Annotated in this window: 44 protein-coding genes and 1 pseudogene (1 of these 45 running past the window's edge); 13 read left to right on the top strand and 32 right to left on the bottom strand. The window is 44.9% G+C overall.

Annotation, left to right across the window (positions count from 1 at the left end; genetic code table 11):
• From secY to NH462_RS20870, 12 genes are all read right to left on the bottom strand, one after another.
• A protein-coding gene (gene secY, locus NH462_RS20925; RefSeq protein ID WP_010606805.1) for a preprotein translocase subunit SecY crosses the window boundary here: on the bottom strand, window positions 1-320 show its beginning. The gene continues 1,009 nt to the left of window position 1, outside the view; 320 of the gene's 1,329 nt are visible here — the first part of the coding sequence; the start codon lies at window positions 318-320; its stop codon lies off the left edge, out of view.
• 11 nt (window positions 321-331) lie between these two features.
• Window positions 332-766, bottom strand: coding sequence for a 50S ribosomal protein L15 (gene rplO, locus NH462_RS20920; protein ID WP_010378278.1), 435 nt, complete (start codon window positions 764-766; stop codon window positions 332-334).
• Between the two features lie 4 nt (window positions 767-770).
• A complete protein-coding gene (gene rpmD / locus NH462_RS20915) occupies window positions 771-950 on the bottom strand; it encodes a 50S ribosomal protein L30 (RefSeq protein WP_010378276.1) in 180 nt (59 codons plus the stop codon).
• Between the two features lie 6 nt (window positions 951-956).
• A complete protein-coding gene (rpsE, locus tag NH462_RS20910; RefSeq protein WP_010606806.1) occupies window positions 957-1,463 on the bottom strand; it encodes a 30S ribosomal protein S5 in 507 nt (168 codons plus the stop codon).
• A gap of 9 nt (window positions 1,464-1,472) precedes the next feature.
• Complete coding sequence (gene rplR / locus NH462_RS20905) at window positions 1,473-1,823, bottom strand: 50S ribosomal protein L18 (RefSeq protein WP_010378271.1); 351 nt, start codon at window positions 1,821-1,823, stop codon at window positions 1,473-1,475.
• 9 nt (window positions 1,824-1,832) lie between these two features.
• Window positions 1,833-2,363 carry a 50S ribosomal protein L6 gene (gene rplF, locus NH462_RS20900; RefSeq protein ID WP_010378268.1) on the bottom strand — a complete coding sequence of 177 codons (531 nt, stop codon included), beginning with the start codon at window positions 2,361-2,363 and terminating at the stop codon, window positions 1,833-1,835.
• Window positions 2,364-2,376: 13 nt separating this feature from the next.
• On the bottom strand, window positions 2,377-2,769 hold the full coding sequence (gene rpsH, locus NH462_RS20895; protein ID WP_010378266.1) for a 30S ribosomal protein S8: 393 nt from the start codon (window positions 2,767-2,769) through the stop codon (window positions 2,377-2,379).
• A gap of 20 nt (window positions 2,770-2,789) precedes the next feature.
• Window positions 2,790-3,095 (bottom strand): 30S ribosomal protein S14, encoded by a 306-nt coding sequence (gene rpsN, locus NH462_RS20890; protein ID WP_010378264.1) that lies wholly within the window; start codon window positions 3,093-3,095, stop codon window positions 2,790-2,792.
• A gap of 10 nt (window positions 3,096-3,105) precedes the next feature.
• Window positions 3,106-3,645 (bottom strand): 50S ribosomal protein L5, encoded by a 540-nt coding sequence (gene rplE / locus NH462_RS20885; RefSeq protein ID WP_010378262.1) that lies wholly within the window; start codon window positions 3,643-3,645, stop codon window positions 3,106-3,108.
• A 15-nt stretch (window positions 3,646-3,660) separates the two neighbouring features.
• On the bottom strand, window positions 3,661-3,975 hold the full coding sequence (gene rplX / locus NH462_RS20880) for a 50S ribosomal protein L24 (protein ID WP_010378260.1): 315 nt from the start codon (window positions 3,973-3,975) through the stop codon (window positions 3,661-3,663).
• Window positions 3,976-3,985: 10 nt separating this feature from the next.
• Entirely contained in the window at window positions 3,986-4,354 is a 369-nt protein-coding gene (gene rplN, locus NH462_RS20875; RefSeq protein WP_010378257.1) for a 50S ribosomal protein L14, read from the bottom strand.
• A 413-nt stretch (window positions 4,355-4,767) separates the two neighbouring features.
• Window positions 4,768-5,607, bottom strand: coding sequence for a polysaccharide deacetylase family protein (locus tag NH462_RS20870; RefSeq protein ID WP_010378255.1), 840 nt, complete (start codon window positions 5,605-5,607; stop codon window positions 4,768-4,770).
• 167 nt (window positions 5,608-5,774) lie between these two features.
• On the opposite strand from NH462_RS20870, the gene NH462_RS20865 reads away from it, so the two are divergent.
• Window positions 5,775-8,327 (top strand): serine/threonine-protein kinase, encoded by a 2,553-nt coding sequence (locus tag NH462_RS20865; protein ID WP_253107662.1) that lies wholly within the window; start codon window positions 5,775-5,777, stop codon window positions 8,325-8,327.
• A gap of 4 nt (window positions 8,328-8,331) precedes the next feature.
• Here NH462_RS20865 and NH462_RS20860 read toward each other — a convergent pair whose 3' ends face one another.
• Window positions 8,332-8,853: a hypothetical protein gene (locus NH462_RS20860; protein ID WP_253107661.1), complete on the bottom strand. Its 522-nt coding sequence runs from the start codon at window positions 8,851-8,853 to the stop codon at window positions 8,332-8,334.
• A 235-nt stretch (window positions 8,854-9,088) separates the two neighbouring features.
• Between NH462_RS20860 and NH462_RS20855 the strand changes: the two are divergent.
• Window positions 9,089-9,385: pseudogene (locus NH462_RS20855) on the top strand (tetratricopeptide repeat protein); the annotation flags it as partial.
• A gap of 221 nt (window positions 9,386-9,606) precedes the next feature.
• On the opposite strand, the gene NH462_RS20850 reads toward NH462_RS20855, so the two are convergent.
• A complete protein-coding gene (locus NH462_RS20850; RefSeq protein ID WP_253107659.1) occupies window positions 9,607-10,068 on the bottom strand; it encodes a hypothetical protein in 462 nt (153 codons plus the stop codon).
• Window positions 10,069-10,308: 240 nt separating this feature from the next.
• Window positions 10,309-12,252, bottom strand: a complete 1,944-nt coding sequence (locus NH462_RS20845) for an AsmA family protein (RefSeq protein ID WP_253107658.1) — start codon at window positions 12,250-12,252, stop codon at window positions 10,309-10,311.
• A 199-nt stretch (window positions 12,253-12,451) separates the two neighbouring features.
• Here NH462_RS20845 and NH462_RS20840 point away from each other — a divergent pair, with 199 nt between their 5' ends.
• Window positions 12,452-13,618: a hypothetical protein gene (locus tag NH462_RS20840; RefSeq protein ID WP_253107657.1), complete on the top strand. Its 1,167-nt coding sequence runs from the start codon at window positions 12,452-12,454 to the stop codon at window positions 13,616-13,618.
• A 269-nt stretch (window positions 13,619-13,887) separates the two neighbouring features.
• Complete coding sequence (locus NH462_RS20835; RefSeq protein ID WP_253107656.1) at window positions 13,888-14,559, top strand: TorF family putative porin; 672 nt, start codon at window positions 13,888-13,890, stop codon at window positions 14,557-14,559.
• A gap of 143 nt (window positions 14,560-14,702) precedes the next feature.
• On the opposite strand, the gene NH462_RS20830 is transcribed toward NH462_RS20835, so the two are convergent.
• Both NH462_RS20830 and purT read right to left on the bottom strand, forming a co-directional pair.
• Window positions 14,703-15,596 carry an aldo/keto reductase gene (locus tag NH462_RS20830; RefSeq protein WP_253107655.1) on the bottom strand — a complete coding sequence of 298 codons (894 nt, stop codon included), beginning with the start codon at window positions 15,594-15,596 and terminating at the stop codon, window positions 14,703-14,705.
• Window positions 15,593-16,780: a formate-dependent phosphoribosylglycinamide formyltransferase gene (purT, locus tag NH462_RS20825; protein ID WP_253107654.1), complete on the bottom strand. Its 1,188-nt coding sequence runs from the start codon at window positions 16,778-16,780 to the stop codon at window positions 15,593-15,595. Before purT ends, NH462_RS20830 begins: the two co-directional genes overlap by 4 nt.
• 162 nt (window positions 16,781-16,942) lie before the next feature.
• Here purT and NH462_RS20820 point away from each other — a divergent pair, with 162 nt between their 5' ends.
• The 4 genes from NH462_RS20820 to NH462_RS20805 are packed head-to-tail and all read left to right on the top strand — an operon-like array spanning window position 16,943 to window position 33,605.
• Window positions 16,943-21,925, top strand: a complete 4,983-nt coding sequence (locus tag NH462_RS20820) for a non-ribosomal peptide synthetase (protein ID WP_253107653.1) — start codon at window positions 16,943-16,945, stop codon at window positions 21,923-21,925.
• A gap of 2 nt (window positions 21,926-21,927) precedes the next feature.
• Window positions 21,928-28,239, top strand: coding sequence for a non-ribosomal peptide synthetase (locus NH462_RS20815; protein ID WP_253107652.1), 6,312 nt, complete (start codon window positions 21,928-21,930; stop codon window positions 28,237-28,239).
• 3 nt (window positions 28,240-28,242) lie between these two features.
• Window positions 28,243-32,355, top strand: a complete 4,113-nt coding sequence (locus tag NH462_RS20810) for an amino acid adenylation domain-containing protein (RefSeq protein WP_253107651.1) — start codon at window positions 28,243-28,245, stop codon at window positions 32,353-32,355.
• Window positions 32,352-33,605, top strand: coding sequence for an MFS transporter (locus NH462_RS20805; RefSeq protein ID WP_253107650.1), 1,254 nt, complete (start codon window positions 32,352-32,354; stop codon window positions 33,603-33,605). The genes NH462_RS20810 and NH462_RS20805 overlap by 4 nt, the downstream gene beginning before the upstream one ends.
• A 34-nt stretch (window positions 33,606-33,639) precedes the next feature.
• Here NH462_RS20805 and NH462_RS20800 read toward each other — a convergent pair whose 3' ends face one another.
• From NH462_RS20800 to NH462_RS20780, 5 genes are all read right to left on the bottom strand, one after another.
• Window positions 33,640-34,302 (bottom strand): fumarylacetoacetate hydrolase family protein, encoded by a 663-nt coding sequence (locus NH462_RS20800; protein ID WP_253107649.1) that lies wholly within the window; start codon window positions 34,300-34,302, stop codon window positions 33,640-33,642.
• 87 nt (window positions 34,303-34,389) lie between these two features.
• On the bottom strand, window positions 34,390-35,586 hold the full coding sequence (locus tag NH462_RS20795) for an ABC transporter permease (protein ID WP_253107648.1): 1,197 nt from the start codon (window positions 35,584-35,586) through the stop codon (window positions 34,390-34,392).
• On the bottom strand, window positions 35,576-36,532 hold the full coding sequence (locus NH462_RS20790) for an ATP-binding cassette domain-containing protein (RefSeq protein ID WP_253107647.1): 957 nt from the start codon (window positions 36,530-36,532) through the stop codon (window positions 35,576-35,578). The genes NH462_RS20795 and NH462_RS20790 overlap by 11 nt, the downstream gene beginning before the upstream one ends.
• Window positions 36,533-36,592: 60 nt before the next feature.
• Window positions 36,593-40,162 (bottom strand): M1 family aminopeptidase, encoded by a 3,570-nt coding sequence (locus tag NH462_RS20785; protein WP_253107646.1) that lies wholly within the window; start codon window positions 40,160-40,162, stop codon window positions 36,593-36,595.
• Window positions 40,163-40,173: 11 nt separating this feature from the next.
• Window positions 40,174-41,055 (bottom strand): ABC transporter ATP-binding protein, encoded by an 882-nt coding sequence (locus NH462_RS20780; RefSeq protein WP_010378221.1) that lies wholly within the window; start codon window positions 41,053-41,055, stop codon window positions 40,174-40,176.
• Window positions 41,056-41,206: 151 nt separating this feature from the next.
• On the opposite strand from NH462_RS20780, the gene NH462_RS20775 reads away from it, so the two are divergent.
• Window positions 41,207-41,884, top strand: coding sequence for a nitroreductase family protein (locus NH462_RS20775; protein WP_253107645.1), 678 nt, complete (start codon window positions 41,207-41,209; stop codon window positions 41,882-41,884).
• Window positions 41,885-41,901: 17 nt separating this feature from the next.
• On the opposite strand, the gene NH462_RS20770 is transcribed toward NH462_RS20775, so the two are convergent.
• The 3 genes from NH462_RS20770 to NH462_RS20760 are packed head-to-tail and all read right to left on the bottom strand — an operon-like array spanning window position 41,902 to window position 46,563.
• Window positions 41,902-42,948 carry an efflux RND transporter periplasmic adaptor subunit gene (locus NH462_RS20770; RefSeq protein ID WP_253107644.1) on the bottom strand — a complete coding sequence of 349 codons (1,047 nt, stop codon included), beginning with the start codon at window positions 42,946-42,948 and terminating at the stop codon, window positions 41,902-41,904.
• The gene (locus NH462_RS20765; protein WP_253107643.1) at window positions 42,938-46,243 is read right to left on the bottom strand and encodes an efflux RND transporter permease subunit; all 3,306 of its coding nucleotides are present in this window, start codon (window positions 46,241-46,243) and stop codon (window positions 42,938-42,940) included. Before NH462_RS20765 ends, NH462_RS20770 begins: the two co-directional genes overlap by 11 nt.
• A 14-nt stretch (window positions 46,244-46,257) precedes the next feature.
• Window positions 46,258-46,563: a metalloregulator ArsR/SmtB family transcription factor gene (locus NH462_RS20760; RefSeq protein WP_017218369.1), complete on the bottom strand. Its 306-nt coding sequence runs from the start codon at window positions 46,561-46,563 to the stop codon at window positions 46,258-46,260.
• Between the two features lie 329 nt (window positions 46,564-46,892).
• Here NH462_RS20760 and NH462_RS20755 point away from each other — a divergent pair, with 329 nt between their 5' ends.
• On the top strand, window positions 46,893-47,045 hold the full coding sequence (locus NH462_RS20755) for a DUF2892 domain-containing protein (protein ID WP_010378208.1): 153 nt from the start codon (window positions 46,893-46,895) through the stop codon (window positions 47,043-47,045).
• Window positions 47,046-47,082: 37 nt separating this feature from the next.
• Window positions 47,083-47,427, top strand: coding sequence for a rhodanese-like domain-containing protein (locus tag NH462_RS20750; RefSeq protein WP_010378206.1), 345 nt, complete (start codon window positions 47,083-47,085; stop codon window positions 47,425-47,427).
• A gap of 34 nt (window positions 47,428-47,461) precedes the next feature.
• Here the strand turns inward: NH462_RS20750 and NH462_RS20745 are convergent, their stop codons facing one another.
• Complete coding sequence (locus NH462_RS20745) at window positions 47,462-48,088, bottom strand: OmpA family protein (protein WP_010378204.1); 627 nt, start codon at window positions 48,086-48,088, stop codon at window positions 47,462-47,464.
• Between the two features lie 83 nt (window positions 48,089-48,171).
• Entirely contained in the window at window positions 48,172-48,963 is a 792-nt protein-coding gene (locus tag NH462_RS20740) for a transporter substrate-binding domain-containing protein (RefSeq protein WP_253107642.1), read from the bottom strand.
• Between the two features lie 102 nt (window positions 48,964-49,065).
• Between NH462_RS20740 and chrA the strand changes: the two genes are divergently transcribed.
• On the top strand, window positions 49,066-50,196 hold the full coding sequence (chrA, locus tag NH462_RS20735) for a chromate efflux transporter (protein WP_010378199.1): 1,131 nt from the start codon (window positions 49,066-49,068) through the stop codon (window positions 50,194-50,196).
• 24 nt (window positions 50,197-50,220) lie between these two features.
• On the opposite strand, the gene NH462_RS20730 is transcribed toward chrA, so the two are convergent.
• The 4 genes from NH462_RS20730 to speA all read right to left on the bottom strand — a co-directional run bounded on the left by NH462_RS20730 (window position 50,221) and on the right by speA (window position 55,249).
• Window positions 50,221-51,450, bottom strand: a complete 1,230-nt coding sequence (locus NH462_RS20730) for a mechanosensitive ion channel domain-containing protein (protein ID WP_010378197.1) — start codon at window positions 51,448-51,450, stop codon at window positions 50,221-50,223.
• The gene (locus NH462_RS20725; protein WP_010378195.1) at window positions 51,447-52,367 is read right to left on the bottom strand and encodes an acetyltransferase; all 921 of its coding nucleotides are present in this window, start codon (window positions 52,365-52,367) and stop codon (window positions 51,447-51,449) included. The genes NH462_RS20730 and NH462_RS20725 overlap by 4 nt, the downstream gene beginning before the upstream one ends.
• Before the next feature lie 15 nt (window positions 52,368-52,382).
• Window positions 52,383-53,258, bottom strand: coding sequence for an acyltransferase (locus tag NH462_RS20720; RefSeq protein WP_010378193.1), 876 nt, complete (start codon window positions 53,256-53,258; stop codon window positions 52,383-52,385).
• Window positions 53,259-53,368: 110 nt separating this feature from the next.
• Window positions 53,369-55,249: a biosynthetic arginine decarboxylase gene (gene speA, locus NH462_RS20715; protein ID WP_253107641.1), complete on the bottom strand. Its 1,881-nt coding sequence runs from the start codon at window positions 55,247-55,249 to the stop codon at window positions 53,369-53,371.
• 220 nt (window positions 55,250-55,469) lie between these two features.
• Between speA and speE the strand changes: the two genes are divergently transcribed.
• Window positions 55,470-56,330, top strand: a complete 861-nt coding sequence (gene speE / locus NH462_RS20710) for a polyamine aminopropyltransferase (RefSeq protein ID WP_010378188.1) — start codon at window positions 55,470-55,472, stop codon at window positions 56,328-56,330.
• Window positions 56,331-56,550: 220 nt separating this feature from the next.
• Here the strand turns inward: speE and NH462_RS20705 are convergent, their stop codons facing one another.
• Window positions 56,551-57,507 (bottom strand): glycerophosphodiester phosphodiesterase family protein, encoded by a 957-nt coding sequence (locus tag NH462_RS20705; protein WP_253107640.1) that lies wholly within the window; start codon window positions 57,505-57,507, stop codon window positions 56,551-56,553.
• Window positions 57,508-57,671: the final 164 nt, after the last annotated feature.

Below are 57,671 nucleotides of genomic sequence, written 5' to 3'. Positions count from 1 at the left end.
TCTTTCTTAAGCTCTATCATCGCAGGATGTATGTGCGTTAATAGCTGCATAATAATCGAAGCCGAGATGTACGGCATAATACCTAGCGCCAATACCGATGCACGCTCAAGCGCACCACCGCTGAACATGTTGAACATCTCAACAATGGTGCCCTTTTGTTGCTCGAAGAATTCGGCAAGTACAGCGGCGTCAATCCCAGGGATTGGCACAAAAGAGCCCAGACGGTAAATAATGATAGCACCCAATACAAATAGTAATCGGCGCTTCAGTTCCGCAAGCCCACTTTGTGCACTTTGCATATCTTGACCTGGTTTAGCCATAGCGTACTTCCTTAGTCTTCTACCTTGCCTCCGGCAGCTTCGATAGCTTCGCGTGCACCTTTAGACACTTTCATGCCTTTAACAGTAACAGCGCGTGAAACTTCGCCAGATTTTACAACTTTTACGAACTGGATGTTCTTTTTAACGATACCAGCTGCCTGTAACGCGTTTAGATCTACCACATCGCCTTCAACTTTAGCGATTTCGAATAGATTCACTTCTTTAGACACAAGAGACTTGCGTGAAGTGAAACCAAACTTAGGTAGACGACGTTGCATAGGCATTTGACCGCCTTCGAAACCAACGCGTACTTTACCGCCAGAGCGTGACTTTTGACCTTTGTGACCACGGCCACCAGTCTTACCAAGACCAGAACCGATACCACGGCCAAGACGCTTACCAGCTGTTTTTGAACCTGCAGCAGGTGAAAGTGTATTCAAGTTCATCGAATTACCCCTCAACCTTAACCATGTAAGAAACTTGGTTGATCATACCGCGAACTGCTGGCGTATCTTCTAGCTCAACAGTGTGGTTGATACGACGTAAACCAAGGCCACGTAATGTAGCTTTATGCTTCGGTAAACGACCGATTGAGCTACGTACTTGAGTTACTTTTACTGTGTTTGCCATGGTGTCTTACCCCAAGATTTCGTCAACGCTAAGACCACGCTTCGCAGCAATACCTTCTGGAGAATTCATATTCTCTAGAGCTGCGATAGTTGCGCGAACGATGTTGATCGGGTTAGTTGAACCGTATGCTTTAGATAGTACGTTCTGTACGCCAGTTACTTCTAGTACTGCACGCATCGCACCACCTGCAATGATACCTGTACCTTCAGATGCAGGCTGCATGTAAACTTTAGAACCCGCGTGGCGACCCTTGATTGGGTGCTGTAGCGTGTTACCTTTAAGTTCAACAGTGATCATGTTACGACGTGCTTTTTCCATTGCTTTTTGAATAGCAGCAGGAACTTCACGTGCTTTACCATAACCAAAACCTACTTTACCAGCGCCATCACCAACTACTGTTAGTGCAGTGAAGCTAAAGATACGACCACCTTTAACCACTTTAGACACACGGTTTACCGCGATTAGCTTTTCAGCCAATTCAGGCTGTTGTGCTTTTGCTTCTACGTTAGCCATTGTCTACTCCTAGAATTGCAGACCGGCTTCGCGCGCAGCATCAGCTAGCGCCTTCACACGGCCGTGATATTTAAAGCCACTGCGATCAAAAGCGATTTTTTCAACGCCTTTGTCAGCTACGCGCTCAGCGATTGCTTTACCAACTGCTTGAGCCGCTTCGATGTTGCCTGTGCCTTTAACTGTTTCAACAATTGCTTTTTCAACAGTAGAAGCAGCAGCCAGTACATTACCCTCAGCATTGATTACTTGAGCGTAAATGTGACGTGGCGTGCGGTGGATAACAAGACGTGTTGTGCCTTGTTCGATAATATTTCTACGAGTGCGCTTAGCACGACGTAGACGAGCTGTTTTCTTATCCATCGTCTTACCTTACTTCTTCTTAGCCTCTTTACGACGCACGTGCTCATCAGCGTAACGTACACCTTTACCTTTATAAGGCTCTGGTTCACGGTATGAGCGGATGTTAGCAGCTGTTTGACCAACTAACTGCTTGTCTGCGCCTTTAACAACAATTTCAGTCTGGCTTGGAGCTTCGATAGTGATACCTGTTGGGATCTCGAAGTTCACTGGGTGAGAAAAGCCAAGGGTTAAATCTAATGAATTGCCCTTAACTGCCGCACGGTAACCAACACCTACTAGCTGTAGTTTCTTCTCATAACCATCGTTAACACCAACAATCATGTTGTTGATTAGCGCACGTGCAGTACCAGCTTGAGCCCAAGCATTAGCAACTTCACGAGGAGCTGTAGTGATAACGTTGTCGTTTAGTGAAACTTCAACCGCATCGTTGATTGTGCGAGTTAATTCACCGTTCTTGCCTTTAACTTTGATGTCCTGGCCGTTAATTGTAACTTCAACACCGGCAGGAACATTGATTGGAGCCTTCGCTATACGAGACATAGTTCCCCTCCGATTAAGCTACAAAGCCAATGATTTCACCACCAACGCCAGCGGTACGCGCAGCGCGGTCTGTCATCAGGCCTTTAGAAGTTGATACGATAGCGATACCTAGACCACCCATTACCTTAGGTAATTCGTCACGTCTCTTATAGATACGTAGACCAGGGCGGCTAACACGCTGGATGTTTTCGATTACAGCTTTGCCTTCGAAGTACTTAAGTTCGATAGTCAATTCTGCTTTTACGTCACCAGATACTGCGAAGTCAGTGATATAACCTTCGTCTTTAAGTACCTTAGCTACAGCTACTTTCAGCTTTGAAGTTGGCATTGAAACAGATACCTTCTTCGCAGACTGACCGTTACGGATACGTGTGAACAAATCCGCAATTGGATCTTGCAAGCTCATGTCTTACTCCCGTGATTCTATTACCAGCTAGCCTTTTTAAGGCCAGGAATTTCACCGCGCATCGCTGCTTCGCGAACTTTAATACGGCTTAAGCCGAACTTGCGAAGGTAACCATGAGGGCGGCCCGTGATGTTACAACGATTACGTTGACGTGAAGGGCTAGAATCGCGTGGTAAAGACTGTAGCTTTAACACTGCATCCCAACGCTCATCATCAGATGCATTAACATCGCTGATGATAGCTTTTAACGCAGCACGCTTTTCAGCATACTGAGTAACTAATTTAGCACGTTTTACGTCACGTGCTTTCATTGAATTCTTTGCCATAACCCTACCCTTACTTTTTGAATGGGAAGTTGAACGCTTCTAACAACGCACGGCCTTCGTCATCTGTTTTCGCAGAAGTAGTGATTGTGATATCCATACCGCGAACGCGGTCTACTTTATCATAATCGATTTCTGGGAAGATGATTTGTTCACGTACGCCCATAGAGTAGTTACCGCGACCGTCAAAAGACTTTGCGCTAACACCGCGGAAGTCACGAATACGTGGCATCGCGATAGAGACTAAACGCTCTAGGAAATCCCACATACGCTCGCCGCGTAGGGTTACTTTACAGCCAATTGGGTAACCTTCACGGATCTTAAAGCCAGCAACTGATTTGCGTGCTTTAGTCACTAGAGGCTTCTGACCAGAGATTGATTCTAGGTCTGCTACTGCGTTTTCTAGAATTTTCTTGTCAGCTAGGGCTTCGCCCACACCCATGTTAAGTGTGATCTTTTCGATCTGAGGGACTTGCATGACAGAGCTGTAACCGAACTTCTCTTGAAGCTCTTTTACCACTTTGTCTTTGTACACTTCATGCAGTTTCGCCATCGTCTACTCCAACTATTAAATAGTTTTACCGGTAGACTTGAAGAAACGGACTTTTTTACCGTCTTCAAATCTAAAACCTACACGATCCGCTTTGCCAGTTTCGGCATTGAAAATCGCTACGTTTGATACGTCGACTGACGCTTCTTTCTCAACAACACCGCCAGCTTGCTGTAGTTGTGGTACAGGCTTCTGGTGTTTCTTGATGATGTTAACGCCTTCAACAAATACTCGGCCAGTTTCAGTAACAACTGAAAGCACTTTACCGCGCTTACCTTTGTCTTTACCGGCTAGTACGATTACTTCGTCATCACGACGGATTTTTGCTGCCATGATCGACTCCTTATAGTACTTCTGGTGCTAGTGAAACGATCTTCATGAACTTTTCAGTACGAAGTTCACGAGTCACAGGGCCGAAGATACGAGTACCAATAGGCTGTAAGTTATCATTTAAGATAACAGCCGCATTGCTATCGAAACGGATTAAAGAGCCGTCTGGACGACGTACGCCTTTTTTAGTACGCACTACTACTGCGTTTTTAACATCACCTTTCTTCACTTTGCCGCGAGGAATCGCTTCTTTAACAGAAACTTTAATGATGTCGCCAACCGCTGCGTAGCGACGGTGCGAACCACCAAGGACTTTTATACACTGCACTTTGCGAGCGCCGCTGTTATCAGCAACGTCCAGCTGAGTTTGCATTTGGATCATCTTAATGACCTCCGGTGTAGTTACAACTCGCCTAGATTTCGTTCAAAATCAAGGCATTTAGGTTAAATTCCACTCAAAAAACTGTGATTATGTCTTTCAAGGGCGGGCAATTGTATCAGCAATGTCGCATCAAAGATAGTTCAATTTTTAATTAATTTAACGCGTTAACATGACGTACCGATTACAGTTTGAGGATATGGCGGCAAGCAATCGAGAATTCAACCACTTGCGCAAATATTAAACAAAGTTTACAGCGGAAATTTTATTTTGATTATTGTTTAGGCATATCGCTTAGTAGGCTGTGAACAAGAATTTATCACCCTTTTCTCACAAACAAGCTCAAGCTTTGAGCAAACAACCATATAGAGCGACGAGAAGATCTTAGAAAAAGTGAAGTCGAGATAAATCTCGACCTACGGCTCTCTTTTGCTTTTGATGTAATCACCCACATTGCTTACGGTGTCTAACCAATAACCGTTTTTAGGGTCCTGTAAGTAAGGAATAAGCTGGTCTAACATTTTGGTATCGACGGTGTACATGCCTTTTTCGCCCACCTCATGTCCAGCAAGAATTATCCAACTGTTATTTGCCCTAAGGTGCTCCAGTAACCCTTTTAGCTCTTCAAAACTAACACCGTCCATCCTAATTCCTGTGAGCTGCGCAAAGTCAGTATAAGTTGGGTGGTTAGCAGTTTCATCTAACCACGTGCGGCCACTGTCAAAATGCTTCGCAATCACCGGCACATAACTTTTTACTTCAGCGCCGCGACCAACAAAGGTATTACCGCAAGGATATGCAAAGCTTCTGGGGGTTACGCCTAAATGCTTTTCAATATATTTTGTAGTGCTGACTACATCGCGTTCTATGTAGGCCAAATCAACCTGTTCGAGTCCTTTGTCCTTTTCCCTTAGCCATGCAAAGTTACCCGTACATAAGTGTTCACTGGTGTGATTACCTATTTCATGCCCCTGCTTCACAGCGGCTTGCCACAATACGAGCTTTTCTTTCAGCTGCGGTGGCATAACATAAAATGTGCCTTTCACCTTATGGCGATTGAGTAGCGGCACTCCCACATCAACTTGACTTGGCCTTGCATCATCAAACGTAAGGCTTATTGCGTTACGCGCGTTATTGGGGTAACTAAAGGTTTGTGTGCTATCTGCCGCTATACTAGACGTATTCACGAGCAGAGCGCTTGCCATCATGGCGGCCAAACTGAAGTGAGAAACTAAATTAGAAGATAACTTTGCCATTTGCTTGTCCTTATTATTGTTTATCCTTATAACCTACATGCGGCTGCGAGTATGACAAAGTGTTAAATTTTCAACTTGTTATTTGCGATTAAGTCCAACGCAAATGGTACTAATTTAATATTTTTAGCGATACACTAACCCCAATAATAAAAGAGAAAGACAGCGCTGTGTTGAAGTTAGAAGAATACTATCAGGACGTGATCTTGCTCGCCGAAGGCGGAATGAGCAAAGTGTACCTTGCTACCGACAAAAAATTAGGCCGCCGAGTGGCGGTAAAGGTGATGTCACTAACTCAGCACACGCAATCAGATGCACTCAACGAAGCCCGACTGTTAGCGCGTTTTAACCATCCAAACATAGTGCAAATTTATGATGTCTTTGAAAGCGATGGTCAAATGGCTTTGGAAATGGAATATGTGCAAGGTGCAACTTTACAGCACTACACAAAAACACACGTATTAACTACCGAGCAAAAAGTCGAGCTACTAAGCCATATTGCCGATGGCCTGGCCTCAGCTCATGGGCAGAACATTCTTCATTTAGACTTAAAGCCTGGCAATATACTGGTTAATGAACAGAGCATAGCCAAAATTGCCGACTTTGGTATTTCACAATTAGAAGACAACCAAGCCTCTCGTCCACATACCAGTTACGGTAGTCTTACAGCAATGTCACCAGAGCAACTGCGTGATGAAACGCTAGACAGTCGCAGTGACTTATTCTCATTTGGGCTAATAGCTTATCAACTATTAGCTGGACACCATCCTTATTTCGAACAAGCTGACGATGGCAGTGACAAGTCTATTGCTGAACAGATCAAGTTCCAGCCGTTAAAAGCCAGTGCTAAACGTATCTTAGATATTCCCCCTGCACTGGCACAGCTTATTGATCGCTTATTGCAATACGACAAAAACGCTCGCCCAAGTAGCGCGAATGAGGTCAGTCAGCAGCTAAAGCAAATTTTACACGCCTTTAGCTACGATAACAGCGAAGCGACACTGTCACTTGAACAAATAGAGCTACGAGATAGAGCCAGAGAGAGAGCCAAAGTACGTAAAAAGCAACTAGGTATTGCAGCACTTTTCACCTTTTTAGTGTGCTTAGCCGTTGGTGGGTACTGGTATTGGCAGGAAACCAAACCCAAGATCTATATTGCAGCGCTACCGATAGAATTTATTGGACAAAGTGATATACCAAATTCACACAAGCAGATAGTAAAGCAAACAGTTGAAGACGCCATCTATCAGTTTCTCATTACAAGTAAAGACTATGAGCCTGTTTCAAAGAAAGAAGTAGAGCAAACGCTTACATCTTTAGGTCGAACCGCTAAACCTTCCGATATTTCTCATTCTTTACAAATAGATAAGTTATTCATTCCGACAGGTGAGTGTAATAACTACAGCTGTACCATCCAACTAGAATTGATAGGCAAATCAGGGAAAGTAGTTGAGTTTTCAGAGAGGATCACTGTGATAAATACGCAAATTTCTGCAACTTTTATTTCCATCTCTCAAACATTATCCAAAGCACTGGATATCACTGATACTTCAGAGCAATTAATGGACGACAATTTTAATAATGCATATTCCGCCCTGATAGAACAATTACACCAAGAAAACACTGTCAATATCAATTTAATTAATCAACTTAGGGAATTCATAAGGACATACCCTAAGCACTTTTCTCTCTACACGACTTATACCAAAGGTAGCCTCAGACTATATAATCGAACTTTAGAGATGAAGATCATAAACGATTTGCAAGAAGTATTGGATTCAAGCCCTCAAGAATATAAAGAGACTTTGGACTACCTAGCAAATAGAACCTCGCTACTTCTGTTGCTAAACAAGAAAGACGATATTGAGAAACTGCTGAGCGGTTACAAAGGTGACAATAGTAACTCATACGAATTGCTAAACCTAAAAGGTAGCATATATCAAAAATTAGGCCGCTATGACCAAGCGAAAGCAGCATTTAATACAGCATATCAGCTCAAACCTACCTTGGTTGTGCTAAGGAATCTAGTGAAAATACATGCGATATCTGGGAGCTTCTCTGAAGCGCTTCATTTCGCAGATAAAGCATTATCAATAACTCAAAAAGATCATCAGCTCATCAAAATTACCGCGGATATTTCACTAATCACAGGTAATCTTAATAGGTCAATTGAACTCTACGAGACGCTAGTAAAATCTGATAGTTATAACGCAAACTATTTAACAAACTTGAGCACGGCCTTGAGTTTAATAAAGGAACAAGACTTATCCCTAGATTACGCAACTAAGGCATATAAGATAAATGAGCAAAGAGCTGATATTGTACTCAACTATGCTGATGCCTTAGCTCTAGCTAACAAAAATGCAGATCTCACCTACATGAAGGTAATAGAACTTTTAGACACCCCAAATAAACCAATTGATAAGTTAATAAAAGCCCAGGCTCTAGCGCATCTCGGTTATAGTATTGAGGCGCTAAAATTGATTCAACTCGTAAAATCAGAAGCTCCTGAGTTATATGAGCTGCCTTTTGTAAGCGCCCTTATCATGACCTTAATAGGGGATGAGAGTTCAGCAATTATACAAATAGAAGCTAGCTTGGATTCAGGCTGGGCAGTACAGTTTTTTAATTTGAAGTGGTTTGATCCGTTGTGCGGAATAGTTGAGTTTCATAATCTGCTGGAGAAGCACAACTATTCAGAGCGCTGTAGCGCTCTGAATTAGAGCTTTAGTTTGGCTCTGTATCTTCGATAACAATCGTTGGATCTTGAGAGAAATAACGCATTTGTGAATCATTCTTATGCTTTGCTATGAGTCGATAAGCAACCTTAAAGTTATTGTTAGACTGCAGGGGGATTGCAAACCCAGAGTCTAAGTGACCCGCCATTTCCTGCGCAGCGCCTTCAAGAATCGTTTTAGACGATTCAATGCTACTGATACTTACAATCATACTACGACCATCGTTAGCAACAATGCTGCTCACTTGATAGTTAAAGTTGTCTTGTGCATTAACAAATAGCGTACCGTTATCTCCGAATTGCCAACCGCTATCAAAGCTTCCAAAGTCAAGTTCATAATATAAGTTGACCGACTTTCCTGATGACTCAGAAATGTCTATAACAACTTCTTCTACATCCTCGTGTTGAAGGTTAGTGATTTTCCAAGGGGCAGTTTTCACCGCCTCTTCAGAGTGTTCTACAGGTGGTAAAAAACCAGGAGTAACTATATAACTGAGCGATTGTTGCGTCATCTTTAATATCCTTCGTTTATTTGCAGAGCTATTCGCACTTAATATAAGCACATCAGCTGCACCAATGCCATTACAAAAGGTTACAGCAAGCAAATCGACTACAGTGATTCAACAAAGCCGAAACCATAATCAGCAGGCTCAACTCGATGAGAAGTACTATAAAAGTCATCCGCAATGCAGCCTTGCTCAATATGAAGCAAACAAACTCTAATAAGCTCTAGTTAATCGCTCATATACAAGTACGGCTACCTTTAATAATTATGCCATTGTATTGATGCTATTAGGTGATTTAGAACAGGCACTCGAGTTTGCTGAACGAGCAACTCAATTGGCGCCCAGTAATGTAGAAATCTTGCTTAACTACGCAGACATATACTCACTAATGGGTGAGAAGAAGAAAGCCAGTGAAGTGTATCTGCAAATTTTAGCCAGTGCTCCAGCAAGCCAAGTTGAAGTCGTGCGCATTCAAGCTTTGGCACACCTAGGTCGGAACCAAGAGGCATTAATAGCAATTGATGAATATTTGGCTTAGTATCCCGATTCAGCCGAAGCTTTTTACGTAAAATCGTTAATTCAGACGCTGATAGAAGAAAAGTATTCCGCGATGGCTTCACTGAAAAAAAGCATTGATTTAGGCTGGAGCCCGTCTTTTTATCGCCTTTCGTGGTTCAGGACATTATGTCACTCGCCATCACTTGAATTAAGAATTGGCACAGAACACTTTACCTATCTGTGCCAAGTGCAAATTACGAATTAGACTGGAGCATCTGGCTCGTCAATTATCACCCTTGGATCTTGAGAAAAATAACGCACGGCACCATTTGCAGAATCATTTTGAGCAACAAGTCTGAACTCAATATTCGAGCTGTTATTCCTCACTAGTGTAACAACTCTCGCACCGGGGTTAGCTGAAAGCCCTTTGATATCATTTTCACTTAGCGTATTCGCAACATTCAATGCCTCAACCTTCACCTCAACCGTTAACTCATCTTTTAATGTGCTTGTAAGGTTATAATTGAAGTTGTCTTGCGCCTCGATAAAGTAAGTACCGTTTTCAGCAAAGCTCCAGCCAGCTTCATCGGTAACGAGCTTATAGGTTAGAACAGCGCTTTCACCCTTAGCTAATTTAAGTTTAACTGGCTTATCGTCATATATCCAGTCGCCCTCAGCTTTTGGGGTCACCATGTATTCGAGTAAATAAGTAGGTGTACTCATTATTTTATCCTTCCTTTGTTTGTAGAGCTATCCGCGTCCATTTAAGCACATGAATAGCAGTAATTCTATTACAACTGGTTACAGCTTATAGGCGTAAGACAGTTATAAGCTCACTATAACTGCATATAGATAATTAACTCGCGATGAATATAGAACAAGGGCTACCATCGGCAAGCCCTTGTTAAGCTGAAATTGATTTAAAACAAACAGATGAGCTGTTTATTGAAGCGTCATAAAGATCTATCCACCAAACAAACCTTTAAGTTTGTCTTTTACCTTATCCTTAACCTTGTCTTTGGCTTTGTCTTTTGCCGCTTCTTTTAGGTCTAAGCTAGTTTCAACTTTGTGGAATGGACCTTTGATCCGCACCGGAATTTTAAAACCGGTACTGTCATCGCTACTGGCTTGCCCTTCAATGGTGTCAACAATTCCAGTCACCACACGGTAATCAACTAAAGTTTGTGGTAAATCAACGGTGCCCTTGCCTGTCACTCGTAGTAACGGGCTTGCCAACGAGAAGTCATCATTTTGACCTACGCCTTTGGTAAAGACAAAGGTGCCAGTCATGGCTGAGAAGTCGGTTTTTTGATCTGGGTCGAAATTGGCATTGAGTCCTTGCGATACCGAAGAGAAATCGCCTTTGAGCATCTCTTTGCCCTTACGGATCATCTCAGCAAGGTTTGCGCCTTTTACGCCACCATCTTTGAACTCAAAACCTAATTTACCACCTAGAGCATTCACAAATTGCTTTTGACTAACGCCTTGTGTGTTTAACGCCCAATTAAGACTACCTTTACCCAATACTTTGTCAAAGCCAATGGCATCGGTCAGTAGAGGCTCGGCATTAATTGCCGTTAACGCAAAGTCAGTACTGATGGCATAAGGTTTTGCTGCTGCATTTACAACAAACTTACCTTTACCCTGACCTTCATAGGCTTGGAATTTATCTAGGCTCAGTGTCGCCTTACCTGAGTTAAGTACTAAGCTGATTTGGTTTTCGCCAAGCTTAATTTCTCTCGCACGTAGCCCTGTAGAAGTGATCTTCACATTCGCATTGAGGCTATTAAGTGCTGACAAATCAATTGCAGTGTCATCCCACACGATAGGCTGTGCTGGTGCGCCTTCTGACTCAGGTTGCGTTTGTGGTTTTTCCACAGGTTCTGGCAAATAAGGGTTAAGATCTAACATGCCAAGGTCAACACTCGCGGTAATATCAGGCTTACCTGAGAGGGTGACTTTGCTTTGACCTTTTATTACCAATTCGTCCAAGGTCGCTTCTAAGGCGTTGAGCGTAAATACTTGCCCTTGCATCGTCATTTTAGCGTTTAGGCCAAAGTCGTTGAACGCATTTTCTTTGGCTTTTAGGTCAACGCCCTGCCACTTAGCTAGCGCTTTTATCGAGTCGCCAGTCAAAGCTAATTGACCGCGAATGGTTTTACCTTGCTCTGCAATTTCACCTTTATAGTCAAGGTTGAACAGCGCTGATTTTACTTGTTGTTCAACATTAAAGGTTTCACCTTCTACCGCCTTTGCTGGATTATCGAGTGTAGTAACTAGGTTAAAAGTTTGACCTTGAAAAGTCAGCTTACCGTCGACTTCTAGTGGTTGGTACAGTGACGATAGCATCACGCTAATGTCTAAATCAGTTACCTGATATTCAGCGCCTGTCACACCATCAAGGTAAGTCACCGAGCCACCATAAATCGCCACTTCGCCAAGGCTAACATCTAAGCCTTCCGGTAACTGCATATTACCTTGTGAACTGGTTTGCGCCGTTGGCGCGTTTTCTGCACTGGTGGGTAGCAACTGCCAGTTAGCATTACCTTGTTTGTCGGTTTCTAGAATAATTTTAGGATTATTGATCACAAAGCGCTCAAGCTTAGCTTCACCAGACAGCGCACTTAACCACGGAATATGCACGGCAAGTTGCTCCATGGCAAACATATCTGGGCGACTGCCCGTTGCCATGTTGGCAAATCGCACTTGGTTTAGCTCAATGTGCAGCGTTGGGAAAATACCGATGTCAGAGTCGCCATCGATCGACAGTTTTCTACCTGTCACTGACTCAACCTGTGACGTGACTTGGTCAATAATTGCCTGTTTGGGGATTAAAAACGGGGCTGCGATAACAAGAATAATAATAAGCGCGACAATGGCGCCTACGATTTTAACTAGCCGGTTCATTGCTTTTCCTTCGTAAGGCTTGGTTCTCTTTATGATAACGGCTGTAGTCGAATATACCATGAATAAAGGCAAATAATTTGTACTGAGCGATTGCAACCTTTTGACTAATCGGTATGATCCTCGCCCTTGCCAGTTTTTAGCGTCATTAGCTATATTTTACTGGTTGGTTTATTAATCAAACTTGGAGTATCTAACCCGCATGAAGAAACTGCTCATATCACCGTCAAACATGGCCTTGGGCGAACAAGAAAGTCAGATTTATCAAAATATCCTCAAACAGGCCACGGAGATCAGCCTTAATCTGATGGCGGTTAAAGTGGAAAATCACCCTGAAGATTTTCTTGGTTGGTGTTATGAACTGCTTGATGTGGCGAAAAATCGTATCAATTTTGATTTACTGGATGACCATCAATTACCCACAGTGAAAAAGCTACAAGATCTGCTCATCGCAGCGATTAGCTTTTTACAACTCAAAACGTTACGCATTGCGCCTTGGCCTATGGTGGCTGCATTTATTGCTAGTCATAAAGAAGTGATTGCACTAGATGAGCAATTAAAACTGATTGAGTACCTTAAACCAATGCGCAGCACCCCACTTAAAGACATGATCAAAGAAGATCGCCTCGCCTTTAGCGGTAAGCATGCTGCAAATTTAGATACCAGCGTGTATCAGTTTGACGTAGAGTGGTTTGCCTCCACCAAAAGTGCAAAAGGCTTTCACCAGTTATTAGACGACCTTCCGGGTGCTTTTGATGAAGCGCTAGCCGCAATCCCGGCAGAAGGTGACGTGACGCTCGAGCATTACCAATCATTTATGGTCGGGTATTTAAGTGCCTTTGCTGGCAGCGAGGAAAAGCCAACGCTTGCACCAGCTACTCGCCTATTAGCAATGCGTCGCCCTGATGTGTTCACTCCAATAACCTCGAGCAAGCTTGACGCTTTGTGCCAAGCATTTGGTGTTGCTAAACTTAACAATCGCGATTTTGAGCGTTACTGGACCGATGTCGTCAGCACCATTAAAGCAATGCCATGGTATACGATGGCCGCTCCTGTGGATGAGTTTGAAACGCAACTTGCTGAAATTAAAGCGCTGCTACCATGCCTGTTTTATTACGCGGATAAAGACACCGCCACTAACTCCAATTACTTTAAGCTACTGCATAAACCTCAGCGCAGCGGCACCAGTGGTGGCAAAAAAACAGTACGCCGCGGTAAAGAGTCAGCAGAAGTGTTAGTCGACCGCGCACTCGCGGATGAGTCTATTCCAGAGCATATTCGCACCAAACGTGACTCGATAGTCGCTGAAGTGGAAAAAGGCCGCAGTGTTGATGAAACCATCAGCCTAATGCGCACCATCTTTGGATAACTGACCTAAACTTCAATAACGGCTAGCGCAATCCATGGCTTGCATTAATACTGTGCAAGCTGTGGTACTTTGCACCAGCCATGTGCAACATTTATGCAAATCATTCTGTCCTACTTTCGAAACTCAGAAATTAAATTCTAATATTTTTAACAACATAGAATAAATTCTCCGCTATTTCCTGACATTGGCCTCCCCCTTGCACTTACTCTTTGCAGAAAATGCAATGACAACAACCGAATAATAACTCTGCGCTCAATGGGGAAAACAGAATGAAAAACAAACCTTTGCTTATGCTACTCGGCGGCCTGACTGCGTGCTTTTGTGTCTCTGCTCAGGCGGAAGTAACAGCAAATATTGCGGCAAGCTCAAATTACTACTGGCGTGGTATCACCCAGACTGATGACGGCGCAGCGGTGTCTGGCGGCTTGGATTATAGCAATGAGTCTGGGTTTTATGCGGGCACTTGGGTCTCTAACATCGACTTTGGCGACTCCGCCAGTTACGAAATGGATCTGTACGCGGGTTACGCTGGCGAAATCAAGGGCATGAGTTTTGATTTCGGTTATATCCACTACGGCTATCCAGATGCCAGTGGAGATATTGATTTTGGCGAGATTTACGCCGCGCTTGGTTGGCAATACTTTACGTTTAAACTCAGCCACCTAGCCACCGCGCAAAGCGACTCAACCACAGAAGAAGACATGCTATATGCCGAAGTGTCGGCCAGCTTCCCCATTTTTAAAGACAGTGAATTAACTCTACATATTGGTCGCTCCAGCGGAGACACAGTGCTTGAGTGGACAGGAGAAGACGACGCTTATATGGATTACGGGGTGAGTTTATCTACGCAAGGCTTTACCTTTGGATTAGTAAAAACCGACCTAGACAGTAGCGACGATATTAAAGCATATGTAAGTTATGGATTAGATTTTAATCTGTGATGACCAAAGGTGAGCGGTCCTGTGACAGCCGCATCACCTTATTTTTTTACTTGCTGCAACACGTAGGGCCGAAAGGCCCTTTTTTTGTGGTTGAATCTGTAAGGCTGTCGCGTAAATTGGCTTCAATCCAAGCAGATAACATTTTATGGTACGCTATGCCCGGTAGACGCCGACCAAATGCGATACCACTGCTCGCGACTCATGCTAAGTGACTGTGCAGCAAACGCGCTGGCAACTCGAGTAATATTTCCCGTTCCAAGCACAGTGGCAGGTTTCGATGGATGCATGGCAAGCCATGCGTAGATCACTTGATCAATTTCAGTGCTACCAATCTCTTCACCCACTTGCTGTAGCACCGCACGCAGGCGTTTGGCTTTTTCATCTTCACTGGAGAATATTCTGCCCCCTGCCAGCGGCGACCACAGCATAGGATTCATGCCTAGTTGTTGGCACTGATCAAGCGTGCCATCGTCAAGCGCTTTCATCTCATAAGGTGAAAACTCAATTTGGTTGGTCACTAAAGCGAAATCGAGTCTCGATTGCAATAAACCAAGCTGGCTGGGTGTAAAGTTCGAGACCCCAAAATGCAGCACATCGCCGTTTTGTTTGAGGGTATTAAACGCATCGGCAACTTCATCAGCATCCATCAGATAATCCGGACGATGGATCAACAGCACATCTAGCCTATCCGTGCCGAAATGCTTTAGTGACTGCTGCGCTTGGGCAATGATATGCGCTTTACTCGAATCATAGTGGTTCGCCTTTCCCGCTAATCCCAAGCTCGGAAATGCGGGCTTAATGCCACATTTAGTGATGATCTGAATGTGCTCTCGAATACTGGGCTCAAGCGCTAAGGCTTTGCCAAACTCCGCCTCACACTGATACTCACCGTAAATATCAGCATGATCAGTATCGCGTATTCCAAGCTCAATCGCTTGCTTTAAAAAACGTAAATTTTCTTGCGGCGTAATTTGCCAATCTAATAGCCGCCAAAACCCCAATACTAATGGGTCAAGTACGCGGGTGTTTGCGTTCATAACGTAATTCCTACTTGTGCAACCACTTGCTTGGCTTTCTCGACAGCACTTTCAGCCGAGTCTGAGCGCGCTAACGCCACACCCATTCTGCGCTTGCCACTCACCTCTGGTTTACCAAACAAACGAATATCCGTTAGTGGCTCTGCAAGCGCCTGTGCAAGATTGTTGAACTGTAATTGTGTTGATTCCCCTTCGACAAGGATCACGCTAGATGCCGATGGTCCATTGAAATGAATAGTGGGGATAGGCAAACCTAAAATTGCCCGAGCATGCAGCGCAAACTCACTTAAATCTTGCGAGATAAGCGTAACCATGCCGGTATCATGTGGCCTTGGTGAGACTTCGCTGAAGTAAACTTCATCACCCTTAATAAAGAGTTCAACGCCAAAAAGACCCCGACCGCCCAGTGCAGCCGTGACTTTTTCAGCCATCGCTTTGCTGCGCTCTAGCGCGAGTGCTGACATCTGCTGCGGCTGCCAGCTTTGCTGATAATCACCGTCTTGTTGCACATGTCCAATTGGCTCACAAAAACTCGTACCATCGATATGGCGTACGGTTAGCAGCGTAATTTCGTAGTCAAAATCAACAAAACCTTCCACAATCACTCTGCCCTGACCTGCACGCCCACCTTCTTGAGCATAGTGCCAAGCCGCTTCGATATCCGCGGCACTTTTAATCACACTTTGCCCTTTACCTGACGAGCTCATGATAGGCTTAACCACACATGGCATACCGATACGCGCGACAGCAGCATTAAAGTCTGCCAAGGTGTCAACAAACTGATAGGGTGAAGTAGCAAGCCCAAGCGTTTCAGCGGCAAGACGGCGGCTCCCTTCACGGTTCATGGTCAGTTGAGTCGCTTTAGCGGTTGGCACCACCGTGTAACCTTCAGCCTCTAATTCCACCAACTTATCCGTCGCAATGGCTTCGATTTCCGGCACGATATAATCAGGTTGCTCTTGTTCAATAATCGCTTTGAGTTTTTCACCATCCAACATAGACAAGGTATAGCTGCGATCTGCCACTTGCATCGCTGGCGCATTGTCGTAGCGATCTAAGACAACCACTTCAGCACCTAAGCGCTTAAATTCGATAACGACTTCCTTTCCTAACTCACCGCCACCGCAGAGTAATACTTTGCAAGCAGTTGCCGAAAAGGGCGTGCCCAGAGGTTTGATTTTCATGATTATTCCTTGGTTGGTTTGATGCCCCATGGTAGCGACTTTTTGTCATATGCAAAAGCTGAGAAGACGGCAATTCAACTCGAAATCACAAAATACACATTTCAAACACATTCTTTACATATTTTACACAAAGAGCATTTTTATATTTAAAGGATTACTTCAATGACCGCCCAGTCTCCCATTGATTACAGCACTCAGCCGCAGATCTTACTAACGCAAGCATTCAGCCAATACGCCAATAAAGTTGCACTGGTATTTAACGGCACGCAAGTCACCTATCAAACACTTGAAGAGCAGGTAACACGAGTCGCCGCGAATATTCAGCAACAAGCGAACCTGAGCCAATCTCAATCGCCTTATGTGGCACTATATCTCGAGCGCGGCATTGATATGGTCGTGGGGATCTTAGCGGCAATCAAATCAGGATTGGGTTATATCCCTATTTCCACTGAGGCACCCAAAGCTCGCTGCGAGTTTATTCTTGAAGATAGCCAACCGGCGCTTATCGTCACTCATGGGCATTATCAAGCGCTGCCACAATTTGGCCACACGCCTCAAGTGTTGATCGAATCTCCTGCAACGCAAGCCTTTGTTACTCCTGATTATAAAATGAGTGATATTGCCTATGTGATCTACACCTCGGGCACCACTGGCACGCCAAAAGGCGTAGAAGTACCTTACCAAAATTTACTTTATTTAGCCGAGTCACAAATTGGCCGCTTTGAACTAGACCAACTTGACCGCGTTATGATGTTTGCCTCTTATATTTTCGATGCCAGTGTATTTGAGCTGCTCGTGCATATCATGTTGGGCCAAACTGTATTTGTAACGACAGAAACCGAGCGACGTGATGCCAAAGCGCTAAGCCAATTGATCTCAAAGAATGCGATTCAATTTGGCGCTATCCCTCCTGCATTGCTGGCTTTGATGGACCCCCGAGATTTGCGCTCTATGCGCAAATTAATCGTCGCAGGAGAAACCCCAAATCTAGAAATGCTTTCTCGACTTTCAGAAGTCACGCGAGTGTTTAACGGTTATGGTCCTACCGAATATACCGTGTGCACCTGCGCCAATGAATATACCAATGCCGACTCCGAATTTAATATTGGTCAACCTTTTGTGAATACCAGACTTTATGTGCTAGATGAGCAATTGCAACAAGTAGCCAATGGCGCTATCGGTGAGCTCTATATTAGTGGTGCAGGTTTGGCTAAAGGATACTTAAACCGTCCTGAGCTCACAAAATCTCGATTTATCGCAAACCCCTATTATCAAGCAGAAGTCGACCCTGTGCACTTCGCTAGACTTTATAAAACTGGCGACTTAGTAAGTTTTGACGGTGATAATTATCATTTTGTTGGTCGTAATGACAACCAAATTAAGCTACGCGGATTTCGTATTGAGTTAGGTGAAATAGAAAAAGTTGTTGCCCAACATGAGGCGGTAAAACTTGCAAGCTGCCAAGTAGTACAACGAGGTAATGCTAAGTTCTTGGTGGCATTTATCGTTCCTCATAGTGAACCTACAGCAGACCTTGGACAACACATCAGCCAGTTAGCAGAAAAGCTACTGCCAGACTATATGCTGCCTGATCACTATCAATGTTTAGACTCATTACCCATGACCGAAAACGGGAAGGTAGATAGCCGCGCACTCGCTAATTACGAATTAAGTAGCCAACAAGACCAACCGCAAGATCAGCTTAGCCAAGAACAACAAGCTTTTTTAGCGCAGTTCCAAGGTTTCTGTTTGCCTGGTCTTGGCTGGCAACAAGATTTTTTCCAACAAGGTGGTGACTCCATCTCTGCAATCAACCTTAGCAACCAGTTATTTCAGCAGCTCGGCTTAAGCGTGCCAACACATCTAATCTATCGCTATCGTAGTGCTGGACAAGTATGGCAAGCAATGCAAACTCAACACTTTGAAACCATTGCGATTCCAAAGCGCGGTGCCGATTTTGAGGAGGTCGCCCCGCTATCACTACAACAACGCGCGATTTGGTTTTTAGCCAAAGCCGATCCAAGCGATAAAGCCTATCATGCAAAGTGTACTATCACCTTCAGTGGCGATTTAAATGTACCTGCACTACAAGGCGCATTACAAGATATCGTTGATAACCATGCGATTTTCCGTACTAGCTACGACTTACATGAGCCGCTGCAGTATATTGCAAAGCACTACCAGCAAGACGTGCCTTACTTTGACTTTAGTGAGTATCAAGAAGCACAAGCGTTAGCTGAGGTCGACAAACTCGTTAATGGTCATATGAATGATATTTTTGCGATTGACCAATTACCGCTGGCACGCTGGGCAATTGTAAAAATTAGCGAATCTAAACATGTACTTATTCATATTGAACATCACTTAGTACATGATGGTTGGTCTTCTAACATCTTCCTTGATCACCTATTTAGTTGTTATAAACAGCGCTTGAATGGCGCAAGCCAAGGTACTTTGCCAGAAATCACACAATACGCCGATTACGCAGCCTATCAGCATCAATGGTTGGGAACAGAGCAAGCCGAGCTGCAACGTCAATTTTGGAAAGCACAACTTCAAGACGCACCGAGCCGTATTAACTTGCCTGTTTCTCGTCTCGGCGAAACCGCAACCGAACGTGGTCGCGCACACCGGGTTAAACTGCCTCGTTCGCTATGGAACAATTTAAAAGCCTACAGCCAAGCGCATCAGATCACGCCATTCGCCGTTGCCCTTGCGGCATTAAATATTGTCCTTTCGCGCTTTAGTGGCGATGAGGATATTTGTATTGGTTCTGGCGTTGCAAACCGAGGCTACACCAATGTGGATGATACCATTGGGATGCTCGTCAGCACCGTAGTGGCGCGAGTTCAGCAAACACCAGAAATGTCTGTTGAACAACTGGTACAACATTGTTTTGAAGTCAGTAACGATATGCTGGCCAATCAAACCCTACCATTTACTGAAGTCGTCGCGGATGTAAACCCTGAGCGCATCAAAGGCGTTAACCCGTTATTCCAGATCTGTTTTAGCTTCCATGATTCACCACTGCCAGAGCTCACGCTTCCGGGGTTAGATGATATTGAGTATTTCGAGGCGATCAGCAGTCAAGCGGCGAAGTTTGAGATTAATATCGTGGTGCTTACCCGTATGGGGCAAGATCAGGATGATTCGGTCACTATGTTATGGGAGTTTGACTTAAACCGCTACGATCCTTGGTTTATCGATGCCTTAAGTGACAACTTTAGTCATATTCTCGCGCAACTTATCAGCGTTGATGGGCAATTACCACTTGAACAGTTGAGTTTACAAAGCCATGTTGAACGCGATGTTCAAATAGCGCAGCACCAAAGCCAAGATTTACTGTCACTATTTACGCATCACGCGCAGTCTCGCAGCCAGCAAACTGCACTTATCACCAGTCAAACGGAGTTAAGCTATCAGGTGCTGAGTACTCGTTCAGACAGCCTTGCTGCACATATTCTTAAGCAGTATGGCACGCTTGAGTATATCGGCCTATACCTGCAGCCCGGCATTGACACAGTTGTTGCTATGCTTGCCATCATGAAAGCTGGCGCCGCTTATGTGCCGCTATCGCCAAGAGCGCCAGCTGCCCGCAATGCTTTTATTATTGACGATGCTCAGCTCAAGTTAGTATTAACCAACACCATAAGTCAGCAAAGCTTGAGCGAAAATGAGCAATCAAATTGGCCACTGTTAAACTTGGATAATACATTCGCGCCTTGCGATATTGCACTTTGCCAACCGTCGCCTGATTCTGCAGCCTACATCATTTACACCTCAGGTACGACGGGCCAACCTAAAGGCGTTATTCAAAGCCATAAAAATGTTGCGCGCTTGCTATCTGCCAGTCAACCGCTTTACCACTTTAATAGCGAAGATACCTGGGTGCTTTATCACGATACGATTTTTGACTTTAGTGTTTGGGAAATATGGGGAGCACTGTGTCATGGCAGTCGGTTGTTTATTCCAAGCTACGAAGAAGCAAGAGATAGTTTTGGTTTTGTAAAGCAGTGTGAGCAATTTGCTGTCACCGTGCTTAACCAAACTCCAAGTGCATTTTATAATTTTAGTGATGTTGCCATTTCTGCGGCGGCGTCGCTCGATAGCCTTAGCACTGTGATCTTTGGTGGTGAGCAGCTCAACTACGATAAACTGGGTCCTTGGTGGCAACGCTTTGGTCAGCGTATTCAATTGGTCAATATGTACGGTATTACTGAAACCACGGTACATGTCACCTATCAACCTTTGCACCCTAACATGAATACCCAGATTGCTGACATTGGCGTGCCGCTCAATGATATGCAGGCTTGGGTGCTGGATAGTCAGCTACGTCCCGTACCTGTGGGTTGTCCGGGAGAACTGTTTATCTCTGGTGCAGGTTTGGCGATTGGTTATTTGAATCAACCTGAGCTGAGCGCTACTCGCTTTTTTGAGCTAACGCTCAATGGCAAACTCACCCGCGTTTACAAAACCGGTGATAACGCCAGATTATTGCCAAGCGGTCATTTAGAATACCTAGGTCGTTTGGATAACCAAGTGAAGATCAGGGGTCATCGTATCGAGCTTGGTGAAGTCGAATCCCAATTGCTCAGCTGTAGCGGTGTTAAAGAAGCCGCAGTGATCACCTATACACGCCAAAATCAAACGGCGCTAAGTGGCTATGCTGTGATGGAAAGTCATGCTTATTTTGACGCCGAGCAATTACTTAACCATCTACGAACGCAGCTGCCAGCATATATGGTACCGGATAGCATCACCCAACTCACGGCGATGCCACTAACCGTAAACGGTAAACTAGATAGCAAAGCACTACCGCTACCGCAGATGTCATCATCAAACCAATACGCCGCGCCGCGCACAGTGCTTGAGCAGACGCTTTGCCAAATTTGGCAAACCACATTAGAACTGGAACAAGTCGGTATCCATGATAATTTCTATCGTCTAGGTGGAAACTCCATCTTAGCGGTGCAGCTCGTGCGCAATGCCCATAAATGGCATCAGATTGCCATCCCGCTATCAGCGATCATTGCCAACCCATCGGTTGCAGCTCTGGCACAATACCTAGACACCATAGAGTTGAGTGATATCACCCAATCTCAAGACGCACCTGCCACCACCTCTTCACAGGTGATGGAGCTATAGTCATGGAGTTAACATCTTTACTAAACGACCTTCACGCGCAGCAGTTGCGCGTGTGGGTGTCTGAGCAAAATACCTTGGCACTGGGATATGAGGGTAACGTAGCGCCAACTTTGCTCACGGCACTCAAAGCGCATAAAGCTGAATTATTGGCGCTACTAAGCGCCCACCAGATCTGCTCCGAAGCAGCCTTTTTAAGTTGGCCATTATTAAAACCAGTGCCGCTTTCCAATGCCCAGGCAAGGTTGCTGTATGTAGACAAACGTGCACCAAAGTCTTGTGCTTATCATATTCCAATGCTGGTTGAGCTGAATGATCCAGCGCAGCAACAAGACATAATCTCGGCACTAGCACAGCTGCTTGTCCATCACCCTATCCTAACGAGTGTGATTGAAACCGATGCTGAGCATTTTAACTGCCGAGCAACCTTACAACCTCTTGCGGTCGAGTATCACCGAGCAATCACTTTGACTCATGTACAAACACTGGTAAGAGAGCACATTCACACGCCGTTTGATCTCCATACTCAAGCTCCCTTTAGAGTCTGTATTATTGAGCTTGAGCAAAGGCATTTTATGCTTTTCCTTTGGCATCATATCGTCTTTGATGCTTGGTCAATGCGAGTCATGTTGCGCGATCTGGTTAGCTTGCTACAAGGAGAAAGCATTAAGCCATTAAGTTATTTTGACTTTGCCAAGTGGCAACAAAAGCAAGAGCAAAGCGCTGCACACAGTTATTGGCAAACGCAACTTGCAGGCGCTCATGCCACACAAATTGCACCGCTGTTCGCTACACAAACACACGAAACCGAATCGCTCACGCACTATTTTGCACTTTCACCACAGCAAAGCCAGGCATTGCGTGCCCTAGCAAAATCATTAAATACCACAGTGTACAGCGTGTTGCTTGCCCATTACTGTTATATTTTGGCACTTCATAGCGGTGAAACAGACATTGTGATTGGTGCGCCATCGGATAATCGAGATCACCCGCAAACGCAAGAAATGATTGGCTTTTTTGTCAACACCTTAGTGCTTAGAGTGAAGCTAGATTACCGCCAAAATTTTGCCAGCCTCGTGCAGCAAGTTCATGAGACCGTGCGCGCCGCAAAACAATACCAAAGTTATCCTTATGATCAACAAGTTGCCTGTTTGAGTGAGGGCAAACACTCACCTCAGCCAAGCCTGATGTTTAGTGTACAGAGATTTGCCAGCGAGCTGATGGACGAGTTTGCGTTACCATTTTCAGCAGTTGATGCTTTTACCAACGAGTCTTTATATAACCCGATTAAATGTGATTTCCGTCTGGCATTTGATGATAGCAATACAAATTTGCAAGGACAGATAAGTCTTGATCCCAATAAGTTTGATGATGCATTTGCACAGCAATTTGCCCACACCTATCAGCAATTATTGGTACAGCAGGTAGAGCACAGCGACGTCGCTCTTGAGCAATTATCAACTTCTCACACTGGTACAACACCACCAGCGACCACCCTTAAGCAAACTCCAACCCTATCGCTATATCAACAATTTTTAGCCTGCGCCTCAGCAGCTCCAGATGCACCAGCATTACAAAGCAACGATGAGGTTATTACTTACCAAACACTCGCTGCGCGTGTTCAGCACCTGATTGTGCAACTCCAAGCACAGTTAACCCACGAGCAAAGCCCTGTGGTCGCGCTGATGTTTGAGCGCAGTCCAGAGATGATAGTCGCCATATTAGCAACACTTGGAGCGGGTGCTGGATATCTACCGCTCAATCCAGAGCAAGGCCAAGTACGTAGTGAGTTTATGTTGCAAGACAGTGGTGCCAACCTGCTACTTTGTCATCAAGCAACCTTGAATACGGCTATGTGTTTTAGCGCAATCACAAATGTGCAAAACATTGACGAGTTAGCACAACAACCAGCTCCTGTTTTCAATTCAGCTCAAGCACACTCACCGTGCCATTCATCACTTGCATATATTATTTATACTTCTGGAAGTACCGGCAAACCAAAAGGCGTTATGGTAGAACAGCGGCAAGTTCAGGCTTTGGTTCAAAGCGCAACTGCGGCTTACGATTTTAACTCAAGTGAAAAAACACTGAGTCTGGCTCCATACTTTTTCGACGCGTCCGTAGAGCCACTCTTTTTAACGCTGCTCAACGGTGCGTGCTGGGTGATCATAAATGAGGCAAGTGCAAAGTCGCCAGCTATGATAAGCGATACGCTCGTTAACCAACGGGTCAGTCACTTAGTTACAGTTCCGGCATTTTTAAGTGCCATCGGCACGCCGCCCCAGCATCATGCACTACAGCGTGTGATCACCGGTGGCGAGCCTTGTGACCGCAATCTCATGGAGGCATGGACGCCTCTTCTTCATATTGAATATGGTCCGACCGAAACCACGGTAACCGCAACAGCAAACCACCAGCCGCTACAATCACGCTATTTCAATAATATTGGCGCACCGCTGGCTCATGTTGATATTCAGATCGTTGATGCCAACCTCAAGGCGCTGCCACCCTTTTGTCAAGGAGAGATCCTGATTGGTGGCGCGAGTGTCGCACGAGGCTATGTTAACCTTGCAGAGCAGACGGCATCGCGCTTTATTAACTGGCACGGAACACGTATGTATCGCACGGGCGATCAGGCGCGGTATCTGGCAAACGGCGAGATCCAATTTTTAGGACGTGCCGATGAGCAGGTAAAAATTCGTGGCTATCGCATCGAGCTACAAGAAATAGAACACTTACTTAACCTGCACCCGCAAATCAACCAAGCTTGCGTCAAAGTACAGCAAAACAACCATCTCATTGCTTATTTCACTGGTGAGCAAACCCTCTCTCACACCGAGATTGTGAAGTGGCTACAACCACAATTACCAGATTATATGCTGCCAAGTGCCACGTGTTGGCTCGAACAATTGCCTGTGCTCGCCTCTGGTAAAGTGGACAGCCGCAGCTTACCAAGCCTCGCACTAGTATCACAGACACCATACCGAGCACCACGCACGCCATTAGAGCAGCAGCTTTGTGCTCTATGGCAGACGCAGCTTGAGGTTGAGCTCGTAGGTATTGATGATGACTTTTTTGCCTTGGGCGGCCATTCTCTAAGTGCAATGACATTGGTCGCTAAAATGCACACTATCTGTAACGTTAACATTAGTTTGAGTCAGTTTTTGCAAAGCAAAACGATAGCGCAACTAGTATCACAACAAGCTAGCAACGCCTGCGAGCCTTTAGCGGTCGCATCAACATCACAATCACTTGACGAAATCATCGTGCCAGCGCAGCAGCAAGCGATGCTCACCAGCGAGCAATTAGCAACACAATCAGGCGCTTTTCATATCCCCTTACAGCTAAAATGCCAAAGTGGGCTACAACAGCAAGCCTTACAACACGCAATCTATCAACTAGTTGAGCGTCATGCTATTTTGCGCACCCGCTATACTCAACAGCAACAAGGTCGCTGGGCATATAAAGATGAGCAAGGCGTGCCAACATGCGAAACTCTAATAAACACGCCGCATAGTGAATTTATCGCTCAGACATTTGACCTTGAAAATGATGCGCCGCTGCGGCTCGGACTGTATCACCAAGATGATGAATTTGGCGTGTTACTGGTATTTCATCACATTGCCTTCGACGGCTGGTCTACACAAGTATTGTTGGATGAGCTGAACACGCTGCTATCGGGACACACGCTTACCCCAACCTCACTGCAATTTCGCGACTATGCATATTGGCAATCAACACAACAATACGACGAAGCCGCAGCATTTTGGCAGCAACACTTGATTGATATTGAGGTCACCCCATGGCCAACCGATGAGCCAAGACAGGCTTTGTTTGATCACCAAGGTGAAACATTCCCCTTTACCCTCTCAGCAACACTAACTACTGAGTTAAGGGGGCTGGCAAAATCACATCAGGTATCTATGTACAACTTACTACTGTGTGCTTTTCAGCTCGCATTATGTGCATGGGATAGTCGTGAAAGTATTGTCGTTGGCTCCCCCACTGATAACCGCGACTCGGCATTTAAAGATACACTCGGTTACTTTGTTAATACCTTACCGATGCCGCTGCATGTCGACTTAAATAAGAGTTTTTCTGACTATCTAAGACAAAGCCAAACGCTGTTACTTGCGGCAAAATCTCACCAACAGTTGCCATTAGAGTCAATTGCCGCGCAACTTGGGTTGATCCGAGAGGTGGGTGTATCGCCACTGTTCCAAGTGTTTTTTACCTTTGATCAGTTCTCACTACCAACAGCGCAATATCAACATTTTGAAGTCGCTAGCGACACCGCCCAGCAAAACCAATATCACCCAGCCAAGTTTGACTGGAATTTGGTGATTAAAGATATGCCAGACCAACTGATTGGTCAGCTTATTGTTGCTCGCAGTCGTTATCACTCTTCCCGCTGCCAACAATTTGTGCACTTTTTCTGCCGTTATCTTGAAAATCTCTGTCAGTACAACGAGAAACCTTTACTGCAATGTCCTTTAGTTAGTACTGAGTATCTACAGCAAGTCATCTCAGAAACTCGATTATCACAACCAAATGACGCTTTTTTAGTGCAATTTACGAAGACAGTAGCAGCATATCCAGAACGCACTGCATTAAGCTTCGCCGAGCAAACCGTGAGTTACCGCGAGCTAGACTTGTTTTCTAATCACTTAGCAGCACAGTTGGTTGCAACCAATGACGAAGGCTCGCCAGTTGCACTTTATTTTGATAAAGGTATAGAAGCCCCCATAGCAATGCTAGCGGCGCTAAAAGCGGGCATGCCCTTTGTCTCACTCTCAGCCAATCATCCAGTTGCTCGTCGCCAAGAGATTATGGCAAAAGCGCAGGCAAAACTGCTCCTTAGTCGCACACCACTCAGCTGGAATGCGTTGCCAACACTGACCTTTGATGTACAGACACTACAGCAAACTACTCAACTACTGCCATATTCAGCCAACAATCATGCGACAGACAAACTGGCTTACCTCATTTTTACTTCGGGGACGACGGGAGAACCAAAAGGGGCGATGCTGTCTTACCAAGGCCTTGCTAACCTCTGCACCGAGAAGCGCAACACCCATAAATTAGAGGGAAATACTCAGGTAGTCACCAGTCAATATGCTGAATATGTTTTTGATGCCTGTATTTGCGAAATATTCCCAGCCCTAGCAGCCGGCGCCAAACTGGAAATCATTCCAGAGCCAATACGCAAAGATCCACAACAGCTGTGCCGCTATCTCAAAGCTAAGCAGGTCAACGTCGCGTTTATTCCTACGGTATTTATCAATCAGTTTCCAAAGTGGATTGCGGATATTAACCTAACCGTATTGTATGCCGGTGGTTCTCGTTTAGACCCAGTCAGCCACAAGTTGGCAGAGCATCATTTCAATGAATATGGATTAAGTGAAACAAGTGTCACCGCAACACTTAGTGAAGTACACCCCAATACACCTATCACTATTGGTAAGCCTATTCGTAACACTCGATGCTACGTGTTGGACCCTTTTATGCGGATTTTACCGTGCGGCGCGCTGGGTGAGCTATACATCGCCGGTGATTGCGTCGGTTTGGGATATTGGCAATCACCAAAGCAAACGGCAAAACACTATATTGACTATCACCTTCGCTGTGACAACAACCACTTTTCTGACGAAAAGCTCTACCGCAGCGGAGACTTAGTGCGTAAAAATCAGCAAGGTGAATTCGAGTTTGTTGCCAGAGCTGACAAACAGTGGGATTTACACGGTCACCGCGTCGAGCCAGGCGAAATCGAGTATAAACTCAAAGCGCACCCAGATGTTGACCATGCCGTTGCACACTTACATTTAAGTGAAACAGGCAAAGTGCTGTTGGGTTATGTCGTACTTAACGCCAACACTGAGTGTGATGTAAACGACCTTCGCCAATGGTTGAATCAACAGCTCCCAAGCTATATGCAGCTTGCTGCGATATCACAGATTGACGCACTTCCAATGACAGTAAATGGCAAACTTGATACCACACAGCTCATCATTCCAACGCTGCAAGATAGTATTACCTATATCGCGCCAGAGACGGAACTACAACAACAACTCGCCAATGCTTGGCAACAAGTACTTGAAATCTCTGAGATTGGCCTACAACACGACTTTTTTGCTTTGGGTGGCTCATCCATACAGGCAGCACAAGTTACCGCTCTGTGTAGTCAAACACTCGGCAACGAAATTGCCGTTGCGACCTTACTGACTTACCCACAACTTGACGCATTTGCCACGCAAGTAGAACAACAGCTAAACGCGCTCGTCAGTAGCGAAGACTGCGAATTTGAAATGGAGTTATAACGCATGATCGAATCATTTATTTATGAACTAAAACAAAGTGGGATAAGCGTTTGGCAGCAAGAGGATAAATTAAAAATTGCTAGCAACGTGAATTTACAAGGCCAAGCTATTGTTGAGCAGTTAAAACAGAATAAGCCACAATTGTTACGCTACCTCACAAGGCAAGGCATAGATAGCAAAGCTCGTTTTGATGAACTGTCTATCTTGCCGTTGGAAACGCGATGCGCTCCGCTTACGCTTGGGCAGCAACAACTACTGTTTACGCAAGAAGTGAGCAACGCGGCAAGTACTTATCATATTCCATGCCTACTCAAAATCGCCAAGCACTGCGATATTGAAAAACTCACAGCAGCAATAGAACAGCTGGTGATCCGCCACAGTGCGCTAGATATGGTTGTGGCCTATGATCACCAAGGAAAGACGATACAACAGCCTGCCAATGAGGCGTTTGTCGTGACGCATCATGAGCTTGGTAATCTAAACTTGTTTGAGCAGTGCGAGCATTTCTTTAACGAGCCGTTTAGCTTACAGCATTCTCGACCATTTCGTGCCTATGTCATCACCTCAAAGGAGCAGCAACATGTGTTTTTTGTCTGGCATCATATTGCCTTTGACGGATGGTCTTTGGGATTGTTTTTACAGGAATTGACGTCACTCTATGAGGGAGAGAATCGACCTCTGAGTCTACAATTTAGTGATTATGCTTATTACATGGCAACACCCGGCCAGCGTGAACGACAAGCAACAAGTCAACGTTACTGGCAAACTCAGTTGGCTGATTACGAACCATTAAAACTTGCGCAAACTCAGTCGCGCCCAGCCACCTTTGATCATCGCGGCGCGATACAGAGCATTGTGCTAGATGAAAGTACGACGCTAAAGTTACAACAAACAGCGAAAACGCACCGCATTAGTATTAATACACTTGGGCTTGCGGCTTGGTATCACACCCTTGCGCTACTCAGTCATCAACGTCAATTTGTTGTTGGTATTCCGAGCGAGAACCGTCCAACGGCACTGCAGCAAAACATACTTGGATATTTTGTTAACTCATTGCCGATTAAAGCGGATATCGACATGACGATGTTACTTGAGCGCTGGTTCACTCAAGTTAATCAAGTCGTTAATCAAGCCAAGCAACATCAGGCCTTACCGTTTGAGGCCATTAAGAATAGCTTAGACGTGCCGCTCGACACTAGCATGCACCCGATATTTCAAACGTTGTTTAGCAGTAGTCAGTTTGCTCCTGAGCAACATCATACCTTATGGCAAAGCGTTGACCTTGATCTTAGCCAGCAGTGCCAAGCGAAGTTTGATTTAACATTACACTTGAGTGCAGGGAAGACCACAGAGTTAGGGTTAACTTATGCCACGGCACTTTTTTCAAGTTCATACGCGCAGCAGATCCTCGAGTTATATCAAACGGTTTTACAGGCATATCTAACAGCTGAAAACGCCCAACAGCCTCTCTATAGCCTACCTTTATTGAGTAACACGGCGCAGCAAAAACAATATCAATTAAGTGGAATGCAACACGCCTATCCGAGCGTGGCAAGTATCACCGACCGGTTTGCTGAAGTTGTAGCGCGCCATCCAGATAAAGCCGCTATCAGTAATCGCCATCAAACCTTGAGCTACCAAGTACTTGATAACCAAGCTAAGCAACTTGCCAATGCAATCTTGGCAGCCTGTCCTGAACCCAAAGTCGTCGCACTCTACATGCAAAACGACATTGAATTTGTGATTGCCATGTTGGCGGTACTAAAAATCGGCGCGGCATACACAACGCTATCGCTCAAAGACCCAGTAGCGCGTCATCAATATCAACTGAGTGATAGTAATGCTGATGTAATTGTCACCTTGCGTGAACATAGCCAAACATTGGCAACACTCAACCACACCAATATCGCTGAAGTTTTCTGTGATACGAGTCTGGCAGATACTGATATCACGGTGGATTTTGAGCCTATGTGCATCGCACCTAGCGAAGTCGCGACGATTATTTATACCTCAGGTACGACAGGAAACCCTAAAGGCACATTGCTCTCTCACGCCGCAATTAGCTCTTTGGCACTCGATAATCATAGTTACCAGCATCAGCCCCAAGATAGCTTTATTCAACTCGCAAACCCAGCTTTTGATGCCACTCTATTTGAGATATGGAGCGCATTACTCAACGGTGCTGAGGTGCACTTAGGCTATCAGGACAGCCTTAATTCTGCAGCGCAGCTCCGTGCAACATTGCAGACGTTGAATATCACTTCGATGTTTCTAACCCGCTCACTGTTCGACACTTTGTTGCTGCAAGACGAGCATATTTTCGCTTCTCTGACTCATTTACTCGTGGGTGGTGAAGCATTAACAGAGTCGATAGTAAATAAATTGCTGGCGTCCACATCTTGTCCAAAACACTTTATCAATGGTTATGGTCCGACTGAGTGCACCACATTTACCACAGTGCAAACGATGTCTAAACAGCAGTCTGAGATAGCAATCGGCAAGCCAATCCCAGGGCGCGCGGTAGCTGTAGTCGGTCGCAATAACGAATTACTGCCACTTGGTTGCCCTGGCGAGTTAGTGGTCTGTGGGCATGGCGTGGCTGCACGTTACCTCAATAACCCAACACTCAACAGCGAAAAGTTTGTATCCCTAAATCTGTTTGGCTCTATGCAAAAGTACTATCGCACGGGCGACTTAGTGTATTGGAATGCACAACAGCAACTGTGTTATATCAACCGTGGCGATCAACAAGTCAAAGTGCGAGGCTTTAGAATTGAGTTGGCAGAGATTGAGCATCACCTTAATCAGCTGGCGGATATAGATAGCTGTGCGGTTATTGCTAAAAAGCAGCAGGCTCAGACCTTGCTGCATGCATATTTGGTCATCAAACCCGCGGCCGATCAAGCTGCGGTACTCAGCCACTGTAAAACTCAGCTTACCAAGCAGCTTCCTAGTTATATGATGCCACATAGCTTCAATGTACTTTCGGCGTTACCGTTAACGCTCAACGGCAAGCTCGACAAAACTAAGCTGCCAGAACCTGAGCTAAAGCAGCATCAACTCGTTGTGCCACAAACCAACACAGAGAAGGAAGTGCTGACCATTTGGCAGGATGTTTTAGGCCAGAATCCACTTTGTTGTGCGACGGCAGTAACTGAGCAAGGTGCCGACTCCATTAGTTTATTAAGCTTTTGTGGGGCTGCAAGCAAGCGTAATTGGCAGCTAACGCCACAACTTATCCTTGAACACCTATCAGTGCAGCAACTGGCAAGATTTATTGATAATCAGACCCGACTTGATTTTGCCACCATGAGTGAAAGTCAAGCAATTGAGGCTGCGCTTGCCCATGAGCATTTCGCTCCTTCACGTTTTTTCAATGCACCGCAGAGTGAGTTTCTGCTTCATCTCATGCCCGCAGCAGCAACCGCTGATAGCTTTGCACCTCTGTGTGAAAAACTCGCGCCCGACCTGCGCATTCACGCATTAGAAAATATCAAACTGTTCACAGGCAAACATATCAGCTTGCATACTATGGTGCGCTATTATGCTCAGCGTATTACAGAGGTATCGCCAACTGGCCCACTTTACTTGGGCGGCTTTTGTGAAGGTGCGGCATTGTCACTGGAAGTGGCGCGTTACTTGGCCGAAATGGGTAGAGAAATTGTCCACTGCTTTTTGATTGACCCCGTCTTACCAAGACTTACTTCAGCAGCGCGTCAGGCCGCCGAAGAAGAGTATATCCGTTCGCAAGACGATGACGCTAAACCTATCGCCCGAGCATTTTTAGACTTTACTCAATACTTTCAAACCGCGACGGCGTTTACTTTCCCTGTGAGCTTCTTTATCGCCGATCATGTCAGTGATGAGGCCATTCCACTTCCGGCACTGAGGTTGATCCATCAAGTGGAAGACATACCTTCACTGTATAAGCGGACGTTTGCAAGTGACAGAAATGGTTTTGAAAATTTACTTGCCAATGCAGACTATATTGCGCTTGAAAGTGCACACGATGAAATCATGACTGACGCTAAAGACTTATCCATCATCGCGTCACATATTAATGCGTTAATGCAGCAAACGAATAGCGCCGCAACCACAGTGGAGCAACGCGCATGACTCGTTCACAATTTGCTACACGATACGGCATCCACCTTGGGTTAACTATGTTTGCCAGTATGCTGGTGCTCCCTATTTTTACGCCTTATATGCTGAACTTAGGCCTAGCATTGCAAGATGTGGCCTTAGCTATGGTGGTCATGGCTATCACTATCGTGGTGTTTGAAGTACCAAGTGGTATTGCGGCAGATGCCATTGGTCGCCGCAAAGTATTTTTAGCTTCTTTGGTGTTTGCCGCTGTATGCAACTTACTTTTATTGTTGAGTGAAGACTTTTGGCACGTCAGCTTAGCCATGGCATGTTGGGGATTAAGTCAGGCATCGTTAACTGGCACGCTCAACGCATGGTTTGTTGAAACTTATCAAAAGCTTGAAGGAGACGAACCACTGAATAAAGGGTTCGGTAAAGTGTATGGTATTGGCTATCTTATCGGCGCCAGTGCCGCTTTATTTGCCGCCCTCTTTTTGGCGTTTGCGACTAGCCCAACACAACAGCTCAACCACTTGTATCAAGCCTTAATCCTGATTTCGATAGCGGTATTGTGTGTGGTATTTGCATGTACTTTTGTCGTGGTGAAAGAGTCAACTAAACCTCAGCAAGACGTAGTTGAGAAAGGAATGATTAGCCAAGCTAAGGCCATGCTGGCGACTTGTAAGCAAAGTGGTATGCAAAGGCTGTTGTTGGTGATTGTTTTTGCAATCCCTGTTGCCAGCAGCATAGAGAAGTTTTGGCCTGCCCTAGCAGAGCGCTATAGTAGTGCACCAGTTGACTCTATTGCGTGGATATTCCCAGCAATGATGGCAGCTGGATTTGTATTAAATGGCGTCGCTGCTGCGATCAGCGCTCCGATCTGTTCTCTATTTGGTCAACGCTTAGGGTATGTCATGGCATTCGCTCATTTCGCCAAATTAGTCTTTGTGTTGTTACTTGCTTGGGTTACGTCACTACCATTACTGATTGTAGCTCTGCTGTGCTTTTATCTTTGTATGGGACTAGCGCAACCGGCACAACTGCAACTACAACATCAACTGAGTAGCGATAACGTGCGAGCCAGTGTGGAGTCTATCATGTCACTGACCACTCGCTTTGGTGGCTTGCTCGGCTCTGCGTTAACCGCTTTACTTTTGGGCTACGTCAGCCTGACTATCAGCTGGATAATATTAGGCGCAATTTCACTCGTTGCTATCATGCTGTGCTGCTCGAGCACAATCAATCAACCGGAAGCAGAGCTCGTTGCTGCGCAGTCGTAACAGACTACGCAGCGATGCACATAAAAGCGAGAATCTAATCTATCGCAACTTTGCCATGCCAAGGAGTATGGCTTTTCAGCTGCAGCGTAAGTTCATCGCCATGTGCTAGGCTCCCTACCCCTTTTGGCGTTCCTGTTAAGACAATATCTCCTGGCTGAAGCGTAAAGTAACGAACAATGTCCATTAGCAACTCAGTGATTGGAAAAATCATTAAGCTAGAGTCGCCATGCTGTTTAAGCTCTCCATTTTGCCAAAAACGATATTCAATACGCTCAGCAAAGGTGTTTTCATCACATGGTACAAAAGGCGTCGTTGGGCAACTATTATCATAGGCCTTTGCCCGCTCCCATGGGTGTCCTTGTGCTTTTAGCTCACTTTGTAAGTCTCGTAATGTCAAGTCGAGTGCCAGCCCAATTCCAGCGATATGCTTGAGAGGCTCAGGGGTTTTTGCATCAATTTTGGTGCCTACCAATAGTGCAAGCTCGGCCTCATAATGATGTTCGCCAAGTGCGGCGTCCAACATCATTTCATTATTAAATGGTACTAAGCTCGTTGCTGGTTTGATAAACAACAGCGGACTGCTTGGAATGGGATTATCTAGCTCTTTGGCATGCGCTACGTAGTTTCTACCAACACAAACGATTTTTCCCGCTGGTAGACTTATTTTATTGTTTTCATTATCAATATGTTGATACATTTCACCCTCTATGTACGGCCATAAGCTCCGGTTATGGAGCGTACCATAACCAAAGCGTTGTGCTAGCAAGTTATCATATAAACGGTATTATTCCGGTTTACAGACCCAGCGCACCATATCCTTAATTGAGGGTTCCTTGCCATACATCACCATACCCGCTTTAAACAATCGTCCTGCGGCAACACGGGTAAGGTAGCAACCAAGTAATGCGCTGACCAACGCACATAACACTTGCCAAATGGGTACTTCAATTAATGCCATTTTTACTGGCATCACCACAAATGCGGTAAGCGGGAAAAGGCTCAAAATATCCACGGCAAGGCTGCTAGGACTATCAACAATCATAAACGCGATAACAATTGGCAATATAGGGATCATCATAAATCCTGTCTTGCCACTATGGTTAGGATCGTCAATAGCTGCGGCTATTGCTGCCATAAAGGCTGTTGCCATATAAAGACCGACTATCGCAAACAGAGTAAACCAAGGCAACATTGCAAAGTCTATCATCGTAAAGTCCAAGGCTTCGTTTTTTACAACGACTTGTATAAAAGCCATCGCCAACAAAAATGAAAATAACGTACTCAACATAGCCTTTAGACAATGGAGCATTTGACCAAATATTTTGCCGTCAATCCAAGTTTGCGCATTCATACAAGAATATAATTGCTCGGTAACACGCTGCTGCTTTTCTCCGGTGATAGACACGAAGATCTGTCCAAATGACGTAAAAATACCGATGAGCATCAATAGCATCACGCCAAATGCTGTCATCGAAGACTGGTTGTGTGCCTCCTTAACCGCATCCTTGGTATATTGATTGGAAACGGTCACAGGTTGCTGTAACAAGGCGAGCTGAGCGGCAGATAAATTAAAGCTCTGTGCGAGTTCGTTGCTGTAAAACTGCGTAAGCGCTACCTCAACTTCATTCTGCCAAGACATTTTACCTGTGGTAATCAGTTCAAACTGTAACGCCTCACCCGCTTGGGCTTGAAGTATCAAAATACCGTCAATTTCCTCTTGTTCTAACTGAATCAGAAGTTCAGCTTTTGAAGCATCAACTCGCTTTAGCAGCAAAGGCTCAGGTAACTGAGTTAAGTTCATGGCGGATGGTGTTGCGATAACATATTGCTCAGGTTCAAAAAACGAAGTGCTTTGCCAAAAATAGATAAGCAAACCTATCGCCAGCATAATTGCTTTACCGATCAGCTCCTGCTTGAGTTTAAAAAAGTACATAAACTCCCATTTGGTCACTTGCAGTATCTGTTGCAGCTTATGAGACATGGGCATGCTCCTGAGATTGCACTTTGCCTTGATGGGATTCGATTGCTTTAAGATAGAGTTGATGCAAGTCCATCGTTTTGGTTTCTATTCCTTGCAAAGTCGTTGATTTAGACAAATCGGCGAGCAGTAAATTAAGCTCTGAGGAGTCACTCAACTCAAACTTAATTTTACTCTGACTTAATTGAGTACACGCGACCTTGTAGTTACCTAAATTGAGCGCTGCGTAGTTCGTTGCCTCACTGAAACTCACTGTGATATCGATGCCAACACCAACGTCCTGTTTTATTTCGGCTAATGTGCCATAAAGCACAGCTTGCCCGTGATTCATTAACAGCATTCTATCGGCCAGCTTTTCTACCATAGCCATTTGATGTGCGCTTAAAATAACTGTCATGCCTTGTGCTTTTAACGCTTCTAAAAACACCACCACCTTTTCTTGGTTGATGGGGTCAAGACCAGAGAAAGGCTCATCAAGCAATACAACCTTGGGCTTGTGCAATACAGCTGATATTAACTGTACTTTTTGCTGATTGCCTTTTGACAACGATTTCAACCGCTCATGCGCTCTGTCACTTAAATCAAACTGCGTTAGCCAAGACTCTATCTGTGCTAGCGCTGCGTTTTTCTCAACACCGCGTAGCTTGGCAAAATAGAGCAAATTCTGCTGCACGGTTTTTTCAGCGTACAGCCCTCTATCTTCAGGGAGATAACCTAAACTTTGATGAGGGATTGATTGATATGCTTGCCCATCAATATTCACAGCGATTGTGCCGCTATCTGGATAGGTAAATCCAACCAGCATTCTCACGAGGGATGATTTACCCGCACCATTGGGGCCCAGTAGTGCAAAGATCTCACCTTGTTTAACGCTAAAACTTAGATTATCTACTGCTTTTACCGAAACATATTGCTTCGACACCCCTGTTACTTGCAATAAATCTGGCATAACTTTCCTTTAAAAACGATTGAGGGCTTTCGAAAAAGCCCTCTTCTACCAATGTATCGATTAGAGTGACTTGATGTTATCGGCGGTTTTCTTATCAATCAGTTTTACAAACGGATCAACTCCCGCAAATTTCGGTAACTCTGTTACTTTCAGCTCAATCTTATTTTCACCCGATGTGATCGCGTGTTTTTGTAGATATAACAGCGTTTCGTCACTTTGAATGTTGTTAGGATCGGCAGAGAATAAGGCTATATCAATCTCTTGATTAAGCGGAATTTCTTCTTCGTTACCTTCACCATCTGCATGTTTTTTCGCAGCCTCAACCGTTAAGGTCACTGTATGAAGTTCTCCCGCTTGCGTCGCTTCTTGCACTTCAACACCTGCAAGCTTAAGCTCATACAACGTAATCGCATTGAACTGATCTTCGATAAATACTTGTTCTTGCTCTGAAGCCCCCGCTTTTAAGTAAGTCAAAAAGTCGAGTGTTGTTGGATAGATATCAGTTCTAAAGCGATAGTCATTTAAGAAGCTTCTTAGTGCGCTATTGAGTCGCGTTTCTCCAAGTAAATCGTGCAGCGCCAACATCACAACAGAACCTTTATTGTAGTGAATGTACTGCTGACCGATTGTTCTGGATAACGCCCGCTCTTCATACGGATCAGAACCTCGTCCACTTAAATAGGTGTCTAGTTCATACTTCAAGAATTTACGGAGATTATGCTCGCCGTACTTTTCTTTCATCACCATAATGGCTGAATATTGCGACAACATTTCCGACAGGATATTTGACCCCTCCACATTAGCACCAATCACCTGATGCGCCCACCATTGGTGCGCCAGCTCATGTGACGTCACATAGTAAGGTACATTGATATTGTCTGGGTTACGGGTGTCCGTCAAAAAGCCAATATTTTCCGAGTAAGGCACTGTATTGGCAAAGCTTTGCGCAAAGTCTCGGTAACGAGGAAACTCAATAATACGCATTTGCTTATGTTGGTAAAGTCCAAACTCTCGCGTGAAATAATCAATAGAGTCTTTAGTCGACTGCAGCATAGTGTCGACATTCCAGGCATGATCTTTATGGTAGTAAACCTCGAGCGCAATGCCTTTATACTCTTCCTGTTTCACCTCAAGATCCATCGACAAGATGTTATAGAAGTGCAGCATTGGAGCATCCATTTCATAGACATAGGTCGTGCGGCCGTCTTTGCTGTGTTTCGATTGCAAATAGCCCGGCACCATCGCAACTTGCGATTCATCCGTCGTCACCGTTGCGGCGAATGTGACGAAATTTTCCGCAAATAATGGTTCATGATGATAGTGTGTTTCTTCAATCTTATTACCACGTTTTAGTGGTTCAAGGCCGCGCTGGCGACGCTCACTTTTGTCTTGAATTTGCTTATAGATGCTGTAACCAAATGTCGGGAACAAGGTCGTGTTATCGATGAAAGTACCATTGTTCACCAAGGTTTCATCATTGCCTCTATCTACAAAGCCAAGTGTTTGCCGTACAACTGACATCGTAATTTCACGCTGCTCACCCGGTGTCATTGGTTGTGAGAGCTCAAGCCAAGCATGCTTAAAGGTTTTATCCTCTTCACCAAGCGTAGCGCCAGCCATTTCAACTTGCCACTCTAATGTATGATCAGGTTTATTGACCAAGAAGCGAGTAATCTCTTTATCTGAGCGGTTTTCAACCAACAGCTTTACCTGCGCTTCAATACGACGTGTCTTTGGAAATACCTCAGCATTGAGCTGTACATCTAACGTGATTGGTACAGGGTCATCTCGATACTGGGCAAATTGTTGCTCATATTGCTCTGCGATATCTTCAGCTTCATCTTGCGTAATAAACTCATTGACCACTTGCGTGTTGTAGTAAATGTAACTACCACTACCCACGAAGATTAAAGCACCACAAGCCAATAACGCTTTACCAGCGTTACCTAACTGATAGCCCATCAGTGCAATACGTGCTTTCAGCGTTTGCCCCGCACCACGAGGCCAAAGTGCATAGCTTAGTGTCGCTAACATCATGCTAAAACCAAACCAGTACATATTGTACCAATGTGCCGCACTGAGGAAATGACCATAACCATTAATATCTGAGTACGGCACTGGGGAAGTTTCGCCTAAGTGATACATGTTGTGCTCAAAACCAAAGTTGGTCAGGACTATCGAAATAATGAAATAAACGACATATATTCCCATACCCATGTATTTGCTCGGACTCATCACCTGTATCAAAAATGCTAAGGTGGTTTGGAAAGCGAAACCTAACACATACAAATAACCCAAGCGCACAATATACTGGGCAAGATCTATCTGTGTCACACCCGACAATAGTTGATAGCTAATGGTTATCAAGCTACCAAATACACATAGCAGCGTCATCACCGCAACTAAGGCTATGTATTTAGAGCCCCAAAATACCCAGTTTGCAACAGGATAAGAGTCAACAATGTCTCCCATTCGCGAATCACGATCATGCCATACCAGCTCAGCGCTGTAGTACACCAACACAATGACCAATAATTGCCAGAAGCTGCCGTGGATAAGCTCTACCATTCTAAAGGTCACTGGCCATACTTCTGTGCCATACCAATTAAATGAACCAACCAATGCAGGTATTAAGGTTGCCACCGCCAAAATTAATAGCACTAAGAATGGATAGCTTTTAAGCACTTGCTTTACTTCAAAAGTGGTTCTGGTACAAAAGTGCACCCAACTACTACCTACGCTCGCTTTAAAATCAAAACGATTCAGCAATGCCGACGCTTGACTACCATCTTCTTTGGCTTTGCTCTTGGTTTTTTGTTTTTGCGGTAAATAATGAGAAGTATTTAAGGCTAAAGCACCTAAACTGAGCAGTGCAACTGACATCCAAATTAAGCGGTTATAGAGCAGTTCATCAACTAGGCTTATGACTGACGTATTGCGATCTGCAATGGTCCAATATTCTGATTGCGCCGAAATAGCTGATAGGCCAAACATGTCTAAATATGCAGCAATAGTACGGTATTCGATATCTGAAAAAATACTATTTGCCACAAGATAAGTCACAAACAAACCCACAGCAACCAAGTACATTGCTATCATGGTTCTAAATTTTTGCGCCACCAGCGCAAATAGGCTCGCCATAAAGAACAGTGAAGGGGCCGCGATGACAAATAGTGGCGTTAGGTAATAGCTGAGTTTATTAGGCCCGATCAGTTCGGTATCCAACCAACCGACTAACCCGCCGATACCAGAACCTACCCAGATCCCCACTAAACACATTGAAAATACCAACAAGGTGACAAGATATGCACCGAAAAATCGACCTAAACGATATTGAGCTAAGTGCAAAGGCTTACTCAAAATAAGCTCACTAAACTTACTTTGATCGTCTCTTATCACCGCACTACCAACAAAGTTAACCACCAAAAAGATGGAAAAAATGGTCATGATGGCAACGGTTTGCAAGATGGCATAGGGCGAGTTTACATTGACGTTACTGCCACCACCAATCTGTACCGAGTCCGAAACTGAGGCAAAAAAGGTGAGCAAAAATAGAATCAGAGAAGTCACATAAAAGGAAGGCTGACGGACAAAATACCGCAGCTCAAAACGCATCATTTTAAATAGCATCTGCCTACTCCTTACGCTGCTTGATTATTTCGATGAGTATGCAGAGTAGAAAAATAAACGTCCTCTAAATCGGCAGGTACCGCTTCAAACCCTTCAGGTGCTTGATCAGCAAATACGTTAAGTAAAGTCTGACCCGCGAATAAGCGCTTAGAAATAACCGGTAGGTTTTGCTCTACTTCTTTCGCTTCCGCAAGTGTGACCGACTTACGCCAGATTTTCCCCTGTAGCTGCTCAGTGAGTGCAATAGGATTACCTTCAAGTAAAATTTGTCCGCTCGCCAGCACGGCCATATTCGGACATAGCTCAGATACATCCTCCACGATATGCGTTGATAAGATAACCACTTTACTCTCACCTAAACCAACGAGTAGGTTGTGAAAACGATTACGTTCTTCTGGGTCTAATCCCGCAGTCGGTTCATCCACAATAAGTAAATCAGGATCGCCAAGTAATGCCTGGGCAATACCAAAACGTTGACGCATACCTCCGGAAAATCCGCTGACCGCATTTTTACGGTGATCATATAAGTTCGTTTGTGCGAGCAACCCGTCAACGGCTTCTTTACGCTCTTTTTTATTATTCAACCCTTTTAAAATTGCCATATGATCCAATAAATCATACGCACTAACACGTTGGTAAACACCGAAATCTTGCGGCAGATAGCCTAGACGAGCGCGGAGTGCCTTGGGCTCTTTTAAGACATTCACACCATCGAACTGTATGGTGCCAGCATCCGCTGACTGTAATGTGGCAATCGTGCGCATCAACGATGATTTTCCAGCGCCATTGGGTCCAAGTAAACCAAACATTCCCTTTGGAATAGTCAGGTTTACACCTCTCAAAGCATGAACACCATTATCATAGGTTTTTGAAAGTCCTGATATTTCGAGCATTTTTATTTCCTTTTCGGATTTTTATTATTGTCCTTTTTATAACATTTACCTAGGTTAGTGACAATTAACATAAACATATCAATTGCAAATAAAAGTAAACACTGAAACACTAAGAAACGTTCTTAGTTTACAAAACCCAAGGAAAACTAACATGCAAGATCACGCCAACCACCCACTGACGGATTTTATTGAATACCCTCACGAAGAAATGCTAAGTCGCGCGGAAGCATTCTTGGAAAACAGTAAGAGACGTCATAGTATCCGTGCTTTTAGCGACCGCCCAGTACCGCAAGAAATCATCGAAACCTGTATCAAAGCAGCGGGCACAGCCCCCAGTGGTGCAAATCATCAACCATGGCATTTCGTGGCGATTGGCAACGCAGAAAAGAAAAAGCAGATCCGAGCTGCAGCCGAGGACCTCGAGCGCTCGTTTTACCAAGGCCGTGCCGGAGATGAGTGGTTGGATGCGTTAAAACCTTTGGGCACAGATGCACAAAAACCCTACTTAGAACATGCACCTTGGCTTATCGCTATTTTTAGTCAGAAAAAAGGTGGGATCCACGCGGAAGACAAAAATACCAACTACTATGTCCATGAATCGGTTGGGATAGCTACTGGGTTTCTTATCCAAGCCCTGCATAATGCAGGACTAGCCACACTGACCCATACACCTAAACCGATGAGCTTTTTAAGCGAGTTGTGCGGTAGAGATAAAGATAACGAACGTCCTTATATGTTATTGATTGCGGGCTATCCCAGTGAAGATGCAACTATTCCAGAGCACGCAACAGTGAAAAAATCACTCGCCGAAATCGCTTCGTTTATTTAAAAGTTTGGATCAGCTAACTATCGCTGTACAGCTAGCTGATCGCCTTCGTGTAGGCCACTGATAACAATCGTTTTATTACCAGTCTCTTCGCCCAACCTGAGGTAGCGTTTGTGAAGCTGGCCACTTTCTATTACCTCAACCATCGCCAATTGACCATACTTGCTGATCATATTGGTAGGAATTTGGATAACCGCCTGCTCGCCAAGCACAAGTTCAACCAGCGCGTACATGCCAGGCACCACATTTTTCAGCAAAGGCATATCCAATTTAATCATCAAGCTGCGCGCTTGGCTGTCGGCAATTGGCACCATTTCCGACACTCGCGCGGTTTGGCTTATATCTAGCGCAGGTATGCGCACCTTAATCTCGCTTCCTAACTGAATATGCTTAACTTGGCTCTCGCGAATTGGCGCTTCAATCTGTAATTGTAATGGATTGAATAGCGATATAATGGCGCCACCGGGGCTAACCATGCTGCCCGGCTCTTGTAAACGCGCCACCACTTTACCCGAAATAGGGGCTGTGATTTGCGTGTAACCCAGCGCGACTTCAGCACTGCGATACGCTTCTTGCAATGCCTTATCTTGTGCTTGTAACTCGTTCACAGTGGCTTGCCATTCATCCACTTGGTTAATCGCGATAAGCCCTTTTTCATTAAGAGATTTGTTGCGTACTAATTGCTTAGTTGCTTGCTCTAGCTTGGCTGAATTCGCCGCTTGCTGCGCCGCCACTCTTTGCAGCTCAGCTTTAAGCTCGGCATCATCGAGTGTTGCTATCAGCTGTCCCGCAGTGACTTTATCACCGGCTCTGACGTTAAGCGTTTTAAGCTCCGCCAATAACCGACTGGACACTAACGTATTTTCTTTTGCGACCACACTCGCAGGCACTTGTTCAATCATCGCAATCAGCGACTTTTGAACGGTATAACGTGCTCCTTGATAAGCTGGAAGTTCGGACTTATTACCCGGAGCTAGCTTATTTTGGAATCCACCAGCAAGCCATACGACCATCAATAATAGGCAAAAAATAGCAAGAACAGGAATAAAGATTTTATTACGAGACATGAGAAGGCTCCTGAACTGATGAGGTATTAAGGGATTGATTAGATGTCGATGATTCTTTGAATACTAAGTAATAAACGATAGGCACGACTAACAGTGAAAATAACGTTGAAGCAATGATCCCGAAGATAATAGCAAGGGCGAGGCCACTAAAAACGGGATCTAAGATAATCACCAAGTTGCCTAATAACGTCGTACCTGCTGTAAGTAATACTGGTCGCATTCTTACACTTCCCGCCGCAATCAATGCGTCGATAAGTGCCATACCAGCCGCGCGAGACTGATTAATAAATTCCACCAAAATCAGAGAATTTCTCACCACAATTCCGGCCAGTGCTATCATCCCTATCATCGCGGTCGCTGTAAATAACACGGGCTCTGGCGCACCTGCAATCACACGCTCACCAAATTGATTGAGCAACCAAAAGCCCGGCATAATCCCTATCATGGTGAGGGGAATAGCCGACATAATGATAAGTGATAAGCTACTAGATGCCGTTTGTATCCGCAGGATGATAAATATCGCCACCAGTGCAAATGCAAATGCGATCCCCATATCCCTAAATACATCTATGGTAATACGCCACTCACCTTCGCCTTTAAAGGTATAGTGGGTTCCTTCTAACATCGACCAAATGACTCCACCGCCACTTTGTAGAAAGGTACGAGACGTCCAATTGCTCGGCGTTACCTGTTGGTTTTCATCCGCAACCACATCGGCAATCACCTCAGCTGGCGTGCGGCCATTTAGCTCCGCAAACACATAAATCACCTCTTGTAGGTCTTTTCGAAGGATCACGGGAGCCGTAGGGATAGATGTTAATTCGCCAAGTTCACCAATCGCCACAAGGGGCCTAGCAGCCTGCTCTAAGCCATATTCTTGAGTGGTTTTAGCCAACTCCTGACGACCACGAACTTGCATCGCCAATACGTTTTGCCACTGATTACGCTGCGCGTAACTCACACCTAACTCGATGGGCACCGTTGCGACCTCACCTTGAGTATATAAAAAGCCTGCTGACATGCCGCGGCTTGCAACTACTAGAGATTGATTAATATCCCCTGTGGCCACACCTGATAACGCGGCCTTTTGTTTATCAACCACAAACCGCTTTAACCATGTTGGCGAAGCCATTGAGGTGTCAACCTCAACCACATGTGGCTCCTGCCTTAAACGATGCGCTAACCTCTGGGCTGCTTGCTCTTGCGTATCACGAGCAACAAACGGATCTGCATAAACCTCTGCAACGAGTGTACTTAATACCGGAGGTCCAGGTGGCACTTCCACCACTTTTATTTGCGTCAAAGTTTGGTTAAAAGGCTGAAGCTTTTCACGCAGTCGCATGACGATGGCGTGAGATTGATGTTCGCGTTCACGCTTATCCACCAGTAAAACTCTAAGTTCGGCAAGATGCGTACCACTACGACGATAATAGCCTCGCACCATACCATTAAAATCCATACTGGAAGGCTTACCGACAAAAGCGGCGATGTCGGTCACTTCAGCTTCTGACCAAACGATTTGCTGTACTTGCCTCGTCATTGCGGCCGTTTGCTCAAGGCTGGTGCCCTCAGGCATATCTATCAGTACTTGGATTTCACTTTTATTGTCAAACGGCAGCAATTTCAGTGGTACGGCTCTAAAAATAGGGAGGCTCACACTCGCAACAAATAACCCTAACACGCCCCATAATAACCACTTGGCTTTGCGTGGGTTTTGTAAAATTGGCAGCATGATTTTGCTGTAGTACGAGTCTTGAGGCGCGACTTCACTTGTTTTTGAATCCGCTTTGAGTAACTTTTTAGACAGCCAAGGCGTCACTAAAAAAGCCACCAACGTCGAGGCAATGACACTAATGGGAACATTAAATGCCATGGGTGCCATATATGGGCCCATCATGCCAGTAATAAACGCCAATGGAATAAACGCCATGATGATAGTTAACGTTGACATCAAAAGCGCAGATTTGATCTCGACCATAGCAGCGACAATGTTATGATCTGTGTCAGCCGCCGCGCCGCGATGAATAAAACGGCTAATATTATCAATCCCAGTGATTGGGTCATCGACTAACAATCCCAGAGACAAAATAAGCGCAAACAAGGTGACCCGATTAATGGTGTAACCAAACGCAAAGTCCAACCCAAGTGTAATGCCATAGCAAATTGGCACAGCAAGACCAACCACAACGGCAGGCCGCCAACCTAAAAATACACCGACAAATACCACAACGGTAAATACCGAAAAGGCCAAGCTAGAGGTAAGATTATTGACTTTGTCATTGGCCGTCTCACCATAGTTTCTTAGTACTTTTACCGATACCTCAGCGGGAAGGATCTCATGTTGTAGCTGGGTTACAAGCGCTAAACTTTGCTCTGCAACCGTTACCGCATTACTTCCCTTTTGCTTCGCCACGCCAATCGTCACTAATGGTGTATCAGCCTGACTGTCGCTGCTTGCTAACCACTGATAGCTATCGGGTTCACTAGGACCATCAATAACCCGAGCAACTTCTTTTAAAACTATGGCACGGCCATTGATTACATTCACCGTGAGACCTTCAAGTGCTGACTTATTACGAAGGACATCACCAGATTCAAAGGCAATCGTGTTACTGCCTGCCGTCACTTGTCCCACTCGTGTCACTAGATTACTACTTTGGATAGCACCTAAAACATCCATAGGTGTTGTTTGATGTGCGGCAAGCGCAGCTAAGTTCAACTCCACCCTAAGTGCTCTCGTGCGCCCGGTAATAACCGAAACCTCGCTGGTGTCTGCGATGCTCTGTAACTGGATAGCTAGCTCTTGTGCAAAGCGCGTTAGCGCGTAGTCATCATATAGTTGCGGTTTTGAACTTGTCAGTCCGAGCATAAGAATCGGAACGTCATCGACTTCTATTGGACGGATCTGCCACTGAGTGACAATTCCCGGCATAGCATGCTGGTTGGCAAACAGCTTAGTGTAGGTGTTGAGAATGGCTTTCTCTCTGTCTTCACCCACATGGAACCTTAACGTGACAACCGTACCACCGGTTTGGGTCGTAGAATAGACGTGTTCAACGCCTGGAATTTGCAGCAGTAACTTTTCAAGTGGAGTGGTGACCAATCGTGCCACTTCTGGTGAGGCAGTATTTGGTACCGACACATGAATATCCAGCATAGGCACCACTATCTGTGGTTCTTCCTCTCTTGGTGTCATTTGCAATGCAAATAATCCAAGTACCACAGCGCACAAGAAGATAATCGTTGGCAAACTGCCTTGTAGAGCATACCGAATGACACCATCTAACTTTTGCATCTTAATCGTTCCTGTTACTCTGCACTTGAGGCGCAGAACAGCTGATATAAACTCTCGAGTAGTACAGCGACTCGGCTATCTTTAACATGATAATAAATCGTCGCCCCCTCACGCCTAGTCGCCACGATTTGTGCCTTTCTCATGCTGGCTAAATGTTGTGATAAGGCAGACTGCGCTAACGGCACCATTTCATTAAGCTGGCTAACACTGAGCTCTTGCTTTTGCAATGCACACAAAATCATCAAGCGATTTTTATTCGCCATAAGCTTTAACAAGGCTTCTGCCTGTTCGGCATTTTGCGCCATTTGCTGAAGATCCATGTTGACTCCCAAAAAATAAATGCGCTTAAAGTATAGACACAAACATTAGAAATGTCTAATATTAGAAATGTCTAATATTAAAGGTGACACTCATTATGACCTTACATCCTCGTTAACCTGAGGTTTGGATAAGAAATGGCTAATTCATTATTTTTAGTCAAAAAGGCTTTTCTTCTTGTCTAGCCAGCAAGATTTAGGGAAAACAAGGCGAATTTACGCACCAATAGCGAGCTATTGGAAGTGAATTCAACGCAGTTAGCGCTAAAACTGGCTGCTAGAAAGGCATTAATTATCCGAAGTTCAGGTTATTTAGATTAATCGCTGGTGTTATGTTTGCCATTTCTTTACTGCTCACACATTTTGTCAGCCCACATTGGGTTTGGTTTAGTGTGTTTATTTGTGTCAATTTAGTGCAGTCTGCTTTTACTAACTGGTGCCCTATGATCGTTATATTGAAGAAACTTGGCATTCAGGAAAGGTGAGTCATAATGAAACCGATAACCCAATAAGGAGCTATATATGCTGATATCTGCCCAAGATGTATTAAAGACAGTTAAGCCTAATCAACGCTGCATTGACGCGGTACAAGCAAAATCAGAGATTGCACAAAACAATGGTCTGGTTATCGACGTGAGAGAGCCGGCTGAACATAGTCAAAAAGCAGCCAACGGCGCGGTAAATATCCCAAGAGGACTGCTAGAATTTAAGCTTCCAGAGCTAGAAAAAGACGCAGACAGGCCAATTTATTTACACTGTGCTGCTGGTGGCCGTGCTATTTTTGCCGCAGAGCAACTAACACGTATCGGTTATACAAATGTCAGCGTAATTACCTGCAAAGCTGAAGTGGTGTGTGACACTTTATAAAAAAGGAGTGCTGTGCAGCACTCCTTGATTTTTCCTACGCGCGGTTTGGAATAATTTTAATTTCTACTCGGCGATTTTGTGCCTTACCTTGCTCGGTGCTATTGCTCGCGATTGGCTGAGACTCACCCATGCCCTCTGCGTACAAACGCGCAGGAAGTACCTGCTGCGATAATAAATACTGCTTTACGCTATTCGCGCGCTGTTCAGACAAAGTCTGATTGAAGCTCGCTGAACCAGTAGAGTCTGTATGCCCGACAATCGTTAAGAATGTCTTATCGTACTGCTGCATCACACGCGCGATGCCTTGAAGCGTATTGTAAAAGCCTGGGCTGATAGCTGACTTACCTGTCGCAAAGGTTATGTTTGATGGCAACACTAAGCGCATTTGGTCACCCTCACGAACAACCTCAACCCCCGTGCCCGCGAGCTCTTGGTTAAAAGCGGCTTCCTGCTTGTCCATATAGTTACCAATTGCGGCACCTGCAATTGCACCAACCGCAGCACCAATGGCAAGACGCTTATCTTTGTGGTTACCAGTAGCCTTACCTAACACCGCGCCGGTTGCAGCACCAATCGCCGCACCTTTACCTGTGTTATTCATTTCACATCCAGACAAAGCAACCACAACGGCTGCACCAATTAACATATTTCTTGCAATCATCTTCCCACCTGAGTTCGTTTCAACTTGATTGTCTATATTGTTGCAATAAACAATTAACTCTGGCTGAAGCCTTGCCGGTTTTTTTAAGGATGAGCAGGGACTAAGTCGCTTATATGCTCAGAAACTGGTGGCAGTTTATATTTTGCAACCACAGCATCAAGCTGCTTTCTCTCAGCCAATTGCTTCATCGTTAAACGAATGGTTTGCGCAAGCTCGGTGCCGCTGAAGCGTTTGCTCATTGCCATATGGCCATAAATCGGCTGAGCGTGGTGATAGGAGACTTTTTTCAACTTTTCAATGGGCTGACCAAGCACTTCCATCGCCACCTCAGCGGTGTCTTCAACTGCGATCACAAGGTCAACACGTCCTTTAAGCAATAAATCAAACGCCACTTGCTCACTAAACACAGGGACTTTATTGAGTTGACGGTCTTCATCAAAGCGAGGGTAAAAAACGCCGCCACGCATCACTGCAATCCGCTTGGTATAAAGATCCGTATATTGCTCCACCCGAATATCGCTGTCTTGCTTAGCGTAAAACACGAACGAAGATGTCAGCGCCATGTAGGCGGGTTCGACAAAGTCGATTAACTTTTCTCGTTGCGGCGTACGGATCAAACCACCCATGACGTCTACCTCACCTTGCGCTATCATCCGCATACAGCGTGAGAAAGGACAGGGAACGGCATTTATTTGATAATCAACACCAGCTTGAGCCTGTACTGTTGCCAATATATCTAAGATTAAACCTTGCACTTCACCACTGTCTTCAATAATGCTATATGGTGGCGCGTGATCAACAGCGACATTAATTTGCTGAGCAAAACAAGAGAAGTTCGCCAACAAAAAAAGTAAACACGGCGATAAAAAAGTCATTCGCATAATACTTATCCAACTGAGGCGCACTCGCGCCAAAAGTCATAAATATGTCATATAAAATTGTGAAGATATAAGGTTAACAATATCACAAGGTACACTATGTTTCTGAAAATATTTTACCAGTTTTTGTTATTAGGATGTACGAGCTTTGGGGGGCCTGCGGCTCATCTTGGATTCTTTAAAAAACACTTTGTCGATAACTTAAAATGGCTGAGTAACGAGCGCTATGCCAGTATGATCAGTCTGTCACAAATACTGCCAGGACCAGGTTCTAGCCAAGTAGGATTCGCGATTGGTTTAGAAAAAGCTGGAATACTAGGAGGGATCGCCGCCTTCTTAGGGTTTACGCTACCGTCTTTTTTGCTCATGGTCATGCTGGCATTAACCGCTGAGCAGCTTTCGGGCACTGCGTTGAATGTCATCGATGGGTTGAAATTGTTTGCTGTTGTCATCGTTGCCGATGCGGTAATGAGTATGGCGAAAAGCTTTTGTAAAACCACAGCACTCAAATTCGTCGCATTCTTCGCCACATTCACGCTGTTGATGCTGCCGAATTTAAGCGCGCAATTGGGTGTACTTATGGTGCTTGTCGTCGCGGGTTACTTTTACTCATTCAGCAATGCGCCAAGTAAACCGAGTCAATCAAAAAGCCAAATCAATTGGTCTGTATTTGCGCTATTTATTGGCCTATTTACGTTAACCTTTGCCGCGCTACCAAATCAACTATTTGCCGAGTTTTATCAAGCAGGTTCCTTGGTTTTTGGCGGCGGTCATGTCGTGCTACCGCTACTACAAACCAGTGTAGAGGGAGTCGCGCAAGAAACCTTCTTAACGGCTTATGCTGCCGCGCAAGCCATTCCAGGGCCGATGTTTACCATCGCAAGCTTTTTAGGCGCCGTTGTCGACAATACCCATCCCATTTTGGGCGCAGCAATTGCAACGCTCGCTATTTTCTTGCCGGGCCTACTGTTAATGTGGGCGTTTAACCAACAGTGGCAATCACTTATTGCATTGCCAAGGTTTGCCAGCATTAGCGCGGCCTTAAATGCCGGTGTTGTGGGGATTTTAGCCGCTGCGTTTTATCAACCAATTTGGCTTTCTGCGGTGCATAGCTTGCTCGATATCATCGCGGTGATATTAGGCTTTGTAGCACTTAAATGGTTAAAGCCCGCGATATGGCAGTTGCTTATCGCCTTTATGGTGTTTGGGGTTATCGCTGGAAGTGTATAGGCCACCTTTCAGTGGCCTGGCTGATTATTCTGAAGTTGCGTCAGGTTTGCTACCGGCGCGCACCTTCACGCGGTGTGCACCGAAGTAATCACTCACACTTTGGTATGGACGTAACCCAAATGCAGGCATTACGCTTAGCATGTAGTCCAGAATATCGGCTTGTAGGTGCTCATAAAACACCCAGCGCTTATCGCGACTAAAACAGTAAAACTCTAGAGGCAAACCATGTTGCGTGGGGGCAAGTTCCCTGACCATACATAAACAATCTTGATTGATGGCATCATGCTGCTTCAAGTAGGCCTCTGCATAGCGTCTAAATAAGCCTAAGTTGGTGATATCGCTTGGTACATCTTCAAGCTTTTCCAGCAGTGGATACTGCTCGGTTAGCAACGCTTGCTTTTGCTCAGGCAACGGCTCAATGCTAGTAAAATCAATGTGAATAGCGCGTTTGATACGGCGTCCTGCTGACTCTTGCATGGCACGCCAGTTTTTAAATGAATCAGAGATCAGCATATAGGTTGGTATGGTGGTGACGGTGTTATCCCAGTTACGTACCCTAACGGTATTTAAACCCAGATCAATCACCTCGCCATCTGCACCAAATGCGTCAACTTGGATCCAGTCGCCAGTGGTTACCAGTCGATTGGCTGCTATTTGGATACTCGCAACCAATCCCAAAATCGTATCTTTAAATACCAAAATAATGACTGCCGCGATAGCACCAAAACCGGAAAGAATATAAGTTGGTGATTTATCTACCAAGATACTGACCACCAATATAGAACAAACTATAAATATCAGTAGCTTAATTACCTGAATAATCCCTTGGATCGGCACTTCTTTGGCGAATGGAAAGAGGTTATAAACGCCATTACCTAAATTGACTAAACTACTAAATAAAAATCCAGATGCCACCACCAACATGACATACACCAGTGTTTCCAGCACGATAAACACCCAAGCAGGCGCGACAAATAGACGCTCGTGGTAGGCGGAAAAGACCAGTAAACACAATACAAAGGCAAAGCGGCCGCTAAATTTACTTAACTGAGGGGCAAGGTGACCAATTTTACGCGGTGAAATATGGCGCGCGAGGTTTTCAACATTGGGTAGCACTAAACGGCGGATCACCCAATATAAAAACAATAACCCAACAACCGCGACACCATTGGTAAATAAAGCACTGATCACAGTGCCTTGCGGTAACTCTTTTAACCACGGTTGAACGACGTCATGAAGGTGATCAAACTTCATAGCTGTTTTAGCTCCTCATTGAGCGTGTCATTTGGCTCAGTCGAATGCAGCCAATGCGCTTCGAGTTGGCAATCTTTGCGTTGCCAAACTTCATTCATAAAAGATTGAAACTGTACACGATAAACTTTATCGGCTTGATAGTTACCAAGCGGCACTTTTTCCATCGCGATGTAGTCTATTTTTACATCAATTGCGTCCAAGCGTCCAAGCGTAAATGCACGGCAAATATGCTCACCTTCTAACTCATAAGCCAAAGTCGCGTTGAGCATGCCGTCAAGTTGCTCAGATAACACTTCTAGGGCAAACGCTACACCACCCGCCTTTGGTTTGAGCAGATGCTTGAACGGGCTATTTTGATGCGCATGTTTGGCTTTAGTATGACGAGTACCTTCCACAAAATTAATTACCGTTGTGGGATGATCACGAAAATTGCGACAACTGGCTTTGGTACGCTCTACATCCATCCCTTTAAGCTTAGGGTTTTTGGCGATCTGCGCTTTACTCGCACGTTTCATAAATGGCATGCCCATTGCCCATGCACCGGTGCCAATAAAAGGCACGTATTTCAATTCATCTTTTAGAAAAAATTTAGGTGCAGGTAGTACCTCCATGGCACTAAGCACAACGATATCAAGCCAGCTAAGGTGATTGGAAATTAACAAATACCACCCTTGAGCGTGTAATTCTTTTGGCAAGCTCACTTGGATTTTGTCGCACGCGATGCGCAAACCAAGGTAATTGCCTTTACACCACATACCGTAAAAAAAGTGCAGTGCTGTAGAGATAAACTTAACTGGCACAAGCAATTTTATGATGCCAAACAATAGCACCAATAAACCACACACAAAGGTATTCACCAGCAGCCACACACTGGCCGATAGTCCGAGAAACCACTTAGGTAGTATTTGTTTTAACATCACAACATCCTTCTACTACTTTTTATCGGCAAGCTCCACAAGTTGTGCGTCTTTAGCTTGCCACAAGGCGTTTAATTCGGATTGGAAACGCACTCTAAATTCGGGATCGTTCGTGTAGTCGCCGACCAAGTTTGCACTGACCGGCATTACTTCCACCTGAACATCTACTGACTTCACTTTACCAGCGATAAAGTCTGCAAAAGTTGGTACACCACCGGGATAATGTATGGTGACATTCACCACTTTGCTGATTTGCTCACCCATGGCCTGCATCACAAATGCGATGCCTCCCGCTTTTGGTTTAAGCAGGTGTGTAAATGGGCTTTTTTGCTTACTATGCTTGGACTCAGTGTAACGCGTACCTTCAACGAAGTTTACAATACTCACTGGCATTGTTTTAAACTTTTCGCATGCTTTTCGCGTCGTTTCTATGTCTTTACCACGCAATTTAGGGTTTTTCTTTAATTGCGACTTGCTAGTTCGCGTCATAAAAGGAAAATCGAGCGCCCACCAAGCAAGACCTAGCACGGGTACGTAAAGCAGCTCTTTTTTCAAAAAGAAATTCAGAAACGGGATTTTGCCATGAAGCACTCGCTGCAACACTAAGATATCCACCCAACTTTGGTGATTGGCGATAACCAAGTACCAGTCTTTGCGTTTTAGCTCATCCAATCCGCTCACATTGAGCGTATACGGCGCAATGAGGTTTTGGCTCACAGAATTACACGCGACCCAGTTGCTTGCGCATGCTTTAGCAATATAGCTCATGGCTTTTTGCAATGGTGGGATGGGCAGTAGCTTAATCAAGCCACAAATAAAGATCGGTATAAACCAAAATATAGTGTTAACGGCGTACAGCAAGATGCTGATCACTTTACGAATAAACGACATTCATTCCCTCATCGTGTTTTACGGCAGAGCTGTATCATACCTTGAAAATCACACACAATTAAGCCGACCAGTTGGTCGGCTATAATTTATTCCATTTCACTATTTGAAAATCAATCTTCGAAGTAAGTATAACCTTCAAGTCCGGCGTTTAACTCTTGTAGATACTGAGCTTTAATTGACTCTGGCAACGACAAGGCCGCGACTTGCTGTGCATAGTTCTCAGATAACACCGCTTTGTCATAATGAACAAAGCGCAGTACATCTTCAACACTGTCGCCCTTGATTGCATTAGTGAGTTTATAACCCTCATCACAAAGCTCAACGTGTACTGAGTCTGTGTCACCAAATAAGTTATGTAAATCACCCAATATTTCTTGATAGGCCCCCACCAAGAACATCGCAACGTGATATTGCTCTCCCGGCACATACTCAGGAATGGGTAAACTTGACTCAATACCCGCCCCCTCAACATAACTGTTGATTTGACCATCAGAATCACAGGTAATGTCCTGAATAATCGCCCTTTGCGTCAACGGTTGATTGAGCTTGTCGATAGGCATCACCGGAAATAGCTGGTCAATACCCCACACATCCGGCAGTGATTGGAACAACGAGAAGTTCACAAACAGTTTATCAGCCAGCTTTTCATTGAGGTCGTCTAATACTTCTCGGTGTGCTCTCGCATTCTCATTTAAGCACTCACGCACTTTATGAAGTGTCGTGAAGTAAAGCTGCTCAAGCTGCGCCCACTCTTGCATGCTGATCAAACCATGCACGTATTGGTCGTGTGCATCGCTGAACAAGTGCATAGCGTCATGATAAGTTTCTAAAGCCATGCGAGGGGTTAGTTGTGACAACGAATGCCATAACTCTTGCAAAACCAATGGGCTGGTATCTTGTGGTTGCACCGGTTCGGCTTGATTTGGCGCTTTTTCTACGTCGATCACATCCGTGATAAGCATCGCGTGATGGGCAGTTAATGCTCGGCCAGATTCAGTAATAATATCTGGATGCGGAATGCTATTGAGCTCCGCAATATCATGAAAAGCATGCACCACATTTTTCGCGTATTCCGCCACCGTATAATTCATAGAGCATGAACTACGAGAACCTGAACCTTCATAGTCCACTCCGAGGCCACCGCCAACATCAACGATACGCAGCGGAACACCTAGTTGGTATAGCTCAGCATAGTGACGCGCACACTCTTTAAGCGCACGTTGGATATCACGAATATTGGCAACTTGCGAGCCGATATGGAAGTGTACTAACTGCATTAAGTGCAAACGATTATGCGACTTAAGTAGCTCAACCGCTTGCAGCACTTGGCTAGCAGTAAGACCAAACTTGCCTTTTTCACCACCGGTATTTTGCCACTTGCCCTTACCAACTGAATTAAGACGAATACGAATACCAATTGACGGTTCAATGCCTAAATCGTCGATTTCCTGTAATAAGGTATCCAGTTCAGAGAGCTTTTCAACAACTATGTTTACTTGATGACCCATCGCTTGACCAATGCAAGCTAGGCGCAAGAACTCACTGTCTTTGTAGCCGTTACAGACAATCGTAATAGGTTGGTGTGCCACACCCAAAATTGCCATCAGCTCAGGCTTAGAGCCGGCTTCAAGACCAACAAGACCACTTGGATGCGCTAATAACTTACTGACAACCGAGCGCTGCTGATTCACTTTTATTGGGTAAACACAAGTGTACTGGCCTTGGTAATCACGTTGAGTTCGTGCAGCAGTAAATGCTTGAGTCAAGGTATCGACACGATGTTTTAAAATGTCGGTAAAACGTACCAAAACCGGCAAAGTTAGCCCCTGCGCTTTAAATTGCTCAGTTAACTCTGGAAGAAGAATTGGTGGCTTAGTGCGATCACCATCAGGAAACGCCACTAACTGGCCTTGTTCATTGATATCAAAATAGCCGTCACTCCAGTGGGTAACGTTATAGATAGAACGTGCTGTTTGCAGACCCCAAGTCATTGCTGCTCTCAATTAATTCTTTATAAAGCTTCATTCTAATACGCGAGGCTAGTCAATGCGACCTAAAGTTGCGTTTTCATTAGCTTACAAACCTTATAAATAGCCCATGCTTGATTAGGACTAATATGAGGCAAAGTACAAAATGTTGACTAAAATTGATTGAGCAAAGGCGCAAGCACTGGCAAAATTGCCTTAATTTTTATCAAGTGTGAACACAATCATGGCAAACTTAGAAGCAAACCGTTGGTTTACAGAAATTAGCGACCGCGATGGCAGCGCTTTTTCACTTAGAGTCAACAAAAAATTAGACGAAATCCAATCACCATTTCAAAAAGTAGAAATGTTTGAAACGACGGATTTTGGTAACCTGATGATCATTGACGGTTGCACTATGGTGAGCACGCGTGAAAACTTTTTCTATCACGAAATGATGAGTCACCCGGCGCTATTCTCGCACCCTGCACCTAAAAATGTTGTGATCATTGGCGGCGGCGACTGTGGCACATTGCGTGAAGTATTAAAGCACCCTGGCGTTGAAAAAGTAACTCAGATTGATATCGACGAAGTTGTGACGCAAATGTCTTTGAAATACTTCCCTGAGCTTTGTGAGTCTAACAACGATCCTCGCGCAACTGTAATGTTTGATGATGGCATCAAATATATGCGTGAAGCCGAAGCAGAGTCTATCGACGTTATCATCGTTGATGGCACCGATCCTGTTGGCCCTGGTGAAGGTTTATTCAACCACGCATTCTACAAGAGCTGTTTAGCAGCGCTTCGCACTGGCGGTATCATGATCCAGCAGAGTGAATCACCACTGATGCACATGCCGTTGCTATTAGAAATGCGCGATGCAATGTTGGAAGTAGGCTTTGTTGATCTGCAAACCCTGCCTTTCCCACAGCCAATCTACCCAAGCGGTCTGTGGTCAGCAACGATGGCGCGTAAAGATCAAAAGTTTGCCGGATTCCGCGAGCAAGACGTTGATAACGCAACATTTGATACTGAGTACTACAACACAGGTATTCATAAGGGTGCATTAGCAACACCTAACTTTATGAAGCGTGCTTTCGAAAAGTAGGCCGAATCAAAATATAAACTTAATTGTTAAAGTGTGGTAGCTCATACCTGACTCTACAGCCTTGATGACTAGGTTAATATTTCACCTACCCTGAAGTTATGAGCGAACAACAGACGTTCGCTCTAGCTCGCACGGACAGAAACGTTTTAGGCCGTCGGGCGTATTAGGCGAATTTCGCATAAAAATTTCTATGGGCTAACGCCCGCGCAATAAGCGCGAGCTAGCGAGCGTCCTGATTGACGCGTTTGTTAGCTTGTGTTGCACGAATAAAATCAAGATCACTAGTGATAACTCCAATACCCGATGCGACAACGTCATCGTAGGATTGGGTGATCGATTTATGTCGAGACCATAGATAAACATCCGAACCATGGCTCTGTAATCTTGATGCTAGGCGTTCAGGATAGCCCCAAAAATATTTTGTCATCGAGGGAGGTATAAAAAGAATGGTGTTCCTGCAGGAATCAGGAACTAATCCCGCCCATCCAACTAAAAGATAATCTATTCCGCAACTCTTTACACTACCAACACTTGCTAACCGTAAAGATGAATCCTTGTTTCGAAACCACTCCATACCTTTTGAAGAGGTAATTACAACATGGCTAGATTTTTTTCCAGATAGATACTCATATAGAGTTTCGAATGAACGTATGTCGTTATCCTTTAGGTTTAACCAAAACTCATGCTTTGGATACCGTTTATAAAACGCCTCTAACTTAGAAATCCCAAAACCTTTTCCTCTAAATGGGAATGTCGCACCATCATCAAACGTATATCCATATCCTGCATCAATACTTTTCAACTGCTCAAATGATGTTTTATGTATCGGCCCAGACCCGTTTGTAGCACAATCTAACGTCCAGTCATGAAAAACAACCAGTTGATCATCACGAGTCCTGTGAACATTTAGATGAATTACGTTCGCTCCGGCTGCAACGGAAGAAGCTACAGCTTCTAGTGTGTTCTCAACAGAATTGATGTTTGATGCTTTTATTGAAAGGGCGGTACAGCCAGTTTTCTTTAGTTTTTCATAATTAACCGCGCTTCCGCCTCCTCGATAGGCCACGATCTCGCCATGTCGCTGTAGGTCAGGAACGAACACATAAGCGTTAACAACTCCTAGTATGATTATGCAAGACAGTGCGATCAAAAACGTCTTAACTATTTTTATAAACATTTATTACCTGAATCCTTGATAGATGGTCGATAAAAGCTAACGAGCCTGTAGAATAACTCGTTTCAAATTTGTTTTTGTAATCAACAAACGATAACTGAGTTCCTATTTTAATTCAATCGTTTAGTTGGGTGTGAGTTGTTATTTTAGGGCGTTTTTTTAAGCTG

The sequence above is a fragment of the Pseudoalteromonas sp. OANN1 genome (assembly GCF_024124685.1).
GTDB classification, from domain to species: Bacteria; Pseudomonadota; Gammaproteobacteria; order Enterobacterales; family Alteromonadaceae; genus Pseudoalteromonas; species Pseudoalteromonas piscicida.
The sequence above is the reverse complement of the archived record's forward strand: the minus strand, read 5'-3'. Positions and strand labels throughout refer to the sequence as shown.

Coding starts and splice junctions, on each gene's coding strand:
- NH462_RS20810 (WP_253107651.1), top strand. CDS start 28,243: ATGATCGAATCATTTATTTATGAACTAAAACAAAGTGGGATAAGCGTT.
- rplX (WP_010378260.1), bottom strand. CDS start 3,975: ATGGCAGCAAAAATCCGTCGTGATGACGAAGTAATCGTACTAGCCGGT.
- NH462_RS20775 (WP_253107645.1), top strand. CDS start 41,207: ATGCAAGATCACGCCAACCACCCACTGACGGATTTTATTGAATACCCT.
- rplE (WP_010378262.1), bottom strand. CDS start 3,645: ATGGCGAAACTGCATGAAGTGTACAAAGACAAAGTGGTAAAAGAGCTT.
- rplN (WP_010378257.1), bottom strand. CDS start 4,354: ATGATCCAAATGCAAACTCAGCTGGACGTTGCTGATAACAGCGGCGCT.
- rpsN (WP_010378264.1), bottom strand. CDS start 3,095: ATGGCAAAGAATTCAATGAAAGCACGTGACGTAAAACGTGCTAAATTA.
- NH462_RS20795 (WP_253107648.1), bottom strand. CDS start 35,586: ATGTCTCATAAGCTGCAACAGATACTGCAAGTGACCAAATGGGAGTTT.
- NH462_RS20725 (WP_010378195.1), bottom strand. CDS start 52,367: ATGTTAAAACAAATACTACCTAAGTGGTTTCTCGGACTATCGGCCAGT.
- rplF (WP_010378268.1), bottom strand. CDS start 2,363: ATGTCTCGTATAGCGAAGGCTCCAATCAATGTTCCTGCCGGTGTTGAA.
- rpsE (WP_010606806.1), bottom strand. CDS start 1,463: ATGGCTAACGTAGAAGCAAAAGCACAACAGCCTGAATTGGCTGAAAAG.
- NH462_RS20745 (WP_010378204.1), bottom strand. CDS start 48,088: ATGATTGCAAGAAATATGTTAATTGGTGCAGCCGTTGTGGTTGCTTTG.
- NH462_RS20870 (WP_010378255.1), bottom strand. CDS start 5,607: ATGGCAAAGTTATCTTCTAATTTAGTTTCTCACTTCAGTTTGGCCGCC.
- NH462_RS20835 (WP_253107656.1), top strand. CDS start 13,888: ATGAAAAACAAACCTTTGCTTATGCTACTCGGCGGCCTGACTGCGTGC.
- NH462_RS20820 (WP_253107653.1), top strand. CDS start 16,943: ATGACCGCCCAGTCTCCCATTGATTACAGCACTCAGCCGCAGATCTTA.
- rpsH (WP_010378266.1), bottom strand. CDS start 2,769: ATGAGCTTGCAAGATCCAATTGCGGATTTGTTCACACGTATCCGTAAC.
- NH462_RS20765 (WP_253107643.1), bottom strand. CDS start 46,243: ATGCAAAAGTTAGATGGTGTCATTCGGTATGCTCTACAAGGCAGTTTG.
- NH462_RS20780 (WP_010378221.1), bottom strand. CDS start 41,055: ATGCTCGAAATATCAGGACTTTCAAAAACCTATGATAATGGTGTTCAT.
- NH462_RS20705 (WP_253107640.1), bottom strand. CDS start 57,507: ATGTTTATAAAAATAGTTAAGACGTTTTTGATCGCACTGTCTTGCATA.
- NH462_RS20845 (WP_253107658.1), bottom strand. CDS start 12,252: ATGAACCGGCTAGTTAAAATCGTAGGCGCCATTGTCGCGCTTATTATT.
- NH462_RS20830 (WP_253107655.1), bottom strand. CDS start 15,596: ATGAACGCAAACACCCGCGTACTTGACCCATTAGTATTGGGGTTTTGG.
- purT (WP_253107654.1), bottom strand. CDS start 16,780: ATGAAAATCAAACCTCTGGGCACGCCCTTTTCGGCAACTGCTTGCAAA.
- NH462_RS20840 (WP_253107657.1), top strand. CDS start 12,452: ATGAAGAAACTGCTCATATCACCGTCAAACATGGCCTTGGGCGAACAA.
- NH462_RS20800 (WP_253107649.1), bottom strand. CDS start 34,302: ATGTATCAACATATTGATAATGAAAACAATAAAATAAGTCTACCAGCG.
- NH462_RS20850 (WP_253107659.1), bottom strand. CDS start 10,068: ATGAGTACACCTACTTATTTACTCGAATACATGGTGACCCCAAAAGCT.
- chrA (WP_010378199.1), top strand. CDS start 49,066: ATGTTTCTGAAAATATTTTACCAGTTTTTGTTATTAGGATGTACGAGC.
- NH462_RS20790 (WP_253107647.1), bottom strand. CDS start 36,532: ATGCCAGATTTATTGCAAGTAACAGGGGTGTCGAAGCAATATGTTTCG.
- NH462_RS20755 (WP_010378208.1), top strand. CDS start 46,893: ATGTTTGCCATTTCTTTACTGCTCACACATTTTGTCAGCCCACATTGG.
- rpmD (WP_010378276.1), bottom strand. CDS start 950: ATGGCAAACACAGTAAAAGTAACTCAAGTACGTAGCTCAATCGGTCGT.
- NH462_RS20805 (WP_253107650.1), top strand. CDS start 32,352: ATGACTCGTTCACAATTTGCTACACGATACGGCATCCACCTTGGGTTA.
- NH462_RS20740 (WP_253107642.1), bottom strand. CDS start 48,963: ATGACTTTTTTATCGCCGTGTTTACTTTTTTTGTTGGCGAACTTCTCT.
- rplO (WP_010378278.1), bottom strand. CDS start 766: ATGAACTTGAATACACTTTCACCTGCTGCAGGTTCAAAAACAGCTGGT.
- speE (WP_010378188.1), top strand. CDS start 55,470: ATGGCAAACTTAGAAGCAAACCGTTGGTTTACAGAAATTAGCGACCGC.
- NH462_RS20720 (WP_010378193.1), bottom strand. CDS start 53,258: ATGTCGTTTATTCGTAAAGTGATCAGCATCTTGCTGTACGCCGTTAAC.
- NH462_RS20760 (WP_017218369.1), bottom strand. CDS start 46,563: ATGGATCTTCAGCAAATGGCGCAAAATGCCGAACAGGCAGAAGCCTTG.
- rplR (WP_010378271.1), bottom strand. CDS start 1,823: ATGGATAAGAAAACAGCTCGTCTACGTCGTGCTAAGCGCACTCGTAGA.
- NH462_RS20785 (WP_253107646.1), bottom strand. CDS start 40,162: ATGCTATTTAAAATGATGCGTTTTGAGCTGCGGTATTTTGTCCGTCAG.
- speA (WP_253107641.1), bottom strand. CDS start 55,249: ATGACTTGGGGTCTGCAAACAGCACGTTCTATCTATAACGTTACCCAC.
- NH462_RS20860 (WP_253107661.1), bottom strand. CDS start 8,853: ATGACGCAACAATCGCTCAGTTATATAGTTACTCCTGGTTTTTTACCA.
- NH462_RS20815 (WP_253107652.1), top strand. CDS start 21,928: ATGGAGTTAACATCTTTACTAAACGACCTTCACGCGCAGCAGTTGCGC.
- NH462_RS20770 (WP_253107644.1), bottom strand. CDS start 42,948: ATGTCTCGTAATAAAATCTTTATTCCTGTTCTTGCTATTTTTTGCCTA.
- NH462_RS20750 (WP_010378206.1), top strand. CDS start 47,083: ATGCTGATATCTGCCCAAGATGTATTAAAGACAGTTAAGCCTAATCAA.
- NH462_RS20730 (WP_010378197.1), bottom strand. CDS start 51,450: ATGAAGTTTGATCACCTTCATGACGTCGTTCAACCGTGGTTAAAAGAG.